The sequence below is a fragment of the Pseudooctadecabacter sp. genome (assembly GCF_020627745.1).
GTDB lineage: Bacteria > Pseudomonadota > Alphaproteobacteria > Rhodobacterales > Rhodobacteraceae > Octadecabacter.
Genome location: NZ_JAHDGE010000003.1, coordinates 17,834 through 73,871 on the forward strand (window position 1 = coordinate 17,834; position 56,038 = coordinate 73,871).

56 protein-coding genes and 1 pseudogene (1 of these 57 only partly in view) are annotated in these 56,038 nt (G+C 61.2%); 25 read left to right on the top strand and 32 right to left on the bottom strand.

Annotation, left to right across the window (positions count from 1 at the left end; genetic code table 11):
- The 6 genes and pseudogenes from QZ653_RS01940 to purF form a co-directional block, all read right to left on the bottom strand.
- A pseudogene (locus tag QZ653_RS01940) lies at positions 1 to 475 on the bottom strand (peptidase M23); the annotation flags it as partial.
- A gap of 61 nt (positions 476 to 536) precedes the next feature.
- Positions 537 to 1,178, bottom strand: a complete 642-nt coding sequence (locus QZ653_RS01945) for a protein-L-isoaspartate(D-aspartate) O-methyltransferase (protein ID WP_296417286.1) — start codon at positions 1,176 to 1,178, stop codon at positions 537 to 539.
- On the bottom strand, positions 1,178 to 1,963 hold the full coding sequence (surE, locus tag QZ653_RS01950; RefSeq protein WP_296417287.1) for a 5'/3'-nucleotidase SurE: 786 nt from the start codon (positions 1,961 to 1,963) through the stop codon (positions 1,178 to 1,180). Before surE ends, QZ653_RS01945 begins: the two co-directional genes overlap by 1 nt.
- 199 nt (positions 1,964 to 2,162) lie before the next feature.
- On the bottom strand, positions 2,163 to 2,801 hold the full coding sequence (locus QZ653_RS01955; protein ID WP_296417288.1) for an SDR family NAD(P)-dependent oxidoreductase: 639 nt from the start codon (positions 2,799 to 2,801) through the stop codon (positions 2,163 to 2,165).
- Between the two features lie 43 nt (positions 2,802 to 2,844).
- Positions 2,845 to 3,090 (bottom strand): hypothetical protein, encoded by a 246-nt coding sequence (locus QZ653_RS01960; protein WP_296417289.1) that lies wholly within the window; start codon positions 3,088 to 3,090, stop codon positions 2,845 to 2,847.
- A 111-nt stretch (positions 3,091 to 3,201) separates the two neighbouring features.
- Positions 3,202 to 4,659, bottom strand: a complete 1,458-nt coding sequence (purF, locus tag QZ653_RS01965; protein ID WP_296417431.1) for an amidophosphoribosyltransferase — start codon at positions 4,657 to 4,659, stop codon at positions 3,202 to 3,204.
- Between the two features lie 170 nt (positions 4,660 to 4,829).
- On the opposite strand from purF, the gene QZ653_RS01970 reads away from it, so the two are divergent.
- Positions 4,830 to 5,279, top strand: coding sequence for a hypothetical protein (locus tag QZ653_RS01970; protein ID WP_296417290.1), 450 nt, complete (start codon positions 4,830 to 4,832; stop codon positions 5,277 to 5,279).
- A gap of 4 nt (positions 5,280 to 5,283) precedes the next feature.
- Here the strand turns inward: QZ653_RS01970 and QZ653_RS01975 are convergent, their stop codons facing one another.
- The 10 genes from QZ653_RS01975 to pyrC form a co-directional block, all read right to left on the bottom strand.
- A complete protein-coding gene (locus QZ653_RS01975; protein WP_296417291.1) occupies positions 5,284 to 5,844 on the bottom strand; it encodes a CvpA family protein in 561 nt (186 codons plus the stop codon).
- A gap of 36 nt (positions 5,845 to 5,880) precedes the next feature.
- Positions 5,881 to 7,248, bottom strand: a complete 1,368-nt coding sequence (gene radA / locus QZ653_RS01980; protein ID WP_296417433.1) for a DNA repair protein RadA — start codon at positions 7,246 to 7,248, stop codon at positions 5,881 to 5,883.
- Between the two features lie 101 nt (positions 7,249 to 7,349).
- Complete coding sequence (locus QZ653_RS01985; protein WP_296417292.1) at positions 7,350 to 7,802, bottom strand: paraquat-inducible protein A; 453 nt, start codon at positions 7,800 to 7,802, stop codon at positions 7,350 to 7,352.
- 72 nt (positions 7,803 to 7,874) lie between these two features.
- Entirely contained in the window at positions 7,875 to 8,633 is a 759-nt protein-coding gene (locus tag QZ653_RS01990) for a DNA repair protein (protein ID WP_296417293.1), read from the bottom strand.
- A 362-nt stretch (positions 8,634 to 8,995) separates the two neighbouring features.
- Complete coding sequence (locus tag QZ653_RS01995; protein WP_296417294.1) at positions 8,996 to 9,742, bottom strand: ABC transporter ATP-binding protein; 747 nt, start codon at positions 9,740 to 9,742, stop codon at positions 8,996 to 8,998.
- A gap of 91 nt (positions 9,743 to 9,833) precedes the next feature.
- Positions 9,834 to 10,610, bottom strand: a complete 777-nt coding sequence (locus QZ653_RS02000) for an MlaE family ABC transporter permease (RefSeq protein WP_296417295.1) — start codon at positions 10,608 to 10,610, stop codon at positions 9,834 to 9,836.
- Positions 10,607 to 11,644 carry an alanine racemase gene (gene alr, locus QZ653_RS02005; protein ID WP_296417296.1) on the bottom strand — a complete coding sequence of 346 codons (1,038 nt, stop codon included), beginning with the start codon at positions 11,642 to 11,644 and terminating at the stop codon, positions 10,607 to 10,609. The genes QZ653_RS02000 and alr overlap by 4 nt, the downstream gene beginning before the upstream one ends.
- Before the next feature lie 137 nt (positions 11,645 to 11,781).
- Positions 11,782 to 13,269, bottom strand: coding sequence for a replicative DNA helicase (locus QZ653_RS02010; RefSeq protein ID WP_296417297.1), 1,488 nt, complete (start codon positions 13,267 to 13,269; stop codon positions 11,782 to 11,784).
- Positions 13,270 to 13,482: 213 nt separating this feature from the next.
- Positions 13,483 to 14,157 carry an orotate phosphoribosyltransferase gene (locus QZ653_RS02015; RefSeq protein WP_296417298.1) on the bottom strand — a complete coding sequence of 225 codons (675 nt, stop codon included), beginning with the start codon at positions 14,155 to 14,157 and terminating at the stop codon, positions 13,483 to 13,485.
- Between the two features lie 69 nt (positions 14,158 to 14,226).
- Entirely contained in the window at positions 14,227 to 15,279 is a 1,053-nt protein-coding gene (pyrC, locus tag QZ653_RS02020) for a dihydroorotase (protein ID WP_296417299.1), read from the bottom strand.
- A 102-nt stretch (positions 15,280 to 15,381) separates the two neighbouring features.
- Here pyrC and QZ653_RS02025 point away from each other — a divergent pair, with 102 nt between their 5' ends.
- Positions 15,382 to 15,663, top strand: coding sequence for a hypothetical protein (locus tag QZ653_RS02025; RefSeq protein ID WP_296417300.1), 282 nt, complete (start codon positions 15,382 to 15,384; stop codon positions 15,661 to 15,663).
- 13 nt (positions 15,664 to 15,676) lie between these two features.
- Here the strand turns inward: QZ653_RS02025 and QZ653_RS02030 are convergent, their stop codons facing one another.
- Positions 15,677 to 16,615 (bottom strand): hypothetical protein, encoded by a 939-nt coding sequence (locus QZ653_RS02030; RefSeq protein ID WP_296417301.1) that lies wholly within the window; start codon positions 16,613 to 16,615, stop codon positions 15,677 to 15,679.
- A gap of 100 nt (positions 16,616 to 16,715) precedes the next feature.
- Positions 16,716 to 17,936, bottom strand: coding sequence for an acyl-CoA dehydrogenase (locus tag QZ653_RS02035; RefSeq protein WP_296417302.1), 1,221 nt, complete (start codon positions 17,934 to 17,936; stop codon positions 16,716 to 16,718).
- Between the two features lie 112 nt (positions 17,937 to 18,048).
- Between QZ653_RS02035 and QZ653_RS02040 the strand changes: the two genes are divergently transcribed.
- The 4 genes from QZ653_RS02040 (at position 18,049) to QZ653_RS02055 (ending at position 22,484) form a co-directional block, all read left to right on the top strand.
- Positions 18,049 to 18,948, top strand: coding sequence for an AAA family ATPase (locus QZ653_RS02040; RefSeq protein WP_296417303.1), 900 nt, complete (start codon positions 18,049 to 18,051; stop codon positions 18,946 to 18,948).
- Positions 18,949 to 19,018: 70 nt separating this feature from the next.
- A complete protein-coding gene (locus QZ653_RS02045; RefSeq protein ID WP_296417304.1) occupies positions 19,019 to 20,290 on the top strand; it encodes a vWA domain-containing protein in 1,272 nt (423 codons plus the stop codon).
- Positions 20,291 to 20,331: 41 nt separating this feature from the next.
- A complete protein-coding gene (locus QZ653_RS02050) occupies positions 20,332 to 22,149 on the top strand; it encodes an ABCB family ABC transporter ATP-binding protein/permease (protein ID WP_296417305.1) in 1,818 nt (605 codons plus the stop codon).
- Positions 22,146 to 22,484, top strand: coding sequence for a hypothetical protein (locus QZ653_RS02055; protein WP_296417306.1), 339 nt, complete (start codon positions 22,146 to 22,148; stop codon positions 22,482 to 22,484). Before QZ653_RS02050 ends, QZ653_RS02055 begins: the two co-directional genes overlap by 4 nt.
- On the opposite strand, the gene QZ653_RS02060 is transcribed toward QZ653_RS02055, so the two are convergent.
- Genes QZ653_RS02060 through QZ653_RS02070 form a run of 3 tightly spaced genes read right to left on the bottom strand, consistent with a single transcriptional unit; the run spans position 22,481 to position 28,385 of the window.
- Positions 22,481 to 23,377, bottom strand: coding sequence for a fatty acid desaturase (locus QZ653_RS02060; RefSeq protein WP_296417307.1), 897 nt, complete (start codon positions 23,375 to 23,377; stop codon positions 22,481 to 22,483). The two genes, QZ653_RS02055 and QZ653_RS02060, sit on opposite strands and share 4 nt — an antisense overlap.
- Positions 23,374 to 27,177: an efflux RND transporter permease subunit gene (locus QZ653_RS02065; RefSeq protein ID WP_296417308.1), complete on the bottom strand. Its 3,804-nt coding sequence runs from the start codon at positions 27,175 to 27,177 to the stop codon at positions 23,374 to 23,376. Before QZ653_RS02065 ends, QZ653_RS02060 begins: the two co-directional genes overlap by 4 nt.
- Positions 27,174 to 28,385, bottom strand: a complete 1,212-nt coding sequence (locus QZ653_RS02070; RefSeq protein WP_296417309.1) for an efflux RND transporter periplasmic adaptor subunit — start codon at positions 28,383 to 28,385, stop codon at positions 27,174 to 27,176. Before QZ653_RS02070 ends, QZ653_RS02065 begins: the two co-directional genes overlap by 4 nt.
- A 259-nt stretch (positions 28,386 to 28,644) precedes the next feature.
- Between QZ653_RS02070 and QZ653_RS02075 the strand changes: the two genes are divergently transcribed.
- From QZ653_RS02075 to der, 3 genes are read left to right on the top strand one after another with little or no spacing between them, the layout of a single operon-like run.
- Positions 28,645 to 29,328, top strand: a complete 684-nt coding sequence (locus tag QZ653_RS02075; RefSeq protein ID WP_296417310.1) for a hypothetical protein — start codon at positions 28,645 to 28,647, stop codon at positions 29,326 to 29,328.
- A 24-nt stretch (positions 29,329 to 29,352) separates the two neighbouring features.
- Complete coding sequence (locus QZ653_RS02080; protein WP_296417311.1) at positions 29,353 to 30,690, top strand: PQQ-like beta-propeller repeat protein; 1,338 nt, start codon at positions 29,353 to 29,355, stop codon at positions 30,688 to 30,690.
- Between the two features lie 47 nt (positions 30,691 to 30,737).
- Positions 30,738 to 32,210, top strand: coding sequence for a ribosome biogenesis GTPase Der (der, locus tag QZ653_RS02085; RefSeq protein ID WP_296417312.1), 1,473 nt, complete (start codon positions 30,738 to 30,740; stop codon positions 32,208 to 32,210).
- Between the two features lie 40 nt (positions 32,211 to 32,250).
- Here der and QZ653_RS02090 read toward each other — a convergent pair whose 3' ends face one another.
- The gene (locus QZ653_RS02090) at positions 32,251 to 32,964 is read right to left on the bottom strand and encodes a tryptophan-rich sensory protein (RefSeq protein WP_296417313.1); all 714 of its coding nucleotides are present in this window, start codon (positions 32,962 to 32,964) and stop codon (positions 32,251 to 32,253) included.
- Positions 32,965 to 33,098: 134 nt separating this feature from the next.
- Here QZ653_RS02090 and QZ653_RS02095 point away from each other — a divergent pair, with 134 nt between their 5' ends.
- A complete protein-coding gene (locus QZ653_RS02095; RefSeq protein ID WP_296417314.1) occupies positions 33,099 to 34,364 on the top strand; it encodes a DUF2235 domain-containing protein in 1,266 nt (421 codons plus the stop codon).
- On the opposite strand, the gene serS is transcribed toward QZ653_RS02095, so the two are convergent.
- A complete protein-coding gene (gene serS / locus QZ653_RS02100; protein WP_296417315.1) occupies positions 34,353 to 35,642 on the bottom strand; it encodes a serine--tRNA ligase in 1,290 nt (429 codons plus the stop codon). The two genes, QZ653_RS02095 and serS, sit on opposite strands and share 12 nt — an antisense overlap.
- A 157-nt stretch (positions 35,643 to 35,799) precedes the next feature.
- Between serS and yajC the strand changes: the two genes are divergently transcribed.
- The 8 genes from yajC (at position 35,800) to QZ653_RS02140 (ending at position 42,019) form a co-directional block, all read left to right on the top strand.
- A complete protein-coding gene (yajC, locus tag QZ653_RS02105) occupies positions 35,800 to 36,081 on the top strand; it encodes a preprotein translocase subunit YajC (RefSeq protein WP_296417316.1) in 282 nt (93 codons plus the stop codon).
- A gap of 105 nt (positions 36,082 to 36,186) precedes the next feature.
- Positions 36,187 to 38,820, top strand: a complete 2,634-nt coding sequence (gene secD, locus QZ653_RS02110) for a protein translocase subunit SecD (protein WP_296417317.1) — start codon at positions 36,187 to 36,189, stop codon at positions 38,818 to 38,820.
- A 54-nt stretch (positions 38,821 to 38,874) separates the two neighbouring features.
- On the top strand, positions 38,875 to 39,228 hold the full coding sequence (locus QZ653_RS02115) for an Mth938-like domain-containing protein (protein WP_296417318.1): 354 nt from the start codon (positions 38,875 to 38,877) through the stop codon (positions 39,226 to 39,228).
- A 3-nt stretch (positions 39,229 to 39,231) separates the two neighbouring features.
- Positions 39,232 to 39,846, top strand: a complete 615-nt coding sequence (ccmA, locus tag QZ653_RS02120; RefSeq protein WP_296417319.1) for a heme ABC exporter ATP-binding protein CcmA — start codon at positions 39,232 to 39,234, stop codon at positions 39,844 to 39,846.
- Between the two features lie 55 nt (positions 39,847 to 39,901).
- Positions 39,902 to 40,558 (top strand): heme exporter protein CcmB, encoded by a 657-nt coding sequence (gene ccmB, locus QZ653_RS02125; protein WP_296417320.1) that lies wholly within the window; start codon positions 39,902 to 39,904, stop codon positions 40,556 to 40,558.
- A gap of 41 nt (positions 40,559 to 40,599) precedes the next feature.
- Positions 40,600 to 41,325 (top strand): heme ABC transporter permease, encoded by a 726-nt coding sequence (locus QZ653_RS02130; protein ID WP_296417321.1) that lies wholly within the window; start codon positions 40,600 to 40,602, stop codon positions 41,323 to 41,325.
- On the top strand, positions 41,322 to 41,480 hold the full coding sequence (gene ccmD, locus QZ653_RS02135) for a heme exporter protein CcmD (protein ID WP_296417322.1): 159 nt from the start codon (positions 41,322 to 41,324) through the stop codon (positions 41,478 to 41,480). The genes QZ653_RS02130 and ccmD overlap by 4 nt, the downstream gene beginning before the upstream one ends.
- Entirely contained in the window at positions 41,477 to 42,019 is a 543-nt protein-coding gene (locus QZ653_RS02140; RefSeq protein ID WP_296417323.1) for a DsbE family thiol:disulfide interchange protein, read from the top strand. Before ccmD ends, QZ653_RS02140 begins: the two co-directional genes overlap by 4 nt.
- Here QZ653_RS02140 and QZ653_RS02145 read toward each other — a convergent pair.
- Positions 42,004 to 42,795, bottom strand: coding sequence for a dimethylarginine dimethylaminohydrolase family protein (locus QZ653_RS02145; RefSeq protein WP_296417324.1), 792 nt, complete (start codon positions 42,793 to 42,795; stop codon positions 42,004 to 42,006). The two genes, QZ653_RS02140 and QZ653_RS02145, sit on opposite strands and share 16 nt — an antisense overlap.
- A 162-nt stretch (positions 42,796 to 42,957) precedes the next feature.
- Positions 42,958 to 45,726: an aconitate hydratase AcnA gene (acnA, locus tag QZ653_RS02150; protein WP_296417325.1), complete on the bottom strand. Its 2,769-nt coding sequence runs from the start codon at positions 45,724 to 45,726 to the stop codon at positions 42,958 to 42,960.
- A 174-nt stretch (positions 45,727 to 45,900) separates the two neighbouring features.
- Between acnA and QZ653_RS02155 the strand changes: the two genes are divergently transcribed.
- Positions 45,901 to 46,590, top strand: a complete 690-nt coding sequence (locus QZ653_RS02155; protein WP_296417326.1) for a DUF1223 domain-containing protein — start codon at positions 45,901 to 45,903, stop codon at positions 46,588 to 46,590.
- Here QZ653_RS02155 and nthA read toward each other — a convergent pair whose 3' ends face one another.
- The 5 genes from nthA to QZ653_RS02180 all read right to left on the bottom strand — a co-directional run bounded on the left by nthA (position 46,591) and on the right by QZ653_RS02180 (position 49,575).
- Complete coding sequence (gene nthA, locus QZ653_RS02160; protein ID WP_296417327.1) at positions 46,591 to 47,226, bottom strand: nitrile hydratase subunit alpha; 636 nt, start codon at positions 47,224 to 47,226, stop codon at positions 46,591 to 46,593.
- Positions 47,216 to 47,485, bottom strand: coding sequence for an SH3-like domain-containing protein (locus QZ653_RS02165; RefSeq protein ID WP_296417328.1), 270 nt, complete (start codon positions 47,483 to 47,485; stop codon positions 47,216 to 47,218). Before QZ653_RS02165 ends, nthA begins: the two co-directional genes overlap by 11 nt.
- Positions 47,485 to 47,793, bottom strand: a complete 309-nt coding sequence (locus QZ653_RS02170) for an SH3-like domain-containing protein (protein ID WP_296417434.1) — start codon at positions 47,791 to 47,793, stop codon at positions 47,485 to 47,487. Before QZ653_RS02170 ends, QZ653_RS02165 begins: the two co-directional genes overlap by 1 nt.
- A 115-nt stretch (positions 47,794 to 47,908) precedes the next feature.
- A complete protein-coding gene (locus QZ653_RS02175; protein WP_296417329.1) occupies positions 47,909 to 48,946 on the bottom strand; it encodes a FliG C-terminal domain-containing protein in 1,038 nt (345 codons plus the stop codon).
- 140 nt (positions 48,947 to 49,086) lie between these two features.
- On the bottom strand, positions 49,087 to 49,575 hold the full coding sequence (locus QZ653_RS02180; RefSeq protein ID WP_296417330.1) for an autoinducer binding domain-containing protein: 489 nt from the start codon (positions 49,573 to 49,575) through the stop codon (positions 49,087 to 49,089).
- 175 nt (positions 49,576 to 49,750) lie between these two features.
- Between QZ653_RS02180 and QZ653_RS02185 the strand changes: the two genes are divergently transcribed.
- Together QZ653_RS02185 and QZ653_RS02190 are read left to right on the top strand one after the other, a co-directional pair.
- Complete coding sequence (locus QZ653_RS02185; RefSeq protein ID WP_412765984.1) at positions 49,751 to 50,326, top strand: autoinducer binding domain-containing protein; 576 nt, start codon at positions 49,751 to 49,753, stop codon at positions 50,324 to 50,326.
- A gap of 149 nt (positions 50,327 to 50,475) precedes the next feature.
- A complete protein-coding gene (locus tag QZ653_RS02190; protein ID WP_296417332.1) occupies positions 50,476 to 51,090 on the top strand; it encodes an acyl-homoserine-lactone synthase in 615 nt (204 codons plus the stop codon).
- Between the two features lie 56 nt (positions 51,091 to 51,146).
- Here QZ653_RS02190 and purB read toward each other — a convergent pair whose 3' ends face one another.
- Positions 51,147 to 52,448, bottom strand: coding sequence for an adenylosuccinate lyase (purB, locus tag QZ653_RS02195; protein WP_296417333.1), 1,302 nt, complete (start codon positions 52,446 to 52,448; stop codon positions 51,147 to 51,149).
- A gap of 85 nt (positions 52,449 to 52,533) precedes the next feature.
- Between purB and QZ653_RS02200 the strand changes: the two genes are divergently transcribed.
- The 3 genes from QZ653_RS02200 to QZ653_RS02210 all read left to right on the top strand — a co-directional run bounded on the left by QZ653_RS02200 (position 52,534) and on the right by QZ653_RS02210 (position 54,017).
- Positions 52,534 to 52,863, top strand: coding sequence for a hypothetical protein (locus tag QZ653_RS02200; protein WP_296417334.1), 330 nt, complete (start codon positions 52,534 to 52,536; stop codon positions 52,861 to 52,863).
- The gene (locus QZ653_RS02205; RefSeq protein ID WP_296417335.1) at positions 52,863 to 53,273 is read left to right on the top strand and encodes a DUF6314 family protein; all 411 of its coding nucleotides are present in this window, start codon (positions 52,863 to 52,865) and stop codon (positions 53,271 to 53,273) included. Before QZ653_RS02200 ends, QZ653_RS02205 begins: the two co-directional genes overlap by 1 nt.
- An 87-nt stretch (positions 53,274 to 53,360) precedes the next feature.
- Positions 53,361 to 54,017 carry a biotin transporter BioY gene (locus tag QZ653_RS02210; RefSeq protein ID WP_296417336.1) on the top strand — a complete coding sequence of 219 codons (657 nt, stop codon included), beginning with the start codon at positions 53,361 to 53,363 and terminating at the stop codon, positions 54,015 to 54,017.
- Positions 54,018 to 54,180: 163 nt separating this feature from the next.
- Here the strand turns inward: QZ653_RS02210 and QZ653_RS02215 are convergent, their stop codons facing one another.
- Positions 54,181 to 55,383, bottom strand: a complete 1,203-nt coding sequence (locus tag QZ653_RS02215; RefSeq protein WP_296417337.1) for a bifunctional alpha/beta hydrolase/OsmC family protein — start codon at positions 55,381 to 55,383, stop codon at positions 54,181 to 54,183.
- Between the two features lie 89 nt (positions 55,384 to 55,472).
- Between QZ653_RS02215 and QZ653_RS02220 the strand changes: the two genes are divergently transcribed.
- Positions 55,473 to 56,038, top strand: partial view of an endonuclease/exonuclease/phosphatase family protein gene (locus tag QZ653_RS02220; RefSeq protein ID WP_296417338.1) — the 5' portion only. Its footprint extends 304 nt past the window's final position; the window shows 566 of its 870 coding nt (coding positions 1–566); it begins with the start codon at positions 55,473 to 55,475; its stop codon lies beyond the right edge, outside the window.

Consider the following 56,038-nt stretch of genomic DNA (forward strand, 5'->3'; position numbering starts at 1 on the left):
TTTGTTCGCCCGCGCGTTCAATCGCGTCAGAGGCCAGCGTCGTCACATTCACCGCAGGTGGCTGAATGGGACCCGTGGTCACCGCGCCCGTCGCAGGTGAGGGTTCGGCCACGCGCGCGGGCAGGGCCACGATTTCATCGCGGCGCAGGGCCACATCGGCGTCCACGCCGTTGAAGGCGGCCAGTGCATTGGCGTCCAAATTCAGGCGGGTCGCGATCTGGCGGACGGTTTCGCCACGTTGGGCTACGACCACTTGATAATTGGGGTAGGAAATCACGCCACGGTCATCGGGTCGGGGCCGGTCAGCCAGGTTCTGGGCTGCGGCTGTGGTGTTAAAGCCACCGCCCAACCCCCTGAGATCACTGTCCAAATTCAGCGGGGTCAGGTTGAAATTCTCGTCGCAGGCGGCAAGGGCCAGCAGGGCCGTTGAGGCCAGACAGACGGACCGGATGCGGGATATGCTTTGGCGGGGCATTGGGGCTCACTCCTCAGAATGTCGGATCTTTTGCCCGACTTTGCAGCGTTATACCGCGAATTCAGTCTTTTCCCAAGCCCTCAAGCAAGGGGACGAAGCGCACTGGGCGAATTTCCTCATACTCGAACCCTGTGTCGGTGCGGCTGACGCGGATCAGTTGCTGGACGCTGTCCGATTGGCCCACGGGCAGGACCATGATGCCCCCCACCTTGAGCTGTGCCAAAAGCGGCCCGGGCGGGTCCTCGGCGGCGGCGGTCACAAGGATGCGGTCAAAGGGGGCCTGATCGGGCAGGCCGAAACTTCCGTCGGCGGTGAAGGCCGTCAGATTGGTGATGTCGAGCTTGGTAAAGATCGCGCGGGCATCGCGCATCAGCGTTTTGTGCCGGTCCACCGTATAAACGCGGCGCGCCAGATGGCTGAGGATCGCCGCCTGATAGCCCGAGCCTGTCCCGACCTCGAGAACCTTGTCGCGCGGTTGCACCTGCAAGGCCTGCGTCATCAAGCCAACGACCGACGGCTGGCTGATGGTCTGGCCGCAGGCAATGGGCAGGGGCATGTCGTCATAGGCGCGATCCGCGAAGTGGCCTTTGACAAACAGGGCGCGGTCCGTGCGTTCCATGGCCGTCAACACCCGCGCGTCCGTCACGCCCTTGGAGCGCAGCGCGAAAAGGAATTGCATCTGGCGTTCGGCTAGCGTGGACATCATGAGAGGCGTGTTTCGAGGTCTGACAAAAGATCATGGGCCGTCAAATCGGCACGCATGGGGGTGATAGAGGTGTAGCCGTCAAGGTTCGCGGTCACATCGGTGCCCGCGCCCGTTGGCACGTCTTGCGGGCCGCCTGTGACCCAAAGAAAGCGGCGGCCGTTGGGGGCCGTGACCGGTGTCATGCCGAACTTGGTGTCGCGGCGGAACCCTTGGGCAGCGACTTTGTGGCCTTTGACATCGCGGGCTGCCACGGGTGGGAAATTGACGTTGTAGAACACACGGTAGTCGTCCTGCGTCCAGATGCCTTTGTCCCAGATGGCGCGGACGGTGGCCGCACCATGGGCTGCTGCGGCCTCAAAGGGGTCCTCCAGATCCCGGTTGCCGGGGCCGAAGAACTGGCTCAGCGCAATGCCGGGCACGCCTTGCAATGCGGCCTCCATAATCGCGCCGATGGTGCCGGAATAGAGCGTGTTGTCGGCGGCGTTGTTGCCGCGGTTGACGCCGGACAGGATCAGATCGGGGGGCGTGTCTTTCATCACATCGTAAAGGGCTGCCAGCACGCAATCCGCAGGCGCGCCTTCCATGGCGAAGCGTTTGGGGCCGAATTCGGTGATCAACGAGGGGTGCGCGTAGCTGATGCAATGGCCGACGCCGGATTGTTCAAAGGCGGGGGCGACGGTCCAGACCTCTCCGTCGGGGCCCGCGACGGCGTGGGCGATGGCTGTCAGCGTGGCCAGACCGGGGGCATTGATGCCGTCGTCGTTGGTGATGAGAATGCGCATGATGTGCCCCTTTGTGGATGTGATACGCCAGCGGGTTTGGGCCGACAAGCGGGGGCGTGCAGTGCGCGCGCGGGCGTTGCAGGAAAGACTCTGACGGGCCGGGATTTGAGGCGGGCCGACCCTCCGGGGGGAGTTTTGTGGGCCAGATGAAGACAGGACGGGCGCAGTTCGCAACGGACGCGCGGCACGGCAGAAGGGGCTAGGCGAGGATGTCGGGCAGCAGGCGGGTGGCTTCGTCACGCGGGTCGGCGAGAGTGCTGCGATCTTCGCCGGGGAAGAACCGTGCGCGGGTGGCGCTGGACATGGGGTTCGGGTTCAAAATCTGCACCTGCGGACCGGTTTTGACCGTTTCGGCCTGCCATGACCGCGCGAGTGCGATCTGGGCGGCTTTGGTCGCCCCGTAGGAGCCGAAAAAGGCCGTGCCGCCCCTTGGATCGTCAAGGAATACGGCCTTGCCAACGGCACCCAAAAGGGGCGCCACATAGGAAATCAGACGCGATGTAGCGGTCAGGTTTACATCCGTCGATTTGCTGAAATCGGACGGGTTGACGTGGCTGGCGGGGGTCAGTGGAGCCGCGTGAATGGCGGCGTGGACCCACAGATCGAGGCTGCCCCAGCGATCAAAGATTGACCGGCACAGTTGCTGCATGGCGGCGTCCACGGTGATGTCCATGGGGGCCAAAGTGGCTTCGCCACCCAAAGCCTTGATCCGGTCGTCAAGGTCTTCGAGGGCGCCGGTGGTGCGGCCCACGGCGATGATGTGATGGGTGGGGGCCAGAGCCTCGGCCAAGGCTGCGCCGAGCCCGCGAGAGGCACCAGTGATCAATGCAGTTTTCATGGGCGTTCTTTAGGCGTGCGCGCGCGGTTTGGCAATGCGCGCCCTAGCCGATCACAAGGCGGTGTCTGGTCTGGCCATCGGCCACCATGGCCCAGCCGTCACCGGTGCCGATCAGGGTCAGCCCGTCTTGCGGCATGCCTTGATCCAGCATGATGTTGGTCCCGTCGCGGCGGATCAGGGCGCGCGCGCTGTCGTTGGATGTATAGATGCCCAAAAGGGTCAGCGGCCGGTTCAGGCCGGTGGCGGGTTCGGTCGCCGCACGGGCGGTTTCCGCGTTGGTGGTTGGCATTTTATCGCTCCGGTTTTGTCGTTTCGGAGGCGATTTATGGGCAATGCTGCGGGTGCAAAAGGGGGTGTGACGAAGCGTCAGTTTCTTTAGGCAAAAAGGGGCCGATCCGCGTTATTCGGCGGCGGTTTTCATCTCAAACCCCTGTTCGAGCATGTCCGCCGGCTTGACAGGATATTCGCCGGAGAAACATGCGTCACAGTATTTCGGCGCGGACGGGTCACGGCCCGTGGCTTCGCCGACAGCACGGTACAACCCATCGAGGGAGATGAATTTGAGGCTGTCGACACCCAGATGGTCACGCATTTCGTCCTCGGACATGGTGGCGGCCAGCAGCTTTTCGCGCTGGGGCGTGTCGACGCCGTAAAAGCACGGCCATGCGGTGGGGGGGGAGGCAATGCGGAAATGCACCTCAGCCGCACCGGCATCGAGGATCATATCCTTGATCTTGCGCGAAGTCGTGCCGCGCACCACGCTGTCGTCCACCAGTATGACCCGTTTGCCCTGGATCAGCGCGCGGTTCACGTTGAGTTTCAGGCGCACCCCCATGTTGCGGATGCTTTCCGTGGGTTCGATAAACGTGCGGCCCATGTATTGGTTGCGGATGATACCCATAGCGTAGGGAATGCCCGATTGCAGCGAATAGCCGATTGCGGCGGGGGTGCCTGAATCGGGCACGGGGCAGACCAGATCGGCCTCAACCGGGGCTTCTTTCGCCAGTTCGCGACCGATGTTTTCGCGGGTCTCATAGACGCTGCGCCCGCCAAGGATGCTGTCGGGGCGGCTGAAATAAACGTGCTCGAAGATACAGAACCGCGATTTGGCAGGACGGAAGGGATGGTGGCTTTGCACGCCTTTTTCCGTGATGACGACCATTTCGCCCGGTTCGATTTCACGAATGAAGGTCGCGTTGATGATGTCCAGCGCACAGGTCTCGGACGCCAGCACCCAGCCGTCGCCCAGCTGGCCCAGCACCAGCGGGCGCACGCCCAGCGGATCGCGGCAGCCGATCAGCTTGGTGCGGGTCATGGCGACGACGGAAAACGCGCCTTCGACCTTGCGCAGGGCTTCTTCCATGCGGTCGGGGATGCTGCGCCCCATCGACCGCGCCATCAGGTGGATGATACATTCGCTGTCCGACGAGCTTTGAAAGATCGAGCCGCGCTCAATCAGTTCTTTGCGCAACGCCATGGCGTTGGTGATATTGCCGTTGTGGGCAATCGCCGCCCCGCCCATGGAAAATTCGCCAAAAAACGGCTGCACGTCGCGGATCTGTGTCGCCCCTTTGGAGCCTGCCGTTGAATAGCGCACATGGCCGATCCCGATTGGGCCAGGCACGGTGGCCAGCGTGTCTTCGTCGGTGAAATTGTCACGCACCAGACCGAAACGGCGGGCGGAGTTGAAGCCCTGTTCGGGATCATGGGTGACGATGCCGCCTGCCTCTTGTCCGCGGTGTTGCAGGGCATGCAGGCCAAGGGCCACAACGGAGGCCGCATTGGCGACGCCGACCACTCCGAACACCCCGCATTCTTCCTTGAGCTTATCGTCGTCGAAGGGATGGGCGGGGGGCATTTGATCGCGCAGGGTCTGGGACACGTGGGGCAGCTCCGAATCCGGGGTGGCGTGTGAGGGCGTCTTAACCCGTTGTTACGATTCTGTCACGTCAGGATCGGCGGATTTGGGCTGGGCCTAGGTTCGGCAGATGATTAGGTTGATGCTGGGTGATAGTGAAGGGACAGCGGATGGTTGGTTTGATTGCAGCGGCAGCGATGGTGGCATCGTTTTTCCTGCCTTGGGTGGCTTTTTTCGGCACCGAATTGGGACCGGTCTATTTCTTTGATGAAAACGCCCCGCCCATGGGCGACTACCCGTGGCGGGTCTACGCCGTGCTGGCCAGCTTTGCCTTCGCGGCCTTGGCGGTTCTTTGCGTTGTTCTGCGCCGCCGGGCCGGTCTGGTCATGTTGATCGCAGGGGGCATTCCGGTGGGCCTGATCGCGGAGCCGATCCTGCGCGGTGTGGATCAGATACAGGATTTGCCGGTGGAGGTGCCCCGCGGCATCCCGGGCGGGGGCGATGTGCAGGGCGTCCTGGACACGGTGTCACAATACATCGCGATCGGCCTGCCGATGTATCTTATCGCGGCGTTTGTTCTGGTTCTGGCGGGTCTGGTCCGTCTGGTGCGCGGGACCTGAGCGATTATTCAGGGGCGCCGCAGCTGCCAACCAACTGTTCGTATTGAGTGGTGATCCAGCCCAAAGCAGCCTCGGGGTTCTGATTTTCGACCGAGCCGGTGAGGTTGGAGAACACAGCGATCGCGCGTGAGTTTTCGATCATTTCGATGTTCTGGGATTCAAGCACGGTTTGGTAGACAAAGAAGGCAACCGCGACCAGCAGGATGCCGCGCAAGGCACCGAACAGGAACCCAAGGCCCTGATCAAGGCCCCCCAGCACCGACCGCTGGATCAGCGACGAAAAGAGCGGTGTGAAAATCGACGCGATGACCAGCACCACGGCAAAGACGGCTGCAAAAGCGACAATGATGCTGAGTTCACAACTGTCGCCAATATAGCCGCCGACAACGGGGATCTGGCGGACCAGCGGCGTGACCTGATCGGCAAAGATAAACGCCACGATGGTGGCGATGACCCAGCCTGCAATCGCCAATGCCTCGCGCACAAAACCGCGGCTGTAGGCCAGCAAGGCAGACAGCACGATGATAAGGGCCACGACGCCGTCGATGATGGTAAAGTCAGCCATGGTATTCCCGATCTGCCCAAGGGCGCGTTGCTGGGGCTATCTGGCCCCGAAAACCTGTTCCACAAAGGTGTGAAGGTCCTGCATTTCGCGCACAGCCACACCCGCATCGCCGCCGCGCTTGGCGCGCACCGGCGTGATTGCGGAGGTAAAACCAAGTTTTGACGCCTCTTTCAACCGATTTTCGGTCTGCGGGGCAGGGCGCAGGCCGCCTGACAGGCTGATTTCGCCAAAAATGACACTTTCCTTGGGCAGGGCTGCGTCCTCACGGGCGGATATCAGCGCAGCGGCGACGGCCAGATCGGCGGCAGGTTCGCTGACACGCAGGCCGCCGGCCACATTCAGATACACATCAAGCCCTGTGAAGGGCACGCCCGCGCGGGATTCGAGAACGGCGAGGATCATGGCCAAACGCGAGCCATCCCAGCCCACCACAGTACGGCGTGGCTGGCTGTGGGGGGAGGGCGCGACAAGCGCCTGAAATTCGCACAACATGGGCCGCGACCCTTCGATGCCTGCAAAAACCACCGACCCCGGTGCCGGATCGCCGCGTTCGCTGAGAAACAGCGCAGAGGGGTTTTTAACCTCAGCCAGACCTTTGCCCGTCATCTCAAACACGCCGATTTCATCGGCAGGACCAAAACGGTTTTTGACTGCGCGCAGGATGCGGAACTGGTGGCCCCGTTCGCCTTCGAAATAAAGCACGGTGTCGACCATATGTTCGACCACACGCGGGCCCGCGATGGCGCCTTCTTTAGTGACATGGCCCACCATGACCACGGCAATGCCCCGCGATTTGGCAAAAGACGTCAGTTCGTGGGCCGCAGCGCGGACCTGAGAGACGGAACCCGGTGCGGCCTCAACCGTGTCGAGCCACATGGTCTGAATGGAATCGATGATGACGAAGTCGGGCTGTTCGGCCTCAAGCGTGGTCAGAATATCGCGCAGGTTGGTTTCGGAGGCGAGTTTGACTGGGCTTTCCGTCAGGCCCAACCGTCGCGCGCGCATCTGCACCTGAGAGGCCGATTCCTCACCCGAGATATAGAGCACCTTCAGCCCGTTGCGGGCAAACCGTGCAGCGGCCTGCAACAAAAGGGTCGATTTGCCGATGCCCGGATCGCCGCCGACCAGAAGGGCGGAGGCTTTGACAAGACCGCCGCCTAAGGTGCGGTCCAATTCGCCCACGCCGGATAGGGTGCGGGGCGGTTCCTTTTCAGTGGTGGCGAGGTCAGTGAGGGTGATTTCCTTGCCGCGGATGCCGCCCATGGCCTTTTTGGATTTGGGACCGGTGGACAGCGGCTTGACCTCTTCTATCGTATTCCATTCGCCGCAGGTGTCGCATTTGCCGGACCACTTGGTCGTGGCGGCGTTGCATTTGGAACAGATGAAGGTCGGATCTTTGGCCATGTTCTTGTTTTGGTCCTGTTTCGCGCCGGACGCAAGGGCGGTGAGCATGGCGTCGTCAGGATTTGAGTTTTTTTGGCCAGATGAAGGGGGACCGCCGCGATCTACCGGGGCTGTTTTGCCAGATGGCGGGCGGTGAGGATCGACACCGCGATGGAGCCTATGACGCAGGCGGTGAAGAGATAAAGGCCCCACCCACCCTCAACCGTAACACGGCCCGCGCCTTTGACGACCACCACATAAAGCGCGATGAGAAAGATGTCCGCCATAGCCAGTTTGCCCAGATAGCCCAGCACGGGCAGGGTTTTCGCCTTGAGCAGGTCAAAATGCACAAGGGCCAGGCCGATGGTCTTGAGGTAGGGCGCGAAGATGGCGAAGGCCGTGACAACCAAGGCTAGGAACACATCACTGGCCCAAAGCGATTGCACGCCCGAGATGACCGAGATTTCGTCCATCCCAAAGATCGGCAACAGGGCGGCGCGCAAAAGCGGGGCGAACCACGCGATGGGAAACAGGACAAGAAGCGACAGATTGGCTGCGCGAAGAAGGTTGAGCATGGCAGGGCCTTTGGTGTTCGGACCTTTGTTGCCCAAAGCAAAACGCCCCGCAAGTGCGAGGCGTCTGGAGTTTTATTCTGCTGCGGGCTTTTGCGGCATCGGGACGATTTCGGCACTGTCCTTGCCCAGGGTATAGCCCAGTCCCGGAAGGGTCGCCTCAAGCTGTTCTTCAAGCTGGCTGAGTTGGCTGGCGACGACGCTTTCTTCCAGTTCGACCTGTTGGGACCATTTCCGGATATCGCGCAGGTTGTGGTGTGCTTCGACGATGAGGGTTTGCTGACGCTCGACCTCTTCCTGACGTTGGCGCAGGAAGGTTTTGGCACGGGCGACCTTTTCGTCGTTGTAGATGTCGGCCAGTTCGCGGGACTGTTGGGACATTTGTGCCGCCAGTTCCATGATCTGGGGTTCAAGGCTGTCGAGATCGGGGTGGTCGCGCAGATAGGCGAGGCGTTCGCGCACGGCGTCGAATTCGGAACTCATTGAGAAGACGCCGGAGCGGTCGGCGGTGTGACAGACATGATAGGCGCGCGCGACGTCTTCCATCGACACCCGGAAATCACGGTGCGCGCGTTCCAGTGACATAACGCGACCGGCGCTGGGCATGAAAAAGAACAGCGATGCCAGAATGACCGTGATGACAATTTGCGTGATCATGCCCGCGTTGGGCACAGTGAAGTCCCCGAAGGTGGCCGTGAACGACAGCCACGGAACAACGCCGAATGCGGCGGCCACTGTGTAGGACAGGGCAGACAGGCCGATCAGAAAAATGACGACCAAGGATACCGAATGTAGGATGCGATGGCTGCGCGCCAGCAAAGACCGATCAGACACGTAAAACCCCCCAGGTTAGGTTGTATAGATCGTTAACCCCACTCTAGGCAAAAAGTTGCCTACCCCTAAGGGGAAAAACGAAAAAAGGGCGGCAAGGTCAGGAAAACCGGAAAGAAAACAAGGATTTGGTCCGCGTCGTTTCTTTTGCCGCGACAAAAATAAGTGCCGGATACCATTGTTCACATGGCCGCAGAGGCAAAGATGTCGCACACGTAAACCGCACGATCACAAGATGCTGCGCGAACGCGGATATGTGGAATTTCGCGGCGCAAACGGGGCGCGAATCAAGCGGACAAAGGGGATGGACCGTGGCGGGCGGTTGCACCCTTAGGCGATTGCCGCCCCTTTGGATAGGCTGGCGATTACCGGATGGCGGTCATCGGGCCGGTGCTGCGCCCGTTGATGAATTGCTGCAGATAAGGATCATCGGCCGTGTCCAGGGCCGCGCCTGGGCCGGTCCAACGAATGATCCCGTCGTGCAGCATCGCCACATCGTCAGCGATGGCGCGCACAGAGGACATATCATGGGTGATGGTGATGGCGGTGACGCCTAGGTCGGTCACGATGTCGCGGATCAGGTCATTTATGACGCCCGCCATGATCGGATCCAGTCCGGTGGTGGGTTCATCGAAAAAGATAATTTCGGGGTCGGCACAGATCGCGCGCGCGAGGCCCACACGTTTTTGCATCCCGCCCGAGAGTTCGGCAGGCAGGCGGTCGGCCACGTCGGCGGACAGGCCCACACGCCGCAGTTTGTCGAGGGCTATGGCGCGGGCCTCGGCGCGGGGGCGTTTGAGGGCGCCGCGCAGCAGACGAAAGGCCACGTTTTGCCAGACCGGCAAGCTGTCGAACAGGGCAGCCCCCTGAAACAGCATCCCGAACCGCGCGAGAAGGACGTCACGATCGGTTCGGGTGATGTCGGTGCCATCGACGGTGATGGTGCCGCGGTCAGTTGCAACAAGACCCAAAACGGATTTGATCAGCACCGATTTGCCGGTGCCCGAGCCGCCGATGACGACCATGGAGCGTCCTTTGCCAACGGTGAGGTTGACCCCGCGCAAGACCTTGTTGGGGCCAAAGGACGTGTGCACATTCTCAAGCGTGATCATCGCGCCGGTGTCCTTTCAGACGGGAGGGCAGAGATACGCGCCTTTCGCGGATGGGTGAACGGGTGTCGCATGACCGGTGAGCGGGGATGGATCATGCGGAAAAGAACGCCTCTGTCAGGATGAAATTCGCAGCGAGGATCAGAACGGCGGCGGCCACCACGCCGGATTTCGTGGCTTGGCCCACGCCCATGGCACCACGGGTGCTGTGCATTCCGTAGTAGCAGCCGACAAGGGCCGCGATGAACCCGAAGACCGCCCCCTTGACCAGACTGGACAAAATGTCCGTCACGGTCAGAAAATCGGCAGTGTTTTGCAGATAGGCCGCCGCGTTGAAGCCCAGCCGCTGCGTGCCCACCAGATAGCCGCCGAAAATACCGATGATGTCGCCCACGGCGACGAGGACCGGCATGACGAGGGTGGCCGCCAGCACGCGGGGCAGGGCGAGGTATTTCAGAGGATCGGTGGACAAGGTCACCAGCGCATCGATCTGTTCCGTGACCTTCATGGTGGCGATTTCGGCAGCGATGGAGGACGTGACCCGCGCCGCGATCATCAGGCCCACCAACACAGGCCCCAATTCGCGCACCATGCCGATGGCCACAATCTGGGGCACCACGGCTTCGGCCGAAAACCGCGCGCCGCCGGCGTAGATTTGCAAGGCCAGCGCGCCACCGGTGAAAAGCGCCGTCAGCCCCACCACCGGAAGGGAGAAAAAGCCGATCTGCACGAGGGCCGCGCCAAATTCGCGCCCGTAAAACGGGGGGCGCACCAGATGTGACAGCGTCTGCGCGGTGAACAGCACCAGCCTGCCGAGGGCCGCCAGACCCCCAAGGGTCGCCGCGCCGATCTGCGCCAGCGGCGCGGTCATCCGCCGGAATACCGGCGCTGGTATCGCGCCCCCAGCGAGGTCAGGATTTCATAGCCGATGGTGCCTGCACAGGCGGCCAGTGTATCGACAGTCTGGTCGGGGCCGAGGATGGACAAGGCTCCGGGCAGGTCGGGCAGGTCGGTCACATCAGCGGTGATCAGGTCCATGGACACACGCCCCACCACAGGGACCTGTTGCGCGCCGTGATAAAGATGTGCGCCTGCCCCCAATGCGCGGATCAGCCCGTCGGCGTAACCGCCTGAAACAGTGGCAATCTTGGACGGGCGCGGGGCTGTCCAGCTGTTGCCGTAGCCCACGGTCTCACCCTCCTCAACATCACGAATCTGGATCACGGGCAGGTCGAGGTAGGCGACCGGCTGTGCATCCGCAAAGGGGTGGCCGCCATAAAGGCCCACACCGGGGCGAACCATGTCGAAATGATACTCAGGCCCCAGCAAAATGCCGCCCGTCGCGGCGAGGGACCGTGGAACGGAAATCCCGTCCGTCATCAGGTGGAACTGGTCCAGTTGCTGGCGGTTCATCGGGTGGTCCGGTTCATCGGCGCAGGCCAGATGGGAGATCACCATGCGGCAGTTCTGCGACAAAGCGATTTCCGCCACGCTGGCCCATTCGGACATTTCCAACCCCAGACGGTTCATGCCGGTGTCCAGCTGGATGCCGAACGGGTGTTCCGGCAGGGCCTCAAGATGGCGGGTCAGCTGGCCCACGGTGTTGATCATCGGCGTCAGCATCATGTCACCGATCATGTCCGTATCGCCACGCATATGGCCCGAGAAGATGCAGATTTCCACGTTTGGACCAAGGGCCTGTCGCAGGATCGCGCCCTCTTCGGCGACAGCCACAAAGAACCGTTTGACGCCCGCCCGCATCAGCGCGCGCCCGACCTTACCCGCACCCAGACCATAGCCATCGGCCTTGACCACGGCGGCAGTTTCAGCGGTGCTTAGGGCATCCAGCGCGCGCCAGTTTGTGACCAGCGCCTCCAGATCGACATTAAGAAAACCAGTAGACATGGGCGCGTTTGTGACAGGGGCGGATGGGTGCTGCAAGGGGCTGCGTGGGTTTGGCGGGACGGCACCCGATTTCGGGGGCGGACTCAGGTATTTTTGAACCAGAGAACCGGGGCCGCGCGGCAGAGCTGCAAGGGACCCTAGAAGTCCTGATCGCTGCCTTGCTGCCACGGTTTCACAAGGTTTCCGAAGCGGGTGAATTCCGGTGTGAAGCTGAGTTCGACCGTGCCGATGGGGCCGTGACGTTGTTTGCCGATGATGACCTCGGCCTTGCCAAACAGGCTGTTCATCTTGTCCTGCCAGACGGCCATGGCCTCAAGGTTGCTGTCATCGGGTTTTTCGCGTTCGACGTAGTATTCGCCACGGTAGACGAACATGACGACGTCGGCGTCTTGTTCAATCGAGCCGGATTCGCGCAAGTCGCTGAGCTGCGGGCGCTTGTCTTCGCGGCTTTCGACCTGACGCGAAAGCTGGGACAGGGCAATGACGGGGATGTTGAGTTCCTTGGCAATGGCCTTGAGGCCCATGGAAATCTCACCGATTTCCTGCACGCGGTTGTCGGACGTGCCGCGCACCAGTTGCAGGTAGTCCACAATCAGCAGGTCCAACCCGTGGGTCCGTTTCAGACGGCGGGCACGGGCGGCCAACTGGCTGATGGGGATGGCGGCGGTGTCGTCGATGAACAGCGGGCAGGCCTCAAGCTGTTTGGCGGCGTCCACAAAGCGGCGGAATTCGCCTTCGGTCATGTCGCCCTGACGGATTTTGTGGCTGGAGATTTCGGAGGCTTCGGCAAGGATACGGCCCGCCAATTGTTCGGCCGACATCTCAAGCGAGAAAAAGCCCACGACACCGCCATCGACCGCCCCTTCGGACCCGTCGGGCATTTTGCCTTTGCGGTAGGCTTTGGCCACGTTGTAGGCGATGTTTGTGGCAAGCGAGGTCTTCCCCATGGACGGACGACCGGCGAGGATCAGAAGGTCGGATTTGTGCAGGCCGCCCAATTTGCCGTCCAGATCAATCAGGTCCGTGGCCACACCGGCCAGCCCGCCGTCGCGCTGATAGGCGGAGTTGGCGACGTTGACGGCTTCGGTCACCGCCTTGAGGAAGGACTGAAAGCCGCCCTCGGACGTGCCTTGTTCGGCCAGTTTATAAAGCGCCTGTTCGGCCTCGACGATCTGTTCCTTGGGCTCGGACGCCACATCGACCTTGGCGGCTTTGGTGGCGATGTCCTGGCCCACGGTGATCAATTCGCGGCGCACGCTGAGGTCATAGATCATCTGCGCATAATCGCGCGCGGCAAAGGCGGAAATCGCGGCACCGGCCAGACGCGCCAGATAGGCGGGGCCGCCCAGTTCTTTCAGGCCCTCGTCGTCTTCAAGAAACGCCTTGAGCGTCACCGGCGAGGCGAGGTTGTTTTTGGCGATGCGGGCGGCTGCGGTCTCAAAAATGCGGGCATGCACGGGATCGTAGAAATGATCCGGCCCGACGATGGAGGCCACGCGGTCGAAGATGTCGTTGTTGGTCAGGATCGCGCCCAGCAGTTGCTGTTCGGCTTCGATGGAATGGGGGGCGTTGTCGACATTGGCCTCGGTCGTGCCCGATGCGTTGAAGGTCGTGATCTCATTCATGGCCTGTCCCCTTTGTCGTCGCGATGCCTGATTGCCCTGACGCGTCCCACTGCGGAGTTGTGTGATACAAAGCCGACCGGTGCTGCGCAAATTGTATAAAGCTGTGGATAGGCTGTGGGCGCCATTGTGCCACAAAATATGGCCTGCGGCTAGGGGCTGCAGGCCATATGTTGCGGTATGGCGGGCTTTTGCGCCTTAACTATTTCTTAAACTTTATGCGTGTGCTGCCGACCAGCCTGCCGGGTCCCTCAGGTAGGCTTCGACTGCATCCAGGGTCGCGGCATCAAAGGATTCGGATGTCTTCGCCTCGGCCAGAACATCCCACCACGTGCACAGATGCAAAAGCTGCACGCCGTGATCGGCCAGCGTCTGTTCGACCCCTTCAAAGATGCCGTAAAAGAAGATGACGGCAGTGGCGTTGCAGGTCGCACCGGTGTCGCGGATGGCGTCGACGAAGGACAGTTTCGATCCGCCATCGGTGGTCAGATCCTCGACCAGCAACACCCGCTGGCCTTCGGTCATGACCCCTTCGATGCGCGCATTGCGTCCGTATCCTTTGGGTTTCTTGCGCACATAGGTCATGGGCAGGGCCAGACGTTCCGCCATCATCGCGCCGAAGGGAATACCGGCGGTCTCACCGCCTGCGACATTGTCAAAGGCTTCAAACCCCACTTCGCGCATGGTGGTGATGGCCAGAAAATCCATCAAGGTGGTGCGGATGCGCGGAAACGAAATCAGTTTGCGGCAATCCACGTAGGTGGGGGCCTTTTTGCCCGACGCATGGGTGAAGGGCTCGGTCGCGTTGAAATCAATCGCGCCGATCTCGATCAGCATCCGGGCGGTCAGTCGCGCAATTTCGGCCTTGTCGGGATAGGAGGTGGGGATCATGGGCTGTGTGCTTTCTTCATCTTGGCAAATACAACTCCCGCCGGAGGCCACAAAATTATATAATTTTGTTTACGCTTCAACGGACCAGTGCAGCGGGAAGCCGGGGTCGAAGACAGTCACGGGGCCGTCGCCGGTTTCAACTTGGGCGGGATAGGTGACGGGGGCGCCGCGGGTCAGGGTGATGGTGTCCTCATTCGGGGCCAGCCCGTAGAACCTCGGGCCTGCAAGGGAGGTAAAGTTTTCCAGCTTGTCGAGCGCACCGGCCACGTCAAACACCTCGGCCAGGCAGGACAGGGTGTTGGGCGCGGTAAAGCAGCCCGCGCAGCCGCAGGGCAGGAACTTGTTGGCATCCGTGTGCGGCGCTGAATCCGTGCCCAGAAAGAACCGTTTGTCGCCGGAGATCGCGGCAGCCACCAGCGCGATGCGGTGCTTTTCACGTTTGGCCACGGGCAGGCAGTAATAATGGGGTTTGATGCCGCCGGCCAGAATGTGGTTGCGGTTGATAATCAGGTGGTGCGTCGTGATCGTCGCCGCCAGATTGGCGCGGCTGTCGCGGACGTAGTCCACGGCATTTTCCGTCGTCACATGTTCCATGATGATCTTGAGGTCGGGGACCTTTTTGCGGATCGGTTTGAGCACGCGGTCGATGAACACGGCCTCACGGTCGAAAATGTCGACCTCGGGATCGGTGACTTCGCCGTGCACACACAGGGGCAGGCCAATGTCGGCCATGCGTTCCAGCACGGGGCGGACCTTGTCGAAATCCTTCACGCCGGAGGCAGAGTTCGTCGTGGCCCCCGCGGGATAGAGCTTCACCGCCGTGATGATGCCGTCCGCATGGGCCTGCGCCAGATCGTCCGGATCGGTGTTTTCCGTCAGATAACAGGTCATCAAGGGGCGGAACGTGCTGCCATCCGGCAGGGCGGCCATGATCCGGTCGCGGTAGGCGCCCGCCTGTGCGCCGGTGACCACAGGGGGCACCAGATTGGGCATGATGATGGCGCGGGCGAAATGGGCCGCAGTCATCGGGGCCACGGCGTGCATCATGGCACCGTCCCGCAGGTGCAGGTGCCAGTCGTCGGGGCGGCGGATTGTCAGGCGGTCTGGGCTGATCTTGGGCATATCCCCGCCTTACACCGCCTGAGGGAAACTGGGAAGAGGGTTCCCCCTTGCATGACGCGCCTCGTTGCTGATGATGGCATCAGCCAAAAGGGGACGAAGAACATGCTTGGATTTATCATTGCCGTGATTGCAGGGGCCGTCACCCCGATGATTGAAACACCTGCGGCGCGGCCCGTGGCGCGCGCACTGGGCGAAAATATCGAGATTCAGGACGGCGAAATCCGCCTCATTGCTTTCATGATTGCCATGATCGGCGCCGCCATCTTGTGCATGATCTTTGACAGCGGTTCGGCGCTGGGCCTGATGGTCGGCGGAAGTCTGGGCTATTTCGGGATGCGTCTGGTGCGGTGGGTGCAGCGCATCATCGAAGGCCGCCGCGACTGAAACAGACATGGTGTCAGGGCGCGATGCCCTGCGCCTCCAGCTCGGCCAGCTTTTGCGCAAACAGAGGTCTGTTCGCGTCCTCCACCATAGCGCGGCATAAACGTGCCAGCAGACGCGGATGGGTGCCGTCCTCATCCAGTTTCCCGAAAAGCGTCCGGACGTATTTGAGGTTGTCCTGACGGGCACGCCACAGATGGGCAAAGCCCAGATGCGTCAGGTCACCGGACATGGCCTGTTCGACCAGATCGGTCCAGATGCCAATGCCCATCAGGGACCGGTCTGCACGGTCCCCCAGATGCGGACAGCTGAGATGATGGATATTGTCGCCCTGAAACAGGGAGGCATGAACCGCGTCCTCGACGACCTGCGGATCGTGGATAATCCAGACATCGCTGGCCGTTTCCACCATCTGCGGCGCATATCCATAGCGGCTGGTAAAATCGAGGCGGCGTGCCGTGGGGAACCGTCTGTCCCATCCGGCGCGGGCCACATCCAGCGTGGCCTGCGGCTGGATCGCCAGCACCCGCGCATCGGGTGCCGCCACCGAAAAGGCCGCCGCCGCGTATCCGCCGGGACCGGCGCCGTAAAACAGGATGCGGTCGAAATCATCGAAAAATCCGTCGTCAATCATCCGGTCGAAAAATCCGAAGATGGCCGGATGGCGGAACCAGTCATCCACGTGTTCGCACAGGACCGTCAGGCTGGACCAGCCGTGGCTTTGCACGAAAGACCACCCCAGCGGGGCACAATCGGCCTGCGCGTTCTGAATAGCGGAGGCGGACTCAAAGCTGACAAGCAATGTGCGTCCCGCTTCGACAAATGCCGCAGAATAACGGGGGCCGACGGGTTCGAAAAACCCGTATTCCTCGCTCACAGTTTCAAGCGTTTCGGCCCATGTCTGTCCATCCAGGCCGGACAGGTCATATTGGAAACCAGCAGATATATCTTTCATACTACATACTCTTACGTCGTGTGATCCCACTCACAAGATAGCCTTTTGGTCAGGGAATGGGGCAGAAATACGCGGCAGGTGCGTTGTTTTCGCGAAGACGTCAGAAGAACGCCTGAAGGCCGGTTTGGGCCCGCCCGAGGATCAACGCATGCACGTCGTGGGTGCCTTCGTATGTGTTGACGGTCTCAAGGTTGACCATGTGGCGCATCACGTGGAATTCGTCCGAAATCCCGTTCCCGCCATGCATATCCCGCGCCGCGCGCGCCACATCCAGCGCCTTGCCGCAGTTGTTGCGTTTCATCATCGAAATCATCTCGGGCGCGGCGGTGCCCGCCTCCATCAGGCGCCCCAGTTGCAAAGACCCTTGCAGGCCCAGCGTGATTTCCGTCTGCATATCTGCCAGTTTCTTTTGAAACAGCTGCGTTTGCGCCAGTGGTTTGCCGAATTGTGTGCGGTCCAGCCCGTATTGCAACGCCGCGTGCCAGCAAAATTCAGCCGCCCCCATAACCCCCCACGAGATGCCATAGCGCGCGCGGTTCAGACAGCCGAATGGTCCCTTAAGGCCCTGCACATTGGGCAACAGGGCGTCTTCGCCGACCTCAACCCCGTCCATCACAATCTCACCGGTGATCGAGGCGCGCAGCGACAGCTTGCCGCCGATCTTGGGCGCGCTGAGGCCGGACATGCCCTTGTCCAGAACAAAGCCCCGGATTTTGCCGTCATGGTGATCCGACTTGGCCCAAACCACAAAGACATCCGCAATCGGCGCATTCGAAATCCACATTTTCGATCCGGTGATCTTGTAGCCATTGGCGGTTTTGACAGCCCGCGTCTTCATCCCCGCAGGATCGCTGCCTGCGTCCGGTTCGGTCAGCCCGAAACAGCCGATCAAATCCCCCGACGCCAGTCCGGGCAGGTATTTCCGGCGCTGGTCTTCGGACCCGTAGGCGTGGATCGGATACATCACCAGCGACGATTGCACCGACATCATCGACCGGTATCCGCTGTCGACCCGCTCAATCTCACGCGCCACAAGGCCGTATGTCACATAGCCCGCGCCCAGCCCGCCGTAGTCTTCGGGAATCGTCAGCCCCAAAAGCCCCGCATCGCCCATCTGCTTGAAAATGGCAGGGTCCGTGGCCTCCTCGCGGTAGGCGTCCTTGACGCGCGGCTGCAAGCTGTCTTGCGCAAAGGTCCGCGCCGCATCGCGCAACATGCGTTCATCTTCGGTCAGCTGGTCTTCAAGACGCAGGGCATCGGACCAGTCAAAGGCAGCCAGATCGGGGCCGAAGCCGGTCTTGATGGGGGACACATCGGTCATAAGATTGCTCCATTCGGGTTCATTTGAACTTACCCGCTGCCGCAGCGGGCCACAATGCGCGGCTTGACGCGGTGGGTCTGGGATGCAGCTATGGTCGGGAGAGGATGGCCAGATGCATTCAATTGATGATGTCCAAACAGCATTGGCGCAGGAAGGCTACGTCTGCGGCCGCGCCCTTGCGACGGTGGTGTTTTTGTCCCGCGCGCTGGGCCGCCCCTTGTTTCTTGAAGGTGAGGCCGGCACCGGCAAAACCGAAATCGCCAAAGCGCTCGCGGCCTCTCTGGGGCGCGATCTGATCCGGCTGCAGTGCTACGAAGGTCTGGACGCAGCCTCTGCCGTGTACGAATGGAACTTCGCCGAACAGATGATCGCCATCCGCACGGCAGAGGCCGCAGGCGGGGCGGACCGCAACGCGCTGAAATCCGAACTTTTCACCGAAGACTACCTGATCGCACGTCCGCTGCTGCAGGCCATGCGCCCCAACCCCAAAGGCGCGCCTGTCCTTCTGATTGACGAGATCGACCGCACAGATGCCCCGTTTGAGGCGTTCCTGCTCGAAGCGCTCAGCGATTTTCAGGTCACGATCCCCGAATTGGGCACCATCAAAGCGCCCGAACCGCCGCTGGTCATCCTGACGTCCAATCGCACCCGCGAAGTTCACGACGCCCTTAAACGGCGGTGTTTGTACCACTGGGTCGACTACCCCACCTTTGATCGCGAAATGGACATCCTGACCGCGCGGGTGCCCGATGCCGCACGCGACCTCAGCCGCGAGGTCGTGGCCTTTGTCCAACGATTGCGCGGGGAGGATCTGTTCAAGACCCCAGGTGTGGCCGAAACCATCGACTGGGCGAAATGCCTGCTGGCGCTGGATGTGATCACCCTGTCGCCTGAAGTGATCAGCGACACCTTGGGCGCGATCCTGAAATACCAAGACGACATTCAGGCGCTGCAAGGCTCGGCTGCCAAACGTCTTTTGGATGAGGCCCGCGCGGATCTGGCGACGGGATGATGTTTCTCTGGTTCCAAAATACCTCGGGGGAGGCCGCAAGGCCGGGGGCAGCGCCCCCCTCCGACGCCTTATGACATACCCCGACCTACCCCTGCCGGATGACCCCAGCCTTGCACGCAATATCACCCATTTTGCCCGTGCCCTGCGCCGCGCGGGCCTGCCCATTGGGCCGGGTCGCGTCCTTGACGCGGTTCGGGCCGTTCGGGCCGCGGGCTTCACCAAACGGGCGGATTTTTTCTATACGTTGCAGGCCTGTTTTGTGAACCGCCCCGACCAGCGCGCCGTCTTCGCCCAGACCTTCCGGCTCTATTGGCGCGACCCGCAGTATCTGGAACATATGATGTCCCTGCTGATCCCGCAGGTGCAGGGCCTCAATGAAGATCGCCCACCGGAGCCTGCGGAAAAACGCGCGGCTCAAGGTATTCTGGATGCCCCGCCACCCATCACCCCGCAGGACGCCGAAGAGACCGAGATTGACATCGACGCCTCCCACACGATGTCCACGCAGACCCAGATCAAGACCCTCGATTTCGAACAGATGAGCGCGGATGAAATGGCCCGCGCGCGGCGCATTCTGTCCACCCTGCGCCTGCCAGTGAAACCTCTCCCCTCGCGCAGGACGCGCGGCGGGGCGGGGGCCTTGCCCGATTGGCGCCAGACCCTGCGGGCGGCAAACCGGCAGGGCGGGGAGGTGACCAAATTCATGACCCGTGCCAAACGCACCCAGCCGCCCAATCTGGTGGTGCTCTGCGATATATCGGGCTCCATGTCCGCCTATTCCCGCGCGGTGCTGCATTTCATCCACACGGTGTCGAACCAGCGCGGCGCGGGCTGGGGGCACATCCACGCCTTCACTTTCGGCACCCATCTGACCAACATCACGCGCCATCTGCGCACCCGCGACGTGGACGCGGCACTGGCCGCAGCAGGTGCACAAGCCCAAGATTGGGAGGGGGGCACACGCATCGGGGCGTGTCTTGACCGGTTCAACCGCGACTGGTCACGGCGGGTGTTGGGGCAGGGGGCGGTCGTGCTGCTGATCACCGATGGGCTGGACCGCGATGATGCGGGTCTTTTGTCCGGTGCCATGCAGCGGCTGTCGCGGACCGCACGGCAGGTCATATGGCTCAACCCGCTTATGCGCTGGGCGGATTTCGCGCCCAAAGCACGCGGCATTCAGGCGATGCTGCCCTATGTGGACAGCTTTCGCGCAGGTCACAACATCGCCTCCCTCGAAGGGCTGGCGGCGGCCATGGCGGACCCGACTGACGCGGGCGACAAGGCCCGCATGATGGCGATGATGCGCGAACAATCTGACGTGATGGGTGGCAAAGGAGCGTAAGGCACCCTAAGTAAACGCATCTGTTCAGATGAAAGACCTTTATGCGCAGCCTTCCCAAAACCTCCACCAATCTTAATGATGAGCAAATTCAGGGCTGGAAGGTCGTTAAACGTGTCATCCCGTATCTTTGGCCCGACGACCAGCCATGGGTGAAACGCCGCGTTGTGGCCGCACTGGCGGTGTTGTTTCTGGCCAAAGTCATCGCCGTCGGCACCCCGATTTTCTACAAGAACGCGGTGGATGCGCTGTCTGGCGAAGGGACGGGCATGTTGCTGGCGCTGGGCGCTGTGGGCCTGACCATTGCCTACGGTGTGGCGCGGTTGATGAATGTGGGCTTTCAACAGCTGCGCGATGTGATCTTCGCGCGGGTGGGGCAACGGGCGCTGCGGGCACTGGCGCTTGAGACATTCACCCACATTCACCGGCTGTCCCTGCGCTATCACATCACCCGCAAAACCGGCGGGTTAAGCCGGATCATCGAACGGGGCGTCAAGGGGGTGGAATTCCTGCTGCGGTTCTTGCTGTTTTCCATCGGCCCGCTTGTGCTTGAGCTGTTGATGATCTCAATCGTTTTGTTTTTTCTTTTTGATGTCTGGTACTTGGCGGTCGTTGTTGGGACCATTGCGCTTTATATCTGGTTCACATTCACGGTCACCGAATGGCGCGTGAAAATCCGCAAGGAGATGAACGACCAGGACACCGATGCCAACCAGAAGGCCATCGACAGTCTTCTGAATTTCGAGACGGTCAAATATTTCGGCGCCGAAGCGCGGGAGGCCGCGCGCTATGACGTCGCGATGGAAGGGTATGAGAAGGCGGCGTTGAAGACGTCCTATTCGCTGGCCTTTTTGAACTTCGGCCAGTCCGTGCTGATCACCGGTGGCTTGGTCGCCGTCATGGTCATGGCCGCCGTGGGCGTGCAAAACGGGGCACTTACTGTGGGCGATTTCGTCATGGTGAACGCCTATATGATCCAGATCACCATGCCGCTGAATTTCCTTGGCACGGTCTATCGCGAGATCCGTCAGGCGCTGGTCGACATGGGGGAGATGTTCACCCTACTGGAACAACCCGCCGAGGTAACGGACCGCGCGGGGGCGAAGGCGCTGAACGTCACCGGCGGGGAGGTGATGTTCGAGAACGTGTATTTTGGCTATGACGCCGAACGTCCGATCCTCAAGGGCGTTGATCTGCCTGTACCTGCGGGGCAGACGGTGGCGATTGTGGGGTCCTCAGGGTCCGGAAAATCCACGCTGGGGCGGCTGTTGTTCCGGTTTTATGACGTGAACGACGGGGCCATCCGGATCGACGGGCAAGACATCCGCGATGTGACCCAAGACAGCCTGCATGACCAGATCGGTGTCGTGCCGCAGGACACGGTGCTGTTCAACGACACCATCCGCTACAACATCGCTTACGGGCGTGATGGGGCCACGTTTGACGACATCGTGGGGGCGGCGAAGGCTGCGAAAATTCACGACTTTATCGAAGGCTTGCCCGATGGCTATGAAACCACCGTGGGCGAGCGCGGGTTGAAGTTGTCTGGCGGGGAAAAGCAGCGCGTGGGCATCGCTCGTACGTTGCTGAAGAACCCGCCGATCCTGATACTGGACGAAGCGACAAGCGCTTTGGACACGGATACCGAGATGGAAATTCAGAATGAACTCAAGGCCATGGGCGAAGGGCGCACGGTGCTGACCATTGCCCACCGCCTGTCCACGATTGCCGATGCAGACCGGATTGTGGTGTTGGAAAACGGCGTGATCGTCGAAGAAGGTAGCCACGACAGGTTGCTGGAAGCCGAGGGGCGTTATGCGCAGCTGTGGCACCGCCAGCAGCAGGACGAAGAGGCTGCGTGAGCAAGGACTATCCGCAGACCCCCGACGGGCGGTATTTTGTGGCCAAGGGGCGGCTTTGGCGGCGGTCAGATCCGTCCTTGGATGAGGACACGCGGCAAAGGCACGTGAACGATTTGATGGCGGCCCGCCGTGCGGTCGGGCAGGCCCGCACCGACGACGCCAAACGCGCCGCGCGAGCCCAAGTGGATGCCGCCAAGCGCGCGCTGGGCGAGCGTGGACCCGTCTGGTGGGAAGATGACGCCCCCGATGAGACGCGCAAGGCCCCGTGGAATTCCAGCTACGCGGATTGGTGGGCGGCTTTGCCCCAACCGGCAAAGGACCGCGGGACCACCTAGCGGAGGGTTTTGGCATAATCCGCGGCGAACTGGCTGTAACCCTCGGTCATCGTGCCGATCTGGTCCGATGCGATGGTGTGCACCTTGGGCAGGGCATGAAATGGCACGGTGGGGTAGGCGTGGTGTTCTGCGTGATAGGGCATGTTCCACGCCAGAAAATTGACGATCCCGTTGGTCAGGGTCGTGCGGGAATTCAGAAACATATTGGCCACCTGCGGGCAACGCCCGTGTTCGGCCAGAAGGTAAAGACGCAGCACAGGAAAGCCCAATACCAGCGGGATCAGCCAGACCCAGATCAGGACCGGGTTGATGAATAGGGTGTAGAACAGGGCGAGACCATAGACGGCAATCAACACTCGGGCCTCGGTGGTCAGGCGCGACACCGCGCGGGGACTGACGTAACTTTCGTCCAGGCGCCCGCGTGCATTATCCCACAACGTCCGCGCCTTCGCCGCCCAATAGCCCAGCGACGACAGGTGCCAGACAAGGGCTGGCCACGTGTCCGGCTTGACGGTCCCTTGCAGTTCGGGATCGCGGTCGGGGTCATTTGTGAACCGGTGATGGGCCATGTGAAAGGCGCGGAACCAGCCAAAGGGCTGGATCAGGATAAGGGCACAGGTGTGGCCCACGACCTCGTTCAGCCAAGGCGTGCGGAACGGTGTCTGGTGGGTGCATTCATGTTGCAGTGTGAACAGGAACGCCAGTGCAATGCCAAGTGGCAGCAGACCGACCCACCACCCCGGCAGGCCAGATGCGACACAGGCGGCAAGGATCGCAATAAGGGCGATGTGTCCCGCCAGATGCCACAGGCCATGGCGATTGTTTCGGGCTGTCAGCCCCGCGCGGTCGTCGGGCGCAAGGCTGGCCCAGACCTGCGCGGGGGTCGCTGTCATTCCGCCGCCTGAAGGGGGGTGGGCGGATTGGGGCGGGTGTCGCGCTCATCCTCCACCTCCACCTCTGCCTCAAGTTCGGTGGAGTCCAGCGGTGCGTCGGGATCGCCCCAGATGATTTCCGGTGCTTTGACACGCTTGGCCTCGCGGGCCAGCGCCCAGTCTTCGGCGGCCCTGCTGGACCGGCCCCCGCCCATTTTGGCGAGCGACCACGCGCCCCAACGGGCATAGGTCGTGACCCAGACGCGCAGCGCCAGCATGGACGGCGTAAACACCAGCGTCAGCACGGTCGCAATGCCCAGGCCGAACACCACAGCCGTCGCCAGCTGTTTCCACCACAGCGATGTGGGGCTGTCGACGCTGTAACCGCCGCCGATGAAATCAAGGCTAAGGCCGAACATCATGGGTGCCAGACCGGCCATGGTGGTGATCGTGGTCAGCAACACAGGACGGATCCGGTCCTCAGCCGTGCGGGTGATCGCCTCGGTCCTTGGCATATAGCGTTCGTATTCCTGATAGGTGTCGATCAGAACAATGTTGTTGTTCACCACGATGCCCGCCAGCGCCACAATGCCCGTGCCCGTCATGATGATCGAAAACGCCTGATCCATGACCAACATACCGATCAGCACGCCGGTGGTGGACAGGATGACCGCAAGCAACACCAACACGGAGTTGTAGATGGAGTTGAACTGCGCCAGCAGGATGATGAACATCAGCGCCAGCGCGCCCATGAAGGCCGTGGCAAGGAAGGCACCGGATTCCGCCTGATCGGCCTGATCGCCGGTCCATTGATAGTTGACCGACGCAGGCAAAGGCTGGGTGTCGAGCCAGGCTGTCAGCACCTCGATCCGTTCGTTGCCGTTGATGACAACAGGCAGGGCGTCGCCATCGGTGATCGCCTGCTGCACGGCATCGACGCTGTTCGCATCGGCGAGGGTGACGAGTTCCAAAACCTCACCGCCGGAGGTTTCAACCGTCCGGGTGCCGTCGGCCACAGTTTCCCCCTCGGCCACGTCGCGGAAGATACCGAGCGTGGATTGGTCGTCGCCTTCGCCGGTGACAAATTTGGTGAGGCCGGGCAGCACGTCCGCTTTGATGTCGAAGTACCGCGCCTGATCAATGCGGTCGATCTGGGCCAGTTTCGGGACTGGCGTGCGGGTGATGAAGTTCGACAACGGCACGAGGCCTGCATTGGTGCGCACGCGCAGGCTGTCGAGGGTGGACAGCACGCGGTCCTGTTCGGGCAGGCGCACGCGGATTTCGATTTCCTCGTCCGATGACTCCACGCGCATGGTGTCCAGCAAAATGCCGCGTGTGACCAGTTGCACCATGCCGCCGACCGTCGCCACATCCGCGCCGAAACGACCGGCTTTTTCGACATCTACGTCGATCTGCCAGTCGATGCCGGGCAGGGGGCGGCTGTCTTCGATCAGGGTCAGGCCCGTGGTGGTGTCAAACTGGGCGCGGGCGATGCGCGTGGCCTCTTGCAACTCAAGCCAGTTGTCGCCCGACAGACGCAGGTGCACCGGTTTGGCCGCCGCCGGACCGCGGCTGAGGTTCAGGATTTCGGTACGGATACCGGGAATGGTTGAGAGGTTTTCGGTCAGCCGTTCCAGCACCAAATCACCGTCCAGCGTGGCCAGATCAAGATCGTTGGCGCGGGCAAAATCGGGACGGTCTTCCCACGGGACCAGTTCCAGTTGAAGTTGGCCGATGGTGTCGCGGGGGCCTTCGCCGCCGCCGGTGTTCTGGTTCAGACCGCCCGCACCGGCAAAGGCAAAGACCGACTGGATGCCCGGTTCAGCCAAGGCAATCGCCTCGGCCTGGGCGACGATGTCGTCCTTTTCGTCAATGCTGAGGTTGCCGCGCGCCTGTACGTAGACAATCGCCTGTTCGGGTTCGGATTCCACAAAGAATTCCACGCCGTTGTTGTTGGCCCCGAAGAAGGTGAAGGTCGTCATCACCGCGAAGATCACAGCGGCGATCGATACGATGGGCATGATCGGGTTGCCCGCGATGAAGTGGATCACGTGGCCGAAAATAGAGCGTCGATAGCCTGCTTTGATCCGCTTGGCGGGGCGTTCAATCTTGGCGGCCCCAACGGTGATGGACACAGCGATCGCACCGGCCAAGAACAGGATCATACCGGGGAGGGAGGCAAAAAAGCCGCCCTCAACCATAGCACCGGTGAAATAGCCGGGGTTCAGGGTCAACATAGCACCGGCAAAGACCATCATGATGGCGGGGGCAATCAGGACCACGCGGACGACCCATGGCAGGGTGCGTTTCAGGGCCTCAGACGCGGCCCCAAAGGCGTTGGACATGCGGCCCGTGACGCCGCCCATGACGGGCAGATAGATCAATGCCACGATCAGCGAGGCGGACAGCACAAAGATGATTGTGACCGGCAACATGCCCATGAATTGCCCCGGAACACCGGGCCAGAACAACATGGGCAGGAAGGCGCACAGCGTCGTCGCGGTGGAACTGACGATGGGCCAGAACATCCGCTTGGCCGCGTCCGTATAGGCCTGCATCGGCCCCGCGCCGTCTTTCATGCGTTTGTCGGCGTATTCCACCACAACGATGGCGCCGTCCACCAACATGCCCACGGCCAAGATCAGGCCGAACATGACGATGTTGGAAATCGTGACGCCCATCACGGCGAGGAAGGCGAAACACAGCAAGAAAGACGTGGGAATCGCAAAGCCCACCAGCAACGCAGGCCGCGTGCCAAGGGCCGCCAGAACCACGATCATCACCAGCGCGATGGCCGTCAGAACGGAGCCTTCCAACTGGCGGACCATGCTGTCCACGTTGCGCGACTGGTCGTTGCTGACACCCACCTGCACGGCGTCGCGCAGGTCTTGGGGCCAGCTTGCGACCTCGTCGTCGACGACGGTCTTCACCTCGGCCGCCGTGTCGATCAAGTTGAAACCACGGCGTTTGACCACCTGAAGCGCCACGGTGGTTGTGCCGTTGAACCGCGCGGTGCTGGCGCGGTCTTCGAACGTCAGGCGGATTTCGGCAAGATCCCCAAGGGTGATCACACGGTCGCCGTTGGTTTTGACAGGCAGGGTGTAGATGTCGCGCGGTTCGTCAAAACTGGACGGAATTTTGACCGCGAAGGAGCCTTGATCGGTCGCGACTTCACCTGCGGCAATCAGCAGGTTGTTCTGGGTGACGACGTTGATCAGCTCCCCTGCGGTGACGTTATACGCCTCCAGCTTCAGGGGGTCGATCAGAACCTCGATCATCTCGTCGCGTTGGCCGGTCAGCGACGCCTCAAGCACGCCGTCGATGCCTTCGACAGCCTCTTGCAGGTCTTCGGCCACTTGGATCAGGGTCCGTTCGGGGACGTTGCCGGTCAGGTTAACGATGACGATGGGAAATTCGGAAAAGTTTATTTCATTGATGGAATAATTGTCCGCACCTGCGGGAAACTGACCCTCGGCGGCGTTCATCGCATCGCGGATGTCGGCCATGGTGTCGGTCTTGTTCCAGCCGAAATCGAATTCGAGCGCGACCCCTGCGTAGCCTTCGGAGGCCGTCGCCGTCATCTCCAGCAGGCCGTCGATGTCCTGCAATTCGGCTTCCATGGGTTTGACCAGCAAGGTTTCCGAATCCTCGGCGGAGATGCCGGGGAAGGGGACGGACACGAAGATCACCGGGATTTCGATGTCAGGTTCACCCTCTTTGGGCAGGCCGTTGTAGGCAAAACCGCCGGCCAGCAGGGACAGCACGATAAAGGCAATCACCATCCGCGCGCGGGAGGCTGCGACATCAACGAGTTTAATCATCCCTCGGCCTCCTGCATGGTCGGTATGACGGGCACGCCGTCTGTGACGTATTCCTGACCCACAACGATCACATCGACCGTCTCGGGCAGGCCCGTGACCCACATGCCGTCGATGGTGTCGCGCAACACGCCCACGGGCAAAAAGCGCGCGATGTTGCCGTCGCCCACAACGCGGATGCCGATGTTGCCGTCATTGTCCAAGGTCATGGCAGAGGCAGGCAGCAGATGCGCGCTGCGCCCGTCCGACGCCACAAGGATTTCGGCGGTCTGGCCGTCGCTGATGGCAAAATCGGCATTGGGCACTTCGATTTCTACGCGGAAGGTGCGGGTTTGTTCATCGGCGGACCGAGACAGGAAGCTGACCTGACCCACGACCTCTTGTCCCGATGTCAGACGCGCACCGGCCTGCGCGCCGACAGCAATCTGGGCCACGTTGTCTTCGGGCACAAAGCCCACCAGTTTGATCGGGTCCAGCTGGATGATCGTGGCGCAGGGCGCGCCGGGCTGCATCAGCGTGCCCAGTTCGGCGGTGTCTGATTCCAGCAGGCCGGAAAACGGTGCCGTGATGTTAAGACGGTCCAGTTCCTTTTCAGCGGCGGCAACACCGGCCTGTGCGGCCTCAATCCCGGCCTGTGCGCCGGTCACCTGGCTTGTTGCACGTTGGACACCGGCATTTGCGGCCTCAAGCGCGGCTTCGGCGCTGACCAGACGGGTGGTGGAGGCAAAGCCGTCCTGGCTGAGCTGGCGGGCGGCGTTGACGTTGATTTCAGCCTCACGCACGCGGGCCTGCGCCTCGGCCACGGCGGCCTGTGCCTCGGGCACGCGGCCTTGTGCTTCGGTCAGGCGGGCGCGCGCCTCGGCCAGCATTGATTCCCGCGTGCCGGGGTCCAGTTGGCACATCAGCTGGCCTTCCTCGATGGTGGCGCCTTTGCGGATCGGTTCTGAAATGACCTGACCGGATGTTTCGGAGGCGACGGTGACCTGACGTGCGGCCTCTGTGCGGCCGCGCAGAACAACGGCACTGTCCACGGTTTCCGCGCGCGATGTCATGGCGACGACGCTGACGGGGTCGATGGTGTCCTCGTCCCCCTGTGTGTCATCTGTCGCGGGTTCGACCTGTGCAAATGCCAGAAGCTGTTCACGTTCGAACACCAGCGCATACAGGGTCAGCGATACGATGATCGCGGTGAGAAGGGGCATGATACGCATTAAGCAACTCTCAAGATCGGGGCCGGGCCGCCGCGGATGCGGGCCTTGTCTATGTCCTGCGACATATAAACCATTACGCTAAACTGACCAGTTCAGATTAAAGAAAATTTGCCGCAGGTGCAACATAGGAAAGTAAATGGGATTTACATTTCCGGTCTGCAAGTCTTTTGCCGCTTTTGGCCGCCCCTTGATCGTGCAACCCTTGCCCCCCTTTGCCGCTTCAAGATAAGAGGGGGCCACGACATGGGGTGAGGACCAGATGAGCAATACAGACAGCTTCATAGACGAGGTGTCCGAAGAGGTCCGCAAGGACCGGCTTTTCGGCTATATGCGCAAGTATGGCTGGATCGCTGTTCTGGTGGTTCTGGTGCTGGTGGGAGGCACCGCGTTCTCCGAATACCGCAAGGCACAAGCAGAGGCTGCGGCCAAATCCACGGGCGATGCGATCCTGACCGCGCTGGAAATGGACGATGATGCCGAACGGACGGCTGCGTTGCGCGCGGTTGAGGCCGAGGGCGGTGCTGCGGCTGTGACAGGTCTGCTGGCGGGGTCTGATCTGGTCGAAACGGGTGAGGCGGAAGCCGCAACCGAGGTTCTGAACGCCGTGGCCCTGCAAGATGATGCGCCACAGGTGTACCGCGATCTTGCGGCATTGAAGGCTGCGATGATCACAGATGGTCCCCTGTCCGAAGATGACCGACGGGCCACGTTTGAACGCCTTGCTGCCCCCGGTGCTACATTCCGCCTGATTGCGCAGGAACAGCTGGCCCTGATGAACGTCGCCGCCGGTGAAACGGAACTGGCGCTGGACCAGTTTGCCGCCATCGCGCAGGACGCCGAAGTCACGCGGGGCTTGCGTGATCGCGCATTCGGCATGATTGTGGCACTGGACGGTGATATCGAGAGTTTGATCTTGGGCAACACCGACCCGATCGACCAATAAACCCGACCTAAAGGGGGGGATGACGTGACAGGCCAAGACACACCCAACACGGGACGTTTTCGGACATCTTTGCTGGCCCTTCTGGCGGCGACGGGCCTTCTGGCGGCCTGCGGCGAACGGGACATCATCCTTCCGGGTGAACGGCTTGGCATCCGGGGCGAGGCTTTGGGTGCGGATGCTTTCATCAATGAGGCACGCCCGATTGCGCTGGCCGCCCAGGTGACCAATGCGGACTGGACCCACCGCAATGGCGGACCGGCCCACCGGATCACCCACCCCACACTGGGTGCCGCGCTGACGCCGGTCTTTGCCGCAAACATCGGTGCGGGCAACACCCGCCGGTTGCGGATCACGGCCGATCCTGTGGTGTCGGGCGGTCGAATTTTCACGCTGGATGCAAAATCGCAGGTGACGGCAACATCAAGCGCCGGTGAAACCCTTTGGGCGCAAAGCGTTATTCCCGTGACCGACAATCCCACCGATGCATCGGGCGGCGGTCTGGCCACGGATGGCGACATTGTTGTGGCCACCACCGGTTTCGGTGAGGTCGTGGCGCTGGATGCAGCGTCGGGCGGGGAAATCTGGCGTCAGGATCTGGACGCACCGGGCACATCCGCGCCCACGATCCGGGGTGATCTGGTCTATGTGGTCAGCCGCGACGGGCGCGCTTGGGCGATTGAACGGGGCAATGGCCGCGTGCGCTGGACCATTGGCACCACGCAGCCGGTGTCGAATTTCTCGGGCGGGGCGGGGGCGGCTGTGACTTCTGATCTGGCGATCTTCCCGTTCCCGACGGGCGAAGTGTTGGCGGCGTTCCCCGATGGTGGTTTGCGCCGCTGGTCAACGGTGGTGACTGGGCAGCGCCCCGGTCAGGCCGCATCGAACATTTCCGACATTGCCGGTGATCCGGTGGTCGATGGCGACCGCATCTATGTAGGCAATGTGTCGGGCCGTGTGGTGGCCTTGAATGCAGCCAACGGCGACCGTGACTGGACGGCGACCGAAGGGGCCGTGGGCCCTGTCTGGCCTGCGGGCGGGTCGATCTTTATGGTGAACGATCTTGGGGAATTGTTGCGGCTGGATGCGGCTGACGGCACACCGGTCTGGCGCGTCGCGCTGCCCGGATTTGAGGAAACCCGCGAACGTCGCCAGAAAACACGTTTCGCCCATTACGGCCCGATTGTTGCGGGGGGCCGCGTTATCGTGGCCAGCGGTGACGGGCTGTTGCGGCAGTTTGACCCGACCTCCGGCGCGCTGGTGGGCACCGCCCCGATCGCCGGCGGGGCCGCGTCGAACCCTGTTGTGGCGAACGGGACACTTTATGTCGTGACACAGCGTGGGCAACTGGTGGCTTTCCGTTAGGCGGTAAAGGGTGTAGTGGGCGGCACTTAACCTGATAGAGTCGCATCATGTCCTTCACACTTGCCATCGTGGGCCGCCCCAATGTGGGCAAATCCACCCTCTTTAACCGTCTTGTCGGCAAAAAGCTGGCGCTGGTCGATGACCAGCCCGGTGTGACGCGCGATTTGCGCGAAGGGGCTGCGCGGTTGGGGGACCTGAAGTTCACCATCATCGACACCGCCGGTCTGGAAGAGGCGACGGACGACAGCCTGCAGGGCCGTATGCGCCGCCTGACCGAACGCGCCGTGGAAATGGCAGATGTGTGTCTGTTCATGTACGACGGGCGCACAGGCGTCATGCCCGCGGATGAGGTGTTTGCAGATATTCTGCGCAAGAAAAACGCCCATGTGATCCTCGCCGCCAACAAATCCGAAGGCAAAGCCGCCGATGCGGGTGTGTTGGAGGGGTATAATCTTGGCCTGGGCGAACCGATCCGTTTGTCGGCTGAGCACGGCGAGGGGTTGGGTGAGCTTTACGATGTCCTCATGCCCTTGTCCGATGAGTTCGAAGAACGCGCCGCGGCGGACGCGCCGGAAACGGATGTGGATGTTGAGGACGACGAGGACGATGAGGGCGCGCGCGTCCCGACCCGCGCCAAGCCGTTGCAGATTGCTGTCGTGGGGCGCCCGAATGCGGGCAAATCCACGTTGATCAACAAAATCCTTGGCGAAGACCGGTTGCTCACCGGACCCGAGGCCGGGATCACGCGGGATGCCATTTCGGTGCAGATGGATTGGACGGCAGGCGATAGCACGGTGCCGGTGCGGATTTTCGACACAGCTGGTATGCGCAAACGGGCCAAGGTTCAGGAAAAGCTTGAGAAATTGTCGGTCAGCGACGGTCTGCGCGCGGTAAAATTCGCCGAGGTCGTGGTGGTGTTGCTGGATGTGGAAATTCCGTTTGAACAGCAGGATTTGCGCATTGCCGATCTGGCCGAACGGGAAGGCCGTGCAGTGGTTCTGGCGGTGAACAAATGGGATATGGAGCCTGAAAAGCAGGCCAAGCTGAAAGAGCTGAAAGAGGCGTTCGAGCGGCTGTTGCCACAGCTGAAAGGCGCGCCGTTGATCACAGTGTCGGCCAAAACGGGCCGCGGTCTTGACCGTCTGCAAGAGGCAATTCTGCGCGCCCATGACATCTGGAACCGCCGCATCACCACCGCGCAATTGAACCGTTGGCTGATGGGCATGACCGAGGCGCATCCGCCCCCCGCACCGGGCGGGCGGCGCATCAAGATGCGCTATATGACGCAGGTGAAAACGCGACCGCCGGGGTTTGTGGTGATGTGTTCCCACCCCGACATGTTGCCCGCCAGTTATTCGCGGTATCTGGTCAACGGTTTGCGGCTGGATTTCGACATGCCCGGCACGCCGATCCGCCTGCATTTCCGGTCACAGGCGGACAAGAACCCCTATAAGAACAAGACCAAATCCACGCCGTCCCGTCTGCGCAAGCATTTGGGCAAGGGACGCGCCGACGAGTAGGGTTTTCAGGTATTTCTGAACCAGAGAAACGGGGCGTGGTCTAGGACGCGACCGGGCGCGTGTCATTGCGGGTTTGATAGGCGAGGAGTGCGCCGATCAAAACGATGCCAATGGCGGCTTCGGCAGATACAAGGGTCATACCGTTGGCGACAATGATGCCGACCGATGCCCAGATCACCGTCAATCCGTAGCCGGGCGCGTTGGGCTTGATCCATTGGACGGGCAGGGCGATGGCGAGTGCCAGTGCGATGCCCGCATAGGCCCAGCCGGTTTGATCAAACAGCACGCCGTAGCCTGCCATGGTGGATCCGACGGACACACAGGATGCGGCCGTCAGCCAGCCTGCGTAGATCGACACAGGCCAGCGCGCCCAGCCCGCGTCATGCGCTGGCGCGCGTAACATCGCGATCACGGCGGGCACGGCCATGGCGATGATCAGGACCGTGGCCCCAATGGCGGTCTGGTTGGCCACCCACAACCACGGGGTGCCCAAGGCAAGGCTGACAATCAGCGGCGCGCGCATGATATCCCACGCAGGATCCGTGGCCCGTTTCCAGACGCCAAAGACCGCCGAGACCACCAACCAGCCGTAGATCAGCCCCCAGATGGAAAAGGCATAGCCCGCCGGCTGGATGGGCGGGTCGATCTGGGGGATGGGCAGTTGATCGGCCTCGAACCCCGAAAAAGGAGATGTCAGGGCGGGCGAGATCACGAAGGTGATTGTGAACAGCAATGTCAGAAGTGCGCGGGTCATTTTGGGCCTTTGATTGTGTGGTGTTTAACGCAGGGTCCGGCCCATTGGTTCATTTGTGGTCAGGAATAGCCGACTTGACCACAAGGGCTGCCGTCTTTCACCTTTGAAGAAGGTATTTTCAAAGGAAACGCAGTATGAAACGCATTGTTATTTTCATCGACGGGACGTGGAACAGGCCCGATGCGGAGCATCCGACCAATGTCGTCCGTCTGGCGCGCTGTGTTCAGCACCGAACCGACAGCGGGATGCCTCAGGTGGTTTTGTACACCGCCGGTGTGGGGTCGGGTGCAGGCAACAACCGTGTGGCGCGCAAGATGGATCGCGTGTTTGGGGGCACTCTGGGCTGGGGTCTTCTGGCGCTGATGGAGGACATGTACCGCCGTTTGGTCTTTGCCTATGAGCCGGGGGACGAAATCATGATCTTCGGCTTTTCGCGTGGGGCCTTTGCCGCGCGGTCCCTTGTGGGGTTCATCCGGTCGGCGGGCATCTGCGGGCGCGACCGGTTGCGCGATATTCCCGCGGCGGTGGCGCGGTATGTTTCCCGCGCCCCTGAAACCCATCCGCGCACTGACGAAAGTTATGCGTTCCGGCTGGGGTTTGCCCCGCGCGTCGTGACCTCGCTGGAGGAGCGGGCCTGGCGCGTCAAACACGGGCATAATACCGCAGGGGTTGTTGATTTGCGCGTGGCCTATCTGGGGGTCTGGGACACGGTGAAGGCGCTGGGCCTGCCTGCTGCGTTGCCTCTGGCTGACCGGTTCAACCGCAACTACACGTTTCATGATGCCAAGCTGTCATCCATGGTGATGGCGGCCCGCCACGCGATTGCCATTGATGAGCGGCGCAAGACCTTTCCGGCGATGCCATGGGACAACATGGAGGTTTTGAACAGCGATAACAACCACTTCGTACCTGAGTACCTGCAACAGTGGTTCCCCGGAAACCACGGGTCTGTGGGCGGCGGGGGCAGCCGTCGGGGGCTGTCGTCTGTGGCTTTGAACTGGATCATGCTGGGGGCTGTAAAGGCGGGGCTGGGCCTTGACTGGCGCGAGATGCGGCATGTGGCGGACCGTTTCGACGTCAACGAACCGCTCGACAACAAATTCGGGCCGGTGGGGCTTGCATCGGTTCTGAACCATTGGTCGACCCATCGGGACGGGCCACGGAGCCTGTCCGAGATGTCGATGCTGGCCATCGACCGTGCCTTTGCAGACAAGGCCTACCGGCGGACGCCGACCCTGAGCAAGGTGTACGACGAGCTATACCGCATGGACGAGACCCAGCGCGAGCGGATGCGCGAGGCGCACAGGGTGACCGATGGGGCCTATACGCACCGGTTGGGGCAGGTGACATGGCCCGGACCACCGGAGTGGTCGCGTACCCCCGATACCCTAGACGAGTGATCCGTCGGCGCTGATCGCGGTTTTGCCGCCCAGATAGGGGTGTAAAGCCGCGGGAAGCGTGACGGAGCCATCGGGCTGCTGGCCATTTTCCAGCACCGCGATCAGGCACCGCCCGACCGCAAGGCCGGACCCGTTGAGGGTATGGACAAACTGCGGCTTGCCGCCTTCGCCGGGTTTGAACCGCGCGTTCATGCGACGGGCCTGAAAATCGCCGGTGGTCGAAACCGACGAGATTTCGCGGTAGGTGTTCTGGCCGGGCAACCACGCTTCGATGTCAAAGGTACGGCGCGCGCCAAACCCCATGTCGCCGGTGCACAGCACGACCGTTCTGTAAGGAATTTCAAGACGTTCAAGGATATCCTCGGCACAGCGCAACATGCGTTTTTGTTCGGCGTCGGACTCGTCCGGGTGGGTCACTGACACCATTTCGACCTTTTCAAACTGGTGCTGACGCAACATGCCGGCGGTATCGCGACCGGCGCTTCCGGCTTCAGAGCGGAAGCACAGCGAATGAGCGGTGTAGCGGCGGGGCAGGTCGGCTTCGTCCAGAACCTCACCGGCAGCGATATAGGTGAGGGGAATTTCGGAGGTTGAAATCAGCCACATGCCTTCCTCGGTCCGGTAGCTGTCTTCGGCAAACTTGGGCAGTTTGTCGGTGCCATACATGGCGTCATCGCGCACCAGAACGGGGGTGTTGATTTCGGTAAGGCCGTTGTCGGTGGTGTGCACATCCAGCATGAACTGCGACAAAGCGCGGTTCACGCGGGCCACGGCCCCGCTGAGCAGCACAAACCGCGCGCCCGAGATTTTGGCGGCGGTTTCAAAGTCCATCCCGCCTTTGACGGCGGGAATATCGTAATGTTCCAGCGCGCCGTCGATGTCGCGCGGGGTGCCCCAGCGGTTGATTTCGACGTTGTCATCCTCATCCGCGCCATCAGGCACGTCGTCTGCGGGCAGGTTGGGAATTTCGGCCAGACGGGCGGTCAGCGCGGCGTCCTGCGCTTTGGCTTCCTCGTTCAACGCGGCAATTTGCTGTTTCTTTTCAGCGACCAGCGCGCGCAACCGTTCAAATTCCGCCTCATCGCCACGGCCTTTGGCAGCGCCCACTTCCTTTGCGGCTTTGTTGGCTTCGGCCTGTGCGGTTTCGGCCGCCTGGATCTTGGCGCGGCGGGCTTCGTCCAGTGCCAGCAACTCCTCGGACAGGGGCGCGTCCCCACGGCGGGAGAGGGCGGCGTCAAAGGCTGCGGGGTTCTCTCGGATGGCGCGGATGTCGTGCATTGGAATGTCCTCGGAAAGTGATTACGTGGGGCAGGATATGGCGCAAAATGCACGCCATGAAAAGCACATGCTGCGCGTTGCGAATCCCGTGCGGCAAACGTAGTGTGCCGCAACTTTGGCGCGGGGGGTCCGGGCCGACAGATAAGGAAGAACGACCATGGAAGCCTTCGGCCAATTTATCCCGCTTATCCTGATCTTTGCGATCATGTATTTCCTGTTGATCCGTCCGCAGCAAAAGAAACTGCAACAGCATCAGGCGATGGTGGCGGCCCTGCGGCGCGGCGATCAGGTGGTGACGCAAGGCGGGTTGATCGGCAAGGTCAGCAAGGTCGTTGATGATGGCGAAGTGATTGTGGAACTGGGTGAAGGCATGAAAGTGCGCGTCGTCCGGTCGACCATTGCGCAGGTTCTGAACAAGACGGAGCCCGCAGAGGCGTAAATCCTGCGGCACAGGCCCCATCGGGATGCGCCGCCTTCGATTTTTACCGAACCAAACCTTGCCCGCCTTCCCGCGTGGCCCTAGCCCGACAGACAGGACATCGAGATGCTTAAGATTGATCTTTGGAAACGCATGGCGATCTGGCTTGTTGTGGCGTTCGGCATTGCTGTGGCTGTGCCCAACGGGTTCTACAACACGGTCGAGGTGTCCAACGATGCAGAGGCCGCCTTGGCCGCTGGCGAAACGGGATCCGATCTTGAGGCGCAGGCGGCGGCCTGGCCGTCGTTCCTGCCCGACAATCTGGTCAATCTGGGGCTGGATTTGCGCGGCGGTGCGCAGCTTCTGGCCGAGGTGCAGGTCGAGGATGTTTATGAGACGCGGATGCGTGCGCTTTGGCCCGAGGTCCGCGATGTGCTGGCCGCACAGCGGGACACGGTCGGCTTTGTGACCGACGAAAGCAACACGGAAGGCGAATTGCGCGTGCGCATTTCCGAACCCGCAGGCATGGACCGCGCCTTGTCGCTGGTGCGCGGGTTGGCCCAGCAGGTTGTCAGCGTCACCGGTGTGGGGCAGACGGATATCGTCGTGCGGGCGGTGTCCGACACCGATCTGGTCATCACCCTGTCCGAGGCCGAGATGCAGGCAACGGATGACCGCACTGTGCGTCAGGCTCTTGAGATTGTGCGCCGCCGGATCGACGAAGTCGGCACGCGTGAGCCGTCCATCCAGCGGCAGGGTGCGACCCGTATCCTCATTCAGGTGCCCGGGGTCGGATCGGCGCAAGAGGTCAAGGACATCATCGGCACCACGGCGCAGCTGGGGTTTCACCCCGTCGTAGGCCGGACCAGTGACGCAGACGAACGGGCGGGGGCGGGCAACGTAGTGCTGCCGTCTCTGGATGAGGCAGGTGTGTATTACATTGTCGAACGGTCCCCCGTTGTGACGGGTGAGGATTTGGTGGACAGCCAGCCCACGTTTGACCAGAACAACCGCCCCGCCGTGACCTTCCGGTTCAATCCGTCGGGCGCACGCAAGTTTGGCGATTATACGCTTGAGAACATCGGGTCGCCTTTCGCGATTGTGCTGGATGATGAGGTCGTGTCGGCCCCGACCATTCAGGCGCATATCTCGGGCGGGTCGGGGATTATCACGGGCCAGTTCACGGTTGAGGAATCGACCAATCTGGCCGTGTTGCTGCGCGCCGGTGCCTTGCCGGCAGAACTGGATTTCTTGCAGGAACAGACCGTGGGCCCCGATCTGGGGCAGGACAGCATCAATGCGGGTGCGATCGCCTGTCTGGTCGCCTTTGCGCTGGTGCTGATCTACATGGTCCTCAGCTACGGGCTGTTTGGCATCTTTGCCAATGTGGCCTTGCTGGTGAACGTGGCGTTGATCTTCGGGCTGTTGTCCCTCATCGGTGGCACGCTGACCTTGCCGGGCATTGCGGGGATCGTGTTGACAATCGGTATGGCGGTGGACGCCAATGTGCTGATTTTTGAACGTATCCGCGAGGAGGCCCGCACCGCCAAAGGCCCCGCCCGCGCGATCGAGTTGGGCTATGAAAAGGCGCTGTCGGCCATCATCGACGCCAACATCACCACCTTCCTGACGGCGGTCATCCTGTTTGCCATGGGCGCAGGGCCGGTGCGCGGGTTCGCGATCACGCTGGGTCTGGGCATCCTTACATCCGTATTTACGGCCATTTTCGTAACCCGCCTGTTGGTGATCATATGGTTTGAACGCAAACGCCCAAAGGCGTTGTTCACTGGCAAATACCTGCGGTTGGTCAAGGCCAACACGGCGTTTGATTTTTTCAACCGTGCCAAGCTGTGGCTTGGGGCGTCGGCAGTAATGGTTGTCATTGCCGCCGGGTCCTTCGCCTATCAGGGCCTCAATTTCGGCATTGATTTCAAGGGGGGTACGACCCTGCGAACCGAAAGCGCCCAGAGCGTTGATGTAGGCGAGTACCGCGCCGTGGTTGAGGCACTTGAGGTGGGCGAAGTCACTGTCACGGAAGTCTTCGACCCAACCTTTGGACCTGACGAAAACGTGGCCACCGTGGCGCTTCAGGCGCAGGACGGCGAGGAGGCGGTGACGAATGACACCATCGGGGCCGTGCAGGATGCCCTGCGCACCATTGATCCGGAGATGACCTTTCCAGCCGTGGAATCCGTGGGACCCACCGTATCAGGAGAGCTGATTCAGGCGGCGATCCTCGCGGTGGTTTTGGCCATCGGCGCAGTGCTGATCTACATCTGGCTGCGGTTCGAATGGCAGTTTGCCTTGGGGGCCGTGGCGGCGCTTGTGCATGACGTGGTGCTGACGATCGGGATATTCTCGGAGCTGCAAATCCGGTTTGATCTGGCGATCATCGCGGCGCTGCTGACCATCGTGGGCTATTCGTTGAATGACACCGTGGTGGTCTTTGACCGCGTACGCGAAAACCTGCGCAAGTATAAGGCCAAGGACCTGAAGGAGGTTTTGAACCTGTCGATCAACGAAACCCTCAGCCGGACGTTCATGACGTCGTTCACGACCTTGCTGGCGCTGATATCGCTCTATGTGCTGGGCGGGGACGTGATCCGCGGGTTCGTCTTTGCGATGATCTGGGGCGTGATTGTGGGCACCTATTCGTCGATCTTTGTGGCCTCGACCACCTTGCTGGTGCTTGGCGTGAAACGGGACTGGTCGAACGACAACAAGAATGTGGGCGGACAATATGCCAACATTGATGCTTGATTGCTGGCCGACCCTCCGGGGGGAGTTTTTTGGGCCAGATGAAGGGGGGCCGTCATGCGCCTGAATGAGGTTGTTTATACGGACGCCAAGCCCGTCGATGGCTACGGCCCCGGATTTTTCCGCATCGGTGGTGAGGTGTATGAGGGCGCATTGGTCGTGCTGCCCACAGGCATCGCGCCCTGGGGCGGCTACGACGACGCGCAGACCTTGATTGATGCGGTGGCCGATCTGGATGTCGTGTTTGTGGGCACCGGCGCCGACATCGCCCATATCCCCGCCGATCTGCGTACCGCCCTCGAGGATGCGGGGCTGGGGGTTGAGGTGATGTCGTCGCCCACCGCCTGCCGCACCTATAATGTTTTGCTGAGCGAGGGCCGCCGCGTCGGGCTGGCCCTGCTGCCGGTCTGACGGGTGCTGCGGGTCCGTGACCTCGCGGTTGCGCGCGGTGGCGTGCCGGTGTTGGAAGGCGTGTCTTTTGACGTGAACGCGGGGCAGGCGCTGGTACTGCGCGGCCCCAATGGCGTTGGCAAAACCACCCTGTTGCGCACGCTCGCGGGGTTACAGCCCGCCCTGTCCGGTAAAGTAGATTTCGCGGAAGATACGGGCGCATACGCCAGCCATGCGGACGGGATCAAGGCACAGCTGACCGTCACGGAAAACCTTGCCTTCTGGGCGCAGGTTCATGGGGCGGATTTGCCCGATAGGGTGTTCGATGCCTTTGATCTGGTGGACCTGCGGGACCGTTTGGCGGGCACATTGTCCGCAGGACAAAAACGCCGCCTCGGGTTGGCGCGCCTTGGTGTCATCGGACGCCGCGTTTTGTTTCTGGATGAACCGACGGTCAGTCTGGACGGTTTTTCCGTCAAAATGTTCGCGACATGGCTGCGGGACAGTCATTTGGCGCAAGGCGGCGTGGCCGTGATCGCCACCCATATCGACCTCGGCATCGACGCGCCCGAGATGGATCTGACCCCGTTCAAAGCCACGCCCGAGGCCTCCGGCGGGTCGGATGAGGCATTCCTGTGAGGCTTACGCGCGGTGACGCGCGATATCTGGCAAAGCCGACGCGCGGTGACGTGCGATGATCGCCTTGTTGCGCCGCGATCTGGCGCTTGCCGTGCGGGCAGGCGGCGGCTTTGGCCTTGGCCTTGCGTTCTTTTTGATCGTTGTCGTGCTGGTCCCCTTCGGCGTGGGACCCGAGGCGGAGGTGCTGTCGCGCATCGCACCCGGCATCCTATGGGTCGCGGCCTTACTTGCAGCGCTTTTGTCGCTGGACCGGATATTCGCGCTGGATTTTGAGGACGGGTCGCTGCCGCTTTTGGCGACATCGCCTTTGCCGTTGGAGGGGGTCGCCCTGGTCAAAGGCGTGGCCCATTGGATCACGACGGGCCTGCCCTTGACACTGGCGGCACCGGCGCTGGGGTTTTTGCTGAACATGGCGCCGGGGGCCTATGTGTGGATGTTGGCATCCCTCGCCCTTGGCACACCCGCCTTGTCGATGATCGGCGCCTTCGGGGCGGCCATCACCGTGGGGTTGAAACGGGGCGGGCTGTTGATGTCGCTGCTCGTTTTGCCGCTTTACGTGCCCACACTGATTTTCGGGGCAGAGGCCGTGCGCCGCGGGGCCGATGGGCTGTCGGCCACAACGCCGCTGATGATGCTGGCGGGGATCACGCTGGGCTGCTTTGCCTTGCTGCCTTTCGCCGCCTCCGCCGCATTGCGGGTGAATTTAAGGTGAGCGGCCTTGTCGCCCCCTTCGGGAAGGGCTAGCTAACGCGCATGTCGATCTGGGAATATGCCAATCCGAAAAAGTTCATCGCAACCACCACCCCTTGGGTGCCTGTGTTGCTGTGGGGATCCATCGCCATTCTGGTGGTGGGGCTGGTCTGGGGGTTTTTCTTTACGCCCGATGATTTCCGGCAGGGATCGACCGTCAAGATTTTCTACGTCCATGTGCCGTCTGCCCTGATGGCGATCAATGCGTGGTTCATGATGCTGGTGGCGTCGCTGATCTGGTTGATCCGACGCCATCACGTCAGCGCCTTGGCCGCCCGCGCGGCAGCCCCTATTGGCGTGGTCATGACCCTGATTGCGCTGTTTACAGGGGCCGTCTGGGGCCAGCCCATGTGGGGCACGTGGTGGGCGTGGGACCCGCGTCTCACGTCCTTTCTGATCCTGTTTTTGTTCTATCTGGGCTACATCGCCCTGTGGGAAGCGATTGAGGACCCCGACACCGCCGCCGACCTGACATCGGTGCTGTGCATCGTGGGCTCTGTCTTTGCGGTGCTGTCCCGCTATGCGGTGAATTTCTGGAACCAGGGCCTGCACCAGCCTGCGTCGCTGTCGCTGGATAAGGAGGAAAACGTCGCTGACGTCTTCTGGTATCCCGCGCTGGTGTGTATCGCGGGCTTCGTTCTGCTGTTCATCGCACTGGTGCTGATGCGCACCGCCACCGAAATCCGCGCGCGCCGCATTCGTGCGCTTGAGGCGAGGATGCGGTCATGATGCCCGATCTAGGAAAATACGCGACCGAGGTGTTGTTGGCCTATGGCGTGTCGATTGGCCTGTTGGTGGTCATCGTGGCGCTGTCAATGCGCCGTGCCCGCAAGGTCCGCGCCCAGCTTGACCAAGTCGAGGCGCGCAAAGGGCCTAGGAAATGAAATGGCTCCTGATGATCCCCGTGGTGCTGTTTGCAGCCCTTGCGGGGCTTTTTGCGGCGGGCATGTTTTTGGGGCAGGGGGATGAACTCCCCTCCGCGCTGATTGGCGAACCCGCGCCCGTTGTCGCGGTGGAGGAGATCGCGGGCCTGACGCCGCTGACGGATGAGATGCTGCGCGACGGCCAGGTCAAGATCGTGAACTTCTGGGCCAGCTGGTGCGCGCCGTGCCGCGTAGAACACCCCAACCTGATGGCCTTGGCCGCTGAAGGCATCCCCGTCTATGGCGTGAACTACAAGGATTTCGACCCCAACGCTGTGGCTTTTCTTGAGGAACTCGACAATCCCTACACCGCCGTCGGGGCCGATAAACAGGGCTTCTATGCCATTGACTGGGGCGTCTACGGCGTGCCGGAAACATTTGTGGTGGGCGGCGATGGCACGATCCTGTTCCGCATGGCCAACCCTGTCACCCAGCGCGGGCTGGAAGAACGGCTGCGCCCCGCGCTTGAGGCGGCGATGGCCTCTCAGCCCAGCGAATAACGCAGCGACATACAGCTAAGGCCGCCATCCACAAGGGCCGCCTGCGATGTGTTCAAAACCTTCACCGAATAGCCCGCATCTGTCAGCCTGTCCGCCGTGCGCGGATGGCCAGCAGACACGAAAACATGGTCATTGACGCGGATCGCATTGGCCGCAGCCTCCTCACCCGGAACGGTTTCAATGATCTTGAGGCCCCTGAACGCGCCGGAGGCCGCTAAGGCTGGGGTGGCCAAAACCGTTTCGGCGTCCAATAGGGAACTCTCGGTCTTGAAATGCAAAATCTCTGGCGGGGTCTGGAGAACCTCCAAAGCGTATCCCTGCGCCTCAACAAGGGGGCGCAAATCTTCGGCCCCCGTGGCGCTGGTGCGCGCGGAGAGGCCCAACAGGACGCGGTCATCGGTGCACAGGATGTCGCCGCCATCGACAAACCCTTCGGTGTGCAAATCCACGACGTCCGCCATGTGGTGCACCAGTGCAGGACGCAGCGCATCGGCCTCGCCCAGCCGCGTCGGCGCGCCGGGCCGCAAGACGATGGCCACACCGTTCAACACCAAGGCGGGGTCTTCGATGAAAACGCTGTCGGGAAAGGCCTCATCTGCAGGCAGCACAGCAACGGTGCACCCTGCATCGCGTAGGGCGCTGACGTAGGCGTCATGCTCTGCCGCAAACACCGCAGGGTCAGGATCGCCCTGATCGGCAGCGCGCAGCCCGTCGGTGACAGAGGTTGCAGGGGCGCGGCACAGCGCGTGGGTGAACTGATAGGATCTATGTGTCATCGTGCTACCCTAACCGTCACAGGTGCCACGTCTATGTCTCTCTGGTTCAAAAATACCTGAAATCCACCATCACACAAAAATGCGGCGCCCGAATATCAGACGCCGCACCGACCATAACGGCCCGCTAAAATTCGCGAATTTTAGCCGCCCGACCCCGCAGGGTCAGGCTGCCTTGGCCAGATTGCGCAGCACATAGTGCAGCACGCCCCCGTGTTCGATGTATTCGACCTCAATCGCGGTATCGATCCGGCATTTGAGGGTGATCTCCTTGACCGTTCCGTCGGCCATGGTGATCTGGCAAGGCACCTCTTGCAGCGGGGTCACCGCATCAAGCCCCGTGATCGTCACCGTCTCCTCACCAGTCAGGCCCAGCGATTTGCGTGTGTCGCCACCGGTGAACTCAAAGGGGATCACGCCCATGCCCACAAGGTTGGACCGGTGGATGCGCTCGAAACTTTCGGCGATGACGGCCTTGACCCCCAACAGGTTGGTGCCCTTGGCCGCCCAGTCCCGCGACGATCCGGCGCCGTATTGTTCACCGCCGAAAATCACCGTGGGCGTGCCCTGATCCTGATAGGCCATGGCCGCCTCAAAGATTGAGGTCTGTTTGCCATCCGGCCCCAAAGTATAGCCGCCTTCGACACCGTCGAGCATTTCGTTCTTGATGCGGATGTTGGCAAAGGTGCCGCGCATCATGACCTCGTGGTTGCCGCGCCGCGACCCGTAGGAGTTGAATTCCCGCACAGGGACCTGCCGTTCCACCAGATACTGGCCCGCTGGCGTGCTTTCCTTGAAGGACCCCGCGGGGCTGATGTGGTCGGTGGTGATCATATCGCCCAGGACCGCCAGCACCTTGGCCCCTTCGATATTGGTGATCGTGCCGGGGTCTTTGGACATGCCCTGAAAATAGGGCGGGTTCTGGATATAGGTCGACGTGCTGGGCCAGTCGTAGGTTTCCTGATCAGGGGTTTCCACGCCCTGCCATTTTTCGTCGCCCTTGAAGACGTCCGCGTATTTTTCCTGAAACGCGGCGCGGGTGACGGTCTTTTCGACCAGCTCCGCCACCTCCTGCGACGAAGGCCAGATGTCTTTCAGAAAGACGTCGTTGCCGTCCTTGTCTTGACCCAAGGGGTCTTTGGTGAGGTCCACATTCATGTCACCGGCCAGTGCATAGGCCACCACCAACGGCGGCGAGGCCAGATAATTGGCGCGCACGTCGGGTGAAATGCGCCCTTCAAAATTGCGGTTGCCCGACAGGACGGAGGTGGCGATGATATCGCCTTCGTTGATCGCTTCGGACAGTTCTTTCTGGATCGGGCCGGAGTTGCCGATGCAGGTCGTGCAGCCGTAGCCCACCAAGTTGAAGCCGATGGCGTCCAGATCCTCTTGCAGGCCCGCGGCCTCAAGATAGGCAGACACGACCTGGCTGCCGGGGGCGAGCGATGTTTTCACCCACGGTTTCCGGTTCAGCCCCAATTCCCGCGCCTTGCGCGCCACCAGCCCTGCGCCGATCATGACATAAGGGTTGGATGTGTTGGTGCAGGACGTGATGGAGGCGATGACGATGGACCCGTCGTGGATGGTGTAATCCTCGCCCGCGACCTTGGCGCGTTTGTGTTTTCCTTCATCGCCTGGGATGTCGCGCGGGGCGGGCTGGCCGCCTTCGCCGGTCCAGTCTGCCTTTTCCTCCTGATCGGCGGACCATTCAGGGCGCTGGCCGGTGATGTAGTTGCCAAAGGTCTGCGCGGCCTCGGTCAGGGCGACGTAATCCTGCGGACGTTTAGGGCCGGAAATCGCAGGCACAATGGTGCCCATGTCCAGATGCAGGGTGTCGGTGTAAATCGGCGCGTAATCATCGCCGCGCCACAGACCGTTTTCCTTGGCATAAGCCTCAACCAGAGCAATCCGGTCTTTGTCGCGGCCTGTGTTTTCCAGATAGCGCAGGGTTTCACCGTCGATGGGGAAGAACCCGCAGGTGGCGCCGTATTCCGGTGCCATATTGGCGATGGTCGCGCGGTCGGCCAGGGGCAGGGTGTCGAGGCCCGCACCATAAAATTCGACGAATTTTCCAACCACGCCCTTTTCGCGCAGCATCTCGACGACCTTCAGGACCAGATCGGTGCCGGTGGTGCCTTCCATCATCTGGCCGGTCAGCTCAAACCCCACAACCTCGGGGATCAGCATGGAAATGGGCTGACCCAGCATCGCGGCCTCCGCCTCGATCCCACCAACGCCCCAGCCCAGCACGGCAGCGCCATTGACCATGGTGGTGTGGCTGTCGGTGCCCACAAGGGTGTCGGGGTAGGCGACCTCCTCCCCGTGTTGGTCGGTGTCGGTCCAGACCGTCTGGCTGAGGTATTCAAGGTTCACCTGGTGACAAATGCCCGTGCCGGGCGGCACCACGCGAAAATTGTTGAACGCGGTCTGACCCCATTTGAGGAACGTGTAGCGTTCCATGTTGCGTTCATATTCGCGGTCCACGTTCATCTGAAAGGCCCGTGGGTTGCCGAATTCGTCGATCATCACGGAGTGATCAATCACCAGATCCACAGGGTTCAGAGGATTGATCTGTTGCGCATCGCCGCCCAAGGCCACGATCCCGTCGCGCATCGCCGCAAGGTCAACGACCGCAGGCACGCCGGTGAAATCCTGCATCAGCACGCGCGCAGGGCGATAGGCAATTTCGCGGGGGTTTTTACCGCCTTGGGTCCCCCATTCAGCAAAGGCCTTGATATCGTCGGTCGTCACCGTCTTGCCGTCTTCGAACCGCAACATGTTTTCCAGAACAACCTTCAACGCCGCCGGCAATCTGGAAAAGTCCCCCAAACCGGCGGCTTGCGCGGCGGGGATGGAATAATAGGCAACGGTCTGATCCCCGACCGTCAGCGTGGTGCGGGTTTTGGATTGGTCGTGACCAACGGTGATGGGCATTTGGTTCTCCTTCGAGGTGTGGCAGGGATCAACGCGTAAGCTGACCTATCGTTGCATCCGGCGGGGGGGTTAGGAAAGGGGGCGGGGTCGAATTGTAACACTGCCCTCGCAAACGGTTGATTGGCACCGGGCGGACGGGTCGGATAGGCAGGGGGCATTGAATAGGAATTCCGAATGCGTCGTCTTATTGCCAGCCTTGCCACAGTGTTGACCCTCGCCACCCCGGTGGTGGCCGATGGCCCTGTGGTTGTTGAACTTTATACCTCTCAGGGCTGTTCCAGTTGCCCGCCTGCGGATGCGCTTTTGCATGATCTGGCGGAACGGGGGGATGTGATTCCTCTCGCGTTGCATGTGGATTATTGGGACTACATCGGCTGGGCCGACAGTTTTGCCGACCCGTCCCATACCCGCCGACAGCAAAATTATGCGGCCGTGGCCGGGGTCAACACGATCTACACTCCGCAAATGATCATCGGCGGAGAGGACCATGTCGTCGGCACCAAACCGATGCAGGTGGCCGAGGCGATCATGGCGCAAAAGGCGCCAACAGGGGTGCGCGTTTCGGCAACGCGGTCGGGCAACCAGTTGACGATTTCGGGCAGAACGGCGCAGGCCCTGCCCAGCGGTACGGTGGTGCAGATCGTGCGGTTCAGCCCGTCCGAAACGGTTGATATCCGGCGGGGCGAGAACGCGGGACGCACATTGTCTTATGCCAATATCGTGACGGATTGGGACGTGGTGGGCGAATGGTCCGGGCGCGGTGCGCTTGAGATGACAGTGCCCGTTTCCGGCGCGGCCCCGATTGTTGTGATCGTACAGGAACACGGGCCGGGCGCTGTGCTGGCGACGGCTGTCCTGCGCTGATCACGGCAATTTTGCGAGCCCCGTGCCGATCATGCTGTCACGGGTGACAAGGGCCGCCAGTTCGTGTTCCGACAGGTTTTCTGTTCCTTCGGGACGGGCTGGGATCACGATGTAGCGCATGTCTGCGGTGCTGTCGTGCACCCGAACGGTCGTGGTGTCGGGCAGAGTTACGCCAAATTCGGCAAGCACCGCGCGCGGTTCGCGCACGGTCCGGCTGCGATAGGCGCGGGATTTGTACCAGTCGGGCGGCAACCCCAAAAGATTGCGTGGATAGCATGAACACAGGGTGCAGACGACGACGTTGTGGACGTCGGCAGTGTTTTCCAGTGCGATCAGGTTGAGGGGGCCGATGTCGAACCCCATGTCGCGGGTTGCTGCGGAGGCGTCGGCCAGCAGTTCTGCGCGAAAGGCCGGGTCAGTCCAGGCGCGGGCCACGACCTGCGCGCCGTTTGCCGGGCTTCGGGCGTCCATGGTCTCGATCTGGGCTGCGATGTCGGCTGGGGTGGTGATGCCTTTTTCTACAAGCAATTCCCGCACGGCGATTTCCATGGTTTGCCAATAGCTCAGCGGGGTGTCGTCGTCTTCGCGGTAAGGATGGCCGGAGGGGCTGAGGTGGTCATGGTGATCATGGGGCATCGGCAGGCTCCAACCAGTGGTCATAAATTTCAGCATCAAGGGTGTCGTCGGGGTGCGGCGTGTCTTCGCCCCAGATGTCACCGAGGCGAAAGCGGACACGGTACAGGGGAAGTGCCGGGGCCGCGTGGCCGTAGGCCAGATCTTCGGGGTTGGGAAACGCCCCCAATGACCGTTCGATGACGCCGATTTTGCCCCGCAGATAATGCGGGGTGCGCACATGGCCGGGGGGCATCATGGGTTTGACGCGGACGTGTTGCATCACGTGGCCTGTGCCGCGTCGCCGTAGGTGGCCCCGCGTTTGGCAACTTCGTCCATCTTTTCTGCGAGCTCGGCCGTAGTATAGGCGCCGCCTTCGATCAGGTTCTGATTGACCGAGGCGATCCAGCGTTCGTAGTAGGTCATGCTTTCGAACGCGTCCTTGCCCATATCTTCGAGGACACGGCGCAGCCCGTCGACGGTGAAATATCCTTTGGCCGATCCGATGATCATGAGGGCGTCGACACGTTTTTCCCAGAGCGAAAAATCGTGTTGGTCGGTGGGAACGGGGCCAGCCGCATCGCCGCCCATGTCATGCCAACGGCGCGCCGTATGTGCATGGTCAGGGTGGCGGGGGGACGATGATTTGGTCATGCCTGTGATGCTAGGAGCAGTTGCGCCGTAAGGAAAGACTGCTTTTGACGGCTCAGTCGTTGCTGCTGTCGTCTTCGACCACCAAAACAATGATGCCCTCGTCCGCCGCATTGCGTATGGCCGCAACCACGGCGGTTTGCGCCTTTTCCCCATCGGACTGCTTGATTTTGCCGCCTTCTTCGATTTCGTCGCGCAGGTTGTCGGCCATGCGACTGGACATGTTGTTCAGGATAAAATCAGCCGCGTCCGCCAGTGTGCCGCCCGCCTGCAGGGCATAGGCCAGACTTGCGACAAGATCGGACTGATCGGCTTCGCGAATGGCCTTGGGAACATCGGGGACAGACAGCCTGTCGGGGATATCGGCAAAGGTGAAGATCGCCTTGCGGACCCCCTCACCAAAGGTCGGATCTTCGGACAGGAGCCCTTCGAGAATGCCGTCGCGGGTGCTGGCAGAGCTGGAATTGAGGATGGCACCGATCCGGGTTTCGGCGCTTTCGGCGAAAGCAGGCATGGTCGCGCCGCAATAATTCTGCGCAAGGCTTGCGCCGATCCGTGCCATGGCCTGCGCTGTCACCTTGGTGGTGCGGGACATGGAATAGGCGATCCGTCGTGCACGGTCCCCCGGCATCATGCCAAGCAATTCGGCGGCTTTCGGCGTCGACATTTTGGACAGCATGATTGCACAAACCTCGGGGCTTTCGGCCTCGGTGATGGGCAAAATCGCCTTGTTCTCAAGCTCCAAAACAGATTTCCACGGATCATGACCGGCGCGTGCCGCGGCCTCTTCGCGCAGTTTGGCCGCAGTGGCGGGGGAGATCCGGCCCTCAAGGGATTTCAAGGCAGCCTCAACGCTGCCGGGCGCGGTCAGGGCGACGGCAGACAGTTCTTTCGAAAATTCGTCAATGACGTGGTGCAAAGTCACTTTGTCAATGATGCTGAGCGCGCCCAATTCCCGTGTCAGCCGCGCCTGCGATGCTTCGGGAAGGTCTTCGAGGGGCAGATTTCCGTCATTGCGCAACAGCAGCTGTACCACCATCGCGGCCTTGCGGGATCGCGGAATATCGGGGAGCGTCTGGGTCGGCGTTGCCATGGTGCACCTTTGATCTGAGTGCGTGTGGTCTAGCCAAAGGACATGAATCGGTGGTTAACCGCGATGATATTTCAACCGGCCGGGATGAAAGTGTCGGTTCGCCTGTTAATTTATGTCAAAAGTGAAATTCAACCCAAGGTTTAGCTGGGATGGGTCATTTTGACGGACAGGTCGTGCAATTCATTTCTCAGCGCGTCATCCATCCCTGTTTTGGATGCGGTCAGAAGATGTAATTGGCGAATATAGTCGGATAATTGCTGCATTTCCTCGTCTGTATATTCGCGGTCCGGACGGGCGAACCCGCCAATACTGCGGGTGTCATCCGCCTCAATCCCGATAGCTGCACCGTACTTCATCCCATAAGCCGATGATTGTTCGTAGATTTTCAGCACATCCTGATCCGATAAATCGGACCAACGGATATACCCCTCATTCGAGAAAGCCCAACTGACAGTCGGATCAGACAGCACATAACCGTTTTGGGAATACACTTCCATCCAGGCTTTCGGGTAGGTCTGGAATTGAAATTCGGACGATGTGAGGCGAATATGGAATGCAATTGCGAAACCCGCGGGCGCGAGGTCCTCTATTGTTTCCAAAAGGGTCGTAATTTTGTCTATATTATCCATAATGAGCTTCCGCGCTCTCTTTGAGGTTGCTTGCGTCTGAACAGACAGAATACATAAAGTGCACAGCACATGAGAATAGTAATCGGATCACGTTCCAAAGGACAGGAACATCTGTAGGATCCGATGCGCGAGAGGGCGCAGCTTGACGGATTTAGAGACCCACGATGACGTCCTGATGTTGGCCCCGACGGGCTATTACATCGCGTTGAGAGTGGGTTTTGCCTTTCCGATGGAGGAGGTCAATGCCCTTCCGCAACCATGGGTCGATCACTACACCAAATTGAGGTTCATGCTGCATGATCCGGTCACGCGCTGGGTTTACAGCAACACGGGCGCGGTTCGGTGGCGGGACATTGAACTGCCCGATCCCATGCGGGTGCTGGATCAGGCGCAGACCTTTGGGCTGCGTTACGGGTTGGCGGTGTCCTATTTTGACGGCAACACCGACGGGCACCGGTCGTTTGGCCATTTCGCGCGATCGGATCGGGATTTCGAGGACGACGAAATTCTGTCGCTGACAGGGTATATCGAACGTCGGCACCACGAGAAAGCGCCGCCGACGAACCTGACCCAAGCCGAACTTGAGGCGCTGTCGATGCTGCGGGAGGGGATGCGCCTGAAACAGATTGCGCACGACCTTGGGGTGTCGGAGGGGGCGGTCAAACAACGTCTGAAGAATGCCAAGACCAAACTCGGGGCGCAGACCTCTGCGCAGGCGGCGGCGTTGGCGAAGGAATTCGGGCTGCTTTGAAGGCCGCCTATTCGTTAACAAATAGTTAATATTTCCCGGAGTTTAGGTCTTTTCCGAATTCGGCGTCGGATTTTCGCGAAAATGATAGGAAAGTATTAACCATCTTCTGAAAGCAGCGCTAAATGGACTCTCCAAAAAGGAGAGTAGAAATGGAAAATATCACCTTTGAATTGTCCGGCGTCCATCAACATGGTCCGGCCTTTTTTGACTATCTTGCGCTTAGAAAACAGTTCTTCGTCGATACATTGCATTGGCAGATACCACACAATGCGGATGTGGAGATGGACCAATACGACAACCCGATGGCACGCTATTCGCTGGTTCTGGATGATCAGGGTCGCGTCCTGGCAGGCGCTCGGGCTATGTCCTGTGCCGCACAGTGGGGCGATCACACGTACATGCTGAAGGATGCGATGACGGGTAAACTGTCGACGATCCCCAACAACTTGCTGGATAAGGTCATTGACGCCCCGAACGTGTGGGAGTGTACGCGGCTTGTCATTTCACCTGAAGTCCGGTCGATGCGGGTGCGCACGCAATGTCTTGATCTGATCGTCGAAGGGCTGATCGATATGGCCAACGCCGAAGGCGCGGACACGTTGATTTCGCTGTCCAACCTGTGGCTCCTGCGTGCGTTGAAACGTCTGGGCTACGGTGCCGAACTGATGGGGGAGCCATATGAGAATGGCGATGACGGGCACAAATACGCCGTCATGGCGATTGCGGCCCGTCACAAGCATCAGGCCGAACTGAACGCAGCCTGACGCATATAAACCATCCGTGGGCGCTTTGGGGGGCCCACGGAGGCAAAGGGGTGGGGTTAGCCGAACACGCGCTTGAAAATCGTGTCGACGTGTTTGGTGTGATAATCCATGTCGAATTTTTCGTTGATGCCGTCCACACCAAGGGCGGCAACCACATCGTCATCTGCGAGGAGTTCTTCGCGGAAATCGACGCGGTGTTCCCACACCTTCAGCGCATTGCGCTGGACCATGGAATAGGCGTCTTCGCGGCTGACGCCGGCCTGTGTCAGGGCCAAAAGCACGCGCTGGGACATCACCAATCCTGGGAATTTGTTCATATTGTCGAGCATATTTTCAGGGAAGATCAACATCTTGTCGACGACGCCGGTCAAACGGTTCAACGCAAAGTCCAACGTCACCGTCGCATCCGGCCCGATGCCGCGTTCCACCGACGAATGTGAAATATCGCGTTCATGCCACAACGCCACGTTTTCCATCGCGGGGATCACGGTCATGCGCACCAGACGGGCCAGACCGGTCAGATTTTCGGTCAACACAGGGTTCTTTTTGTGCGGCATTGCGGAGGAGCCTTTTTGCCCCATGGAGAAGAATTCCGCACCCTCCAGCACTTCGGTCCGCTGCATGTGGCGGATTTCGATGGCGACGTTTTCGATGGACGACGCGATGACGCCCAATACGGAAAAGAACATCGCGTGGCGGTCGCGGGGGATGACCTGGGTGCTGATGGGTTCAGGTGTCAGGCCCAGTTTTTCGCACACATGTTCTTCGACCGCGGGGTCGATGTTGGCGAAGGTGCCCACGGCGCCGGAAATGGCACCGGTTGCGATTTCGTCACGGGCTGCGACCATACGGGCGCGGTTGCGGTCCATTTCGGCATAGAACCGTGCAAAGGTCAGACCCATTGTGGTGGGTTCGGCGTGGATACCGTGGCTGCGGCCCACACGGACGGTCATCTTGTGTTCCATCGCACGTTTTTTCAGCGCGGCCAGCAGGTTATCCAGATCGGCGATCAGGATGTCGGCGGCGCGGACAAGTTGCACGTTGAAACAGGTGTCCAGCACATCCGATGATGTCATGCCTTGGTGCACGAACCGTGCTTCGTCTGAACCGACGTGTTCGGCCAGATGGGTCAGAAAGGCGATGACGTCGTGTTTGGTGACGGCTTCGATTTCGTCGATGCGGGCCACATCAAATTCCACGTCTTTGGCTTTCCAGACAGCCTCGGCGTTTTCGCGGGGGATCACGCCGATGTCGGCCATGGCGTCGCAGGCGTGGGCCTCGATCTCATACCAGATGCGGAACTTGGTGGCGGGGTCCCAGATGGCGGTCATTTCAGGGCGGGCGTAACGGGGAATCATGGGCAAATGGCCTTTTTGTGACGTGCGAAATCGGGTTTGCTGCGTCATAAGCTGTGGGGCGGCCAAGAACAACAGGGGGTGGCATATGCGGAGAATGGTTTTGGCAGCTGTGCTGGTGCCCGGTGCCGCACTGGCGGAGTTTAAGGCGATGACCGGGGCCGAGATTGAGGCTGCTCTGACGGATCGCGCTTTGGTCTACACCGACGGGGCCACACAGGATTTCCGCGCCTCTGGCCGGACGCTGTATAATGCGGGGCGGGACAGCTGGGGCTATTGGGCCGTGCGCGGGGACGCCTATTGCAGCCAGTGGCCCCCCAGCGATGGCTGGTTTTGTTACGACATGGCGCGGGACGGTGATGTTCTGCGGTTCATTGCCGAAGACGGCAGTTTCACCGACGGGGTCTACAGCGACTGATGCGGGGTATCGCGGATTTTCAGGGCGGCTATACCGTGTCGCGCCGGATTGAGGACCGGTTGACCGGGGCCGAGACCACATTTGAGGGCACGGCCACGATCACGGCAGACGGGCCGGGGGCGATTTACCGCGAAACGGGCGCGTTGCAGATGGGCAGTGGCACCTTCACTGCAGAACGGTCGTATCTGTGGCGCCCTGCAGGCGCGCGCATCGAAGTGGCCTTTGCCGATGGGCAGCCGTTTCATGACTTTGATCCCGAACATGGCGGGCAGGCCACAGAACATCTGTGCGGCGCGGACATGTATCGGGGGGGGTATGACTTTTCGGAATGGACCTGTTGGTCCCTGCGCTGGGACGTCTCTGGCCCGCGCAAGGAGTACACTTCGGTCACGTGGTATGTGCGGCGTTAGCGATATCTGGGGGCCAAGGCGGCCTTCGCACTTGCAGAACGCGCGCGCACAGGGTTATCTGCGGCCAACGAAATAAAGGAGAGCGTCATGTCGACAGCCACAACAAACATGGTCCTGAGCGACCGCCTTTGGGATGCGCAGGGTGCGGCCCTCTGGATCAAGCGTGCAATTTTGCTGGTGGCCGGTGTGGCCGCGCTGACGGTTTCCGCCAAGATCCAGATCCTGACACAGCCGGTGCCGGTGACCTTGCAAATGCTGGTTGTCATGGTGATCGGTGCGGCCTACGGGCCCAAGCTGGGGGCTGCGACGGTGGCGTCCTACATCGCTTTGGGTCTGCAGGGTCTGCCTGTGTTTGCGGGGGCTGTTGCCGGTCCGGCCTATGTGCTGGGGGCCACGGGTGGCTATCTTCTGGGCTTCATGATTGCCGCATATGCGGTCGGCGCGCTGGCCTCTGCCGGTTGGGACCGGTCCCCGTTGCGGATGGCTGCGGCCATGGCCGTGGGCATCTTGTGCGTCTACATCCCGGGTGTGATGTGGCTGAGCGCCGGTGCGGCCCTGTTGGGTGGTGCTGCGACGGCGGCGGTGTCCGGCTTTGTGGGTGGCGAAGCCTTCACCGGTTACGGTTGGGCCAACTGGTATGCCTACGGTGTCAAAACCTTCATCTGGGTTGATGCGCTGAAGCTGGTGGTTGCGGTCATCGCATTCCCCGCGATCTGGAAGCTGGTGGGCGACGCCCGCGGCTAAGACCTGTTTATGGGTATTAAAATGAGAGGCGCGGAGCGATGCTCCGCGCCTCGTTTTGTTTATGGGTGCCTGTTGCGTGTGTGAGCCCATCGCGGAAGGCGTGGTTTTTGGGTTGAGAGATGCGCCTCCGGCGGGAGTATTTGCAGCAAAACGAAACAGGCGATTATGCCAGTTCGGTTTTGATGTGATTGCTGCGTTCCAGTGTTTGGTGCACGGGACAGCGGTCCGCGATTTCCAGAAGGCGCGCGCGTTGTGTGTCGTCCAGATCGCCTGTCAGGTGGATGGTGCGGGTGAAGCTGTCGATCTTGGATTTGGCCTCGGCATCCTGGCCGTGGACTTTGTCGTGGGTGACATCGACACTGACCGAGGCGAGGGGCCAGCCTTTGCGACGGGCATACATGCGGATGGTCATGGAGGTACAGGCGCCCAGACCGGCGGACAAAAAGCCGTAGGGGGTGAGGCCCTTGTTGGTGCCGCCATAGGCTGCGGGTTCGTCGGCCAGGACATGGTGCGGGCCGCTTTGGATGTCTTGCAGAAAGCCCGCAGGGTCGGCTTCGGACACGCGCAGGATGCCTTCGGGGATGCCGATGGGGGGCGCGGGGCGGCGCAAGTCGATGTATTTGGAGGCCCAGCCTGCAATCAGCGTGGCCGCATATTCCGCGTCTTCGGCCCGACCCAGCAGGTGGTCGGCGTCGTCAAGGGTGATGAAGCTTTTGGGGTGTTTGGCGGCCAGAAAAATCTCGGATGCGTTGGTGATGCTGACGGTGGCATCGCGAGGCGCGTGAAGCACCAGAAGGGCTGCGTTCAGCTTGGAGATCGCAGGCGTCAGTTCGCCTTTGGCGATGTCTTCGAGGAAATCGTTGGAGATGCGGAAGGGGCGACCGCCCAAGGACACCTCGGCCACGCCGTCGCGGATGATATCGGGAAGGCTGTCTGCGAAGTTTTCGGTGACATGTTCGGGGTCAAAGGGCGCGCCGATGGTGACCACGCCTTTGATTGACGTCATCTGCGGGGCGGCCTTGAGAACGGCTGCACCGCCCAAGGAGTGTCCGATCAGCAGGGAGGGGGACATATCGCGTTTGTCGAGTTCTGCACAAGCGGCGATGAGATCCTGCACATTGGTGGTGAAGTTTGTGTTTTCAAATTCACCCTCTGAATGACCAAGGCCGGTGAAGTCGAACCGCAGCACGGCGATGCCCATCGAGGCAAGGCGGCCCGCGATCCGGCGCGCGGCGGGGATGTCTTTGGAACAGGTGAAGCAGTGCGCAAAGAGCGCCGTGGCCAGATGTGGACCATCGGGCATATCAAGGCGCGCGGCAAGCTGTTGGCCGTCATGACCGGGGAAGGTGAAACGTTCTGTGGGCATTTAATCGGGGTCCTTATGTTGTCTTGAACGTGGACCTGTATCAGGGATGTCGCAAGGGATGTGACGGTGGCGTCACGGAGAGGTGAAAGATGTGGCAAACGGTTGGACGTGGATTGGCGGTGCTGGGCGCTGGCGTTGTTGTGGGGTCATTCGCCGGTGATCTGCACCCTATCGGCGACAGTCTGGCTGTCTTTCGCGCCGTCTGGATTGCCGGGACACTGGCGATCTGTGCGTTCATCTGGCGCAGCAGGACGGCCCGTGTGGCGGCGCTGGTCTGTGGAGTGGCCGCTGCTGTGTCCGTTTTTTCAGCGTGGAACTGGACGGGTCCAGAGGGGTCTGTGGCCTTGACGGTTTATCAAAAGAACATGAAGTTTCGTCCTGCGGATCGCACGGATTTCATTGCCGACGTTCTGGCGCAAGACGTTGATATTGTGACACTGCAAGAGGTCAGCCGTGCCAATCAACCCGTGCTTGAGGCCTTGCGCGCGGCGTTTCCCTATCAGCTGCTGTGCAACGGTCATCGTGTCGGGGCTGTCGCGATTTTGTCGAAGACGCCTTTGACCGGAACAACCTGCGGGACACAGCCCGGATTTGCACGGGCTGCGACCGATGTGAACGGGACGCCGGTTCAGGTTGTGTCACTGCACTTGCATTG

Coding starts and splice junctions, on each gene's coding strand:
- QZ653_RS02180 (WP_296417330.1), bottom strand. CDS start 49,575: ATGGATAATATAGACAAAATTACGACCCTTTTGGAAACAATAGAGGAC.
- QZ653_RS02130 (WP_296417321.1), top strand. CDS start 40,600: ATGTCGATCTGGGAATATGCCAATCCGAAAAAGTTCATCGCAACCACC.
- QZ653_RS02175 (WP_296417329.1), bottom strand. CDS start 48,946: ATGGCAACGCCGACCCAGACGCTCCCCGATATTCCGCGATCCCGCAAG.
- der (WP_296417312.1), top strand. CDS start 30,738: ATGTCCTTCACACTTGCCATCGTGGGCCGCCCCAATGTGGGCAAATCC.
- surE (WP_296417287.1), bottom strand. CDS start 1,963: ATGCGCATTCTCATCACCAACGACGACGGCATCAATGCCCCCGGTCTG.
- QZ653_RS02090 (WP_296417313.1), bottom strand. CDS start 32,964: ATGACCCGCGCACTTCTGACATTGCTGTTCACAATCACCTTCGTGATC.
- QZ653_RS02115 (WP_296417318.1), top strand. CDS start 38,875: ATGCGCCTGAATGAGGTTGTTTATACGGACGCCAAGCCCGTCGATGGC.
- acnA (WP_296417325.1), bottom strand. CDS start 45,726: ATGCCCATCACCGTTGGTCACGACCAATCCAAAACCCGCACCACGCTG.
- QZ653_RS02140 (WP_296417323.1), top strand. CDS start 41,477: ATGAAATGGCTCCTGATGATCCCCGTGGTGCTGTTTGCAGCCCTTGCG.
- QZ653_RS02145 (WP_296417324.1), bottom strand. CDS start 42,795: ATGACACATAGATCCTATCAGTTCACCCACGCGCTGTGCCGCGCCCCT.
- QZ653_RS02050 (WP_296417305.1), top strand. CDS start 20,332: ATGCGCAGCCTTCCCAAAACCTCCACCAATCTTAATGATGAGCAAATT.
- QZ653_RS02200 (WP_296417334.1), top strand. CDS start 52,534: ATGCGGAGAATGGTTTTGGCAGCTGTGCTGGTGCCCGGTGCCGCACTG.
- QZ653_RS02015 (WP_296417298.1), bottom strand. CDS start 14,157: ATGATCCCCACCTCCTATCCCGACAAGGCCGAAATTGCGCGACTGACC.
- QZ653_RS01985 (WP_296417292.1), bottom strand. CDS start 7,802: ATGCTCAACCTTCTTCGCGCAGCCAATCTGTCGCTTCTTGTCCTGTTT.
- QZ653_RS02165 (WP_296417328.1), bottom strand. CDS start 47,485: ATGCAACACGTCCGCGTCAAACCCATGATGCCCCCCGGCCATGTGCGC.
- ccmD (WP_296417322.1), top strand. CDS start 41,322: ATGATGCCCGATCTAGGAAAATACGCGACCGAGGTGTTGTTGGCCTAT.
- QZ653_RS02155 (WP_296417326.1), top strand. CDS start 45,901: ATGCGTCGTCTTATTGCCAGCCTTGCCACAGTGTTGACCCTCGCCACC.
- nthA (WP_296417327.1), bottom strand. CDS start 47,226: ATGCCCCATGATCACCATGACCACCTCAGCCCCTCCGGCCATCCTTAC.
- QZ653_RS02010 (WP_296417297.1), bottom strand. CDS start 13,269: ATGAATGAGATCACGACCTTCAACGCATCGGGCACGACCGAGGCCAAT.
- radA (WP_296417433.1), bottom strand. CDS start 7,248: ATGGCCAAAGATCCGACCTTCATCTGTTCCAAATGCAACGCCGCCACG.
- QZ653_RS02035 (WP_296417302.1), bottom strand. CDS start 17,936: ATGACCGATGTGTCCCCCATCAAGACCGGCTTCGGCCCCGATCTGGCT.
- QZ653_RS02075 (WP_296417310.1), top strand. CDS start 28,645: ATGAGCAATACAGACAGCTTCATAGACGAGGTGTCCGAAGAGGTCCGC.
- QZ653_RS02070 (WP_296417309.1), bottom strand. CDS start 28,385: ATGCGTATCATGCCCCTTCTCACCGCGATCATCGTATCGCTGACCCTG.
- yajC (WP_296417316.1), top strand. CDS start 35,800: ATGGAAGCCTTCGGCCAATTTATCCCGCTTATCCTGATCTTTGCGATC.
- QZ653_RS02170 (WP_296417434.1), bottom strand. CDS start 47,793: ATGGGCGGCGATGCGGCTGGCCCCGTTCCCACCGACCAACACGATTTT.
- serS (WP_296417315.1), bottom strand. CDS start 35,642: ATGCACGACATCCGCGCCATCCGAGAGAACCCCGCAGCCTTTGACGCC.
- ccmB (WP_296417320.1), top strand. CDS start 39,902: ATGATCGCCTTGTTGCGCCGCGATCTGGCGCTTGCCGTGCGGGCAGGC.
- purF (WP_296417431.1), bottom strand. CDS start 4,659: ATGCCCCCCGCCCATCCCTTCGACGACGATAAGCTCAAGGAAGAATGC.
- alr (WP_296417296.1), bottom strand. CDS start 11,644: ATGTCTACTGGTTTTCTTAATGTCGATCTGGAGGCGCTGGTCACAAAC.
- secD (WP_296417317.1), top strand. CDS start 36,187: ATGCTTAAGATTGATCTTTGGAAACGCATGGCGATCTGGCTTGTTGTG.
- QZ653_RS02095 (WP_296417314.1), top strand. CDS start 33,099: ATGAAACGCATTGTTATTTTCATCGACGGGACGTGGAACAGGCCCGAT.
- QZ653_RS01970 (WP_296417290.1), top strand. CDS start 4,830: ATGGTTGGTTTGATTGCAGCGGCAGCGATGGTGGCATCGTTTTTCCTG.
- QZ653_RS01975 (WP_296417291.1), bottom strand. CDS start 5,844: ATGGCTGACTTTACCATCATCGACGGCGTCGTGGCCCTTATCATCGTG.
- QZ653_RS02065 (WP_296417308.1), bottom strand. CDS start 27,177: ATGATTAAACTCGTTGATGTCGCAGCCTCCCGCGCGCGGATGGTGATT.
- QZ653_RS01995 (WP_296417294.1), bottom strand. CDS start 9,742: ATGATCACGCTTGAGAATGTGCACACGTCCTTTGGCCCCAACAAGGTC.
- QZ653_RS01960 (WP_296417289.1), bottom strand. CDS start 3,090: ATGCCAACCACCAACGCGGAAACCGCCCGTGCGGCGACCGAACCCGCC.
- QZ653_RS02060 (WP_296417307.1), bottom strand. CDS start 23,377: ATGACAGCGACCCCCGCGCAGGTCTGGGCCAGCCTTGCGCCCGACGAC.
- QZ653_RS02045 (WP_296417304.1), top strand. CDS start 19,019: ATGACATACCCCGACCTACCCCTGCCGGATGACCCCAGCCTTGCACGC.
- QZ653_RS02040 (WP_296417303.1), top strand. CDS start 18,049: ATGCATTCAATTGATGATGTCCAAACAGCATTGGCGCAGGAAGGCTAC.
- QZ653_RS02185 (WP_412765984.1), top strand. CDS start 49,751: ATGTTGGCCCCGACGGGCTATTACATCGCGTTGAGAGTGGGTTTTGCC.
- QZ653_RS02210 (WP_296417336.1), top strand. CDS start 53,361: ATGTCGACAGCCACAACAAACATGGTCCTGAGCGACCGCCTTTGGGAT.
- QZ653_RS02205 (WP_296417335.1), top strand. CDS start 52,863: ATGCGGGGTATCGCGGATTTTCAGGGCGGCTATACCGTGTCGCGCCGG.
- QZ653_RS01955 (WP_296417288.1), bottom strand. CDS start 2,801: ATGAAAACTGCATTGATCACTGGTGCCTCTCGCGGGCTCGGCGCAGCC.
- QZ653_RS02000 (WP_296417295.1), bottom strand. CDS start 10,610: ATGACCGCGCCGCTGGCGCAGATCGGCGCGGCGACCCTTGGGGGTCTG.
- pyrC (WP_296417299.1), bottom strand. CDS start 15,279: ATGCCCAAGATCAGCCCAGACCGCCTGACAATCCGCCGCCCCGACGAC.
- QZ653_RS02190 (WP_296417332.1), top strand. CDS start 50,476: ATGGAAAATATCACCTTTGAATTGTCCGGCGTCCATCAACATGGTCCG.
- QZ653_RS01945 (WP_296417286.1), bottom strand. CDS start 1,178: ATGTCCACGCTAGCCGAACGCCAGATGCAATTCCTTTTCGCGCTGCGC.
- purB (WP_296417333.1), bottom strand. CDS start 52,448: ATGATTCCCCGTTACGCCCGCCCTGAAATGACCGCCATCTGGGACCCC.
- QZ653_RS02215 (WP_296417337.1), bottom strand. CDS start 55,383: ATGCCCACAGAACGTTTCACCTTCCCCGGTCATGACGGCCAACAGCTT.
- QZ653_RS02025 (WP_296417300.1), top strand. CDS start 15,382: ATGCTTGGATTTATCATTGCCGTGATTGCAGGGGCCGTCACCCCGATG.
- QZ653_RS02030 (WP_296417301.1), bottom strand. CDS start 16,615: ATGAAAGATATATCTGCTGGTTTCCAATATGACCTGTCCGGCCTGGAT.